51 protein-coding genes, 2 tRNA genes and 2 pseudogenes (2 of these 55 running past the window's edge) are annotated in these 57,671 nt (G+C 42.9%); 41 read left to right on the forward strand and 14 right to left on the reverse strand.

The features are described from left to right. Window positions 1-2,029, forward strand: the 3' portion of a protein-coding gene (gene pulA, locus AC5JQI_RS06220) for a pullulanase-type alpha-1,6-glucosidase (protein ID WP_493914075.1). Its footprint begins 779 nt before the window's first position; only the last 2,029 of its 2,808 coding nucleotides appear in the window; its start codon lies beyond the left edge, outside the window; the stop codon is at window positions 2,027-2,029. A 160-nt stretch (window positions 2,030-2,189) separates the two neighbouring features. Here the strand turns inward: pulA and kdpD are convergent, their stop codons facing one another. From kdpD to kdpF, 5 genes are read right to left on the reverse strand one after another with little or no spacing between them, the layout of a single operon-like run. Continuing rightward, window positions 2,190-4,892, reverse strand: a complete 2,703-nt coding sequence (kdpD, locus tag AC5JQI_RS06225) for a two-component system sensor histidine kinase KdpD (protein ID WP_493914076.1) — start codon at window positions 4,890-4,892, stop codon at window positions 2,190-2,192. Between the two features lie 3 nt (window positions 4,893-4,895). Then, complete coding sequence (kdpC, locus tag AC5JQI_RS06230; protein ID WP_493914077.1) at window positions 4,896-5,477, reverse strand: potassium-transporting ATPase subunit KdpC; 582 nt, start codon at window positions 5,475-5,477, stop codon at window positions 4,896-4,898. Window positions 5,478-5,518: 41 nt separating this feature from the next. Further along, window positions 5,519-7,585: a potassium-transporting ATPase subunit KdpB gene (kdpB, locus tag AC5JQI_RS06235; RefSeq protein ID WP_493914078.1), complete on the reverse strand. Its 2,067-nt coding sequence runs from the start codon at window positions 7,583-7,585 to the stop codon at window positions 5,519-5,521. A gap of 16 nt (window positions 7,586-7,601) precedes the next feature. Further along, window positions 7,602-9,299 (reverse strand): potassium-transporting ATPase subunit KdpA, encoded by a 1,698-nt coding sequence (kdpA, locus tag AC5JQI_RS06240; protein ID WP_493914079.1) that lies wholly within the window; start codon window positions 9,297-9,299, stop codon window positions 7,602-7,604. Further along, window positions 9,300-9,389 (reverse strand): K(+)-transporting ATPase subunit F, encoded by a 90-nt coding sequence (gene kdpF, locus AC5JQI_RS06245; protein ID WP_237387476.1) that lies wholly within the window; start codon window positions 9,387-9,389, stop codon window positions 9,300-9,302. A 115-nt stretch (window positions 9,390-9,504) separates the two neighbouring features. Here kdpF and AC5JQI_RS06250 point away from each other — a divergent pair, with 115 nt between their 5' ends. The 3 genes from AC5JQI_RS06250 to AC5JQI_RS06260 all read left to right on the forward strand — a co-directional run bounded on the left by AC5JQI_RS06250 (window position 9,505) and on the right by AC5JQI_RS06260 (window position 11,157). Beyond that, window positions 9,505-9,633 (forward strand): hypothetical protein, encoded by a 129-nt coding sequence (locus tag AC5JQI_RS06250; RefSeq protein WP_272903029.1) that lies wholly within the window; start codon window positions 9,505-9,507, stop codon window positions 9,631-9,633. Between the two features lie 277 nt (window positions 9,634-9,910). Next, window positions 9,911-10,120, forward strand: a complete 210-nt coding sequence (locus tag AC5JQI_RS06255; protein ID WP_275375218.1) for a YbfA family protein — start codon at window positions 9,911-9,913, stop codon at window positions 10,118-10,120. 293 nt (window positions 10,121-10,413) lie between these two features. Continuing rightward, window positions 10,414-11,157: a type 2 GTP cyclohydrolase I gene (locus AC5JQI_RS06260; protein ID WP_493914080.1), complete on the forward strand. Its 744-nt coding sequence runs from the start codon at window positions 10,414-10,416 to the stop codon at window positions 11,155-11,157. Window positions 11,158-11,222: 65 nt separating this feature from the next. Here AC5JQI_RS06260 and AC5JQI_RS06265 read toward each other — a convergent pair whose 3' ends face one another. Beyond that, window positions 11,223-12,344, reverse strand: a complete 1,122-nt coding sequence (locus AC5JQI_RS06265; protein ID WP_493914081.1) for an MFS transporter — start codon at window positions 12,342-12,344, stop codon at window positions 11,223-11,225. A 120-nt stretch (window positions 12,345-12,464) separates the two neighbouring features. On the opposite strand from AC5JQI_RS06265, the gene AC5JQI_RS06270 reads away from it, so the two are divergent. Then, window positions 12,465-13,235 (forward strand): AraC family transcriptional regulator, encoded by a 771-nt coding sequence (locus AC5JQI_RS06270; protein WP_493914082.1) that lies wholly within the window; start codon window positions 12,465-12,467, stop codon window positions 13,233-13,235. A gap of 296 nt (window positions 13,236-13,531) precedes the next feature. On the opposite strand, the gene AC5JQI_RS06275 is transcribed toward AC5JQI_RS06270, so the two are convergent. Then, window positions 13,532-14,815, reverse strand: coding sequence for a citrate synthase (locus AC5JQI_RS06275; RefSeq protein WP_493914083.1), 1,284 nt, complete (start codon window positions 14,813-14,815; stop codon window positions 13,532-13,534). 621 nt (window positions 14,816-15,436) lie between these two features. On the opposite strand from AC5JQI_RS06275, the gene sdhC reads away from it, so the two are divergent. From sdhC to AC5JQI_RS06400, 25 genes and pseudogenes are all read left to right on the forward strand, one after another. After that, window positions 15,437-15,826, forward strand: coding sequence for a succinate dehydrogenase cytochrome b556 subunit (gene sdhC, locus AC5JQI_RS06280; RefSeq protein WP_237387484.1), 390 nt, complete (start codon window positions 15,437-15,439; stop codon window positions 15,824-15,826). Then, window positions 15,820-16,167: a succinate dehydrogenase membrane anchor subunit gene (gene sdhD, locus AC5JQI_RS06285; protein ID WP_237387485.1), complete on the forward strand. Its 348-nt coding sequence runs from the start codon at window positions 15,820-15,822 to the stop codon at window positions 16,165-16,167. Before sdhC ends, sdhD begins: the two co-directional genes overlap by 7 nt. After that, entirely contained in the window at window positions 16,168-17,934 is a 1,767-nt protein-coding gene (sdhA, locus tag AC5JQI_RS06290; RefSeq protein ID WP_323855842.1) for a succinate dehydrogenase flavoprotein subunit, read from the forward strand. A 37-nt stretch (window positions 17,935-17,971) separates the two neighbouring features. Then, window positions 17,972-18,688 carry a succinate dehydrogenase iron-sulfur subunit gene (locus AC5JQI_RS06295; protein ID WP_092552512.1) on the forward strand — a complete coding sequence of 239 codons (717 nt, stop codon included), beginning with the start codon at window positions 17,972-17,974 and terminating at the stop codon, window positions 18,686-18,688. A gap of 332 nt (window positions 18,689-19,020) precedes the next feature. Beyond that, window positions 19,021-21,828 carry a 2-oxoglutarate dehydrogenase E1 component gene (sucA, locus tag AC5JQI_RS06300; protein WP_493914084.1) on the forward strand — a complete coding sequence of 936 codons (2,808 nt, stop codon included), beginning with the start codon at window positions 19,021-19,023 and terminating at the stop codon, window positions 21,826-21,828. Between the two features lie 13 nt (window positions 21,829-21,841). Next, on the forward strand, window positions 21,842-23,059 hold the full coding sequence (gene odhB, locus AC5JQI_RS06305) for a 2-oxoglutarate dehydrogenase complex dihydrolipoyllysine-residue succinyltransferase (protein WP_493914085.1): 1,218 nt from the start codon (window positions 21,842-21,844) through the stop codon (window positions 23,057-23,059). A gap of 218 nt (window positions 23,060-23,277) precedes the next feature. After that, window positions 23,278-24,444, forward strand: a complete 1,167-nt coding sequence (gene sucC, locus AC5JQI_RS06310) for an ADP-forming succinate--CoA ligase subunit beta (RefSeq protein WP_237387489.1) — start codon at window positions 23,278-23,280, stop codon at window positions 24,442-24,444. Continuing rightward, a complete protein-coding gene (gene sucD, locus AC5JQI_RS06315) occupies window positions 24,444-25,313 on the forward strand; it encodes a succinate--CoA ligase subunit alpha (protein WP_493914086.1) in 870 nt (289 codons plus the stop codon). The genes sucC and sucD overlap by 1 nt, the downstream gene beginning before the upstream one ends. Before the next feature lie 645 nt (window positions 25,314-25,958). Next, window positions 25,959-27,530: a cytochrome ubiquinol oxidase subunit I gene (cydA, locus tag AC5JQI_RS06320; RefSeq protein ID WP_493914087.1), complete on the forward strand. Its 1,572-nt coding sequence runs from the start codon at window positions 25,959-25,961 to the stop codon at window positions 27,528-27,530. A 14-nt stretch (window positions 27,531-27,544) separates the two neighbouring features. Then, window positions 27,545-28,684, forward strand: a complete 1,140-nt coding sequence (gene cydB, locus AC5JQI_RS06325) for a cytochrome d ubiquinol oxidase subunit II (RefSeq protein ID WP_493914088.1) — start codon at window positions 27,545-27,547, stop codon at window positions 28,682-28,684. 11 nt (window positions 28,685-28,695) lie between these two features. Then, window positions 28,696-28,812, forward strand: coding sequence for a cytochrome bd-I oxidase subunit CydX (gene cydX / locus AC5JQI_RS06330; protein ID WP_010848294.1), 117 nt, complete (start codon window positions 28,696-28,698; stop codon window positions 28,810-28,812). Further along, a pseudogene (gene ybgE, locus AC5JQI_RS06335) lies at window positions 28,812-29,099 on the forward strand (cyd operon protein YbgE). The gene cydX and the pseudogene ybgE overlap by 1 nt, the downstream one beginning before the upstream one ends. Window positions 29,100-30,046: 947 nt before the next feature. After that, complete coding sequence (ybgC, locus tag AC5JQI_RS06340; protein ID WP_237387517.1) at window positions 30,047-30,448, forward strand: tol-pal system-associated acyl-CoA thioesterase; 402 nt, start codon at window positions 30,047-30,049, stop codon at window positions 30,446-30,448. Next, on the forward strand, window positions 30,448-31,137 hold the full coding sequence (gene tolQ, locus AC5JQI_RS06345) for a Tol-Pal system protein TolQ (protein ID WP_237387518.1): 690 nt from the start codon (window positions 30,448-30,450) through the stop codon (window positions 31,135-31,137). The genes ybgC and tolQ overlap by 1 nt, the downstream gene beginning before the upstream one ends. A gap of 24 nt (window positions 31,138-31,161) precedes the next feature. After that, window positions 31,162-31,593 carry a colicin uptake protein TolR gene (gene tolR, locus AC5JQI_RS06350; protein ID WP_323855835.1) on the forward strand — a complete coding sequence of 144 codons (432 nt, stop codon included), beginning with the start codon at window positions 31,162-31,164 and terminating at the stop codon, window positions 31,591-31,593. 35 nt (window positions 31,594-31,628) lie between these two features. Continuing rightward, window positions 31,629-32,708: a cell envelope integrity protein TolA gene (gene tolA / locus AC5JQI_RS06355; RefSeq protein ID WP_493914089.1), complete on the forward strand. Its 1,080-nt coding sequence runs from the start codon at window positions 31,629-31,631 to the stop codon at window positions 32,706-32,708. Window positions 32,709-32,897: 189 nt separating this feature from the next. Continuing rightward, window positions 32,898-34,184, forward strand: coding sequence for a Tol-Pal system beta propeller repeat protein TolB (gene tolB / locus AC5JQI_RS06360; protein ID WP_493914630.1), 1,287 nt, complete (start codon window positions 32,898-32,900; stop codon window positions 34,182-34,184). Window positions 34,185-34,226: 42 nt separating this feature from the next. Beyond that, window positions 34,227-34,730 carry a peptidoglycan-associated lipoprotein Pal gene (pal, locus tag AC5JQI_RS06365; protein ID WP_323855833.1) on the forward strand — a complete coding sequence of 168 codons (504 nt, stop codon included), beginning with the start codon at window positions 34,227-34,229 and terminating at the stop codon, window positions 34,728-34,730. A gap of 9 nt (window positions 34,731-34,739) precedes the next feature. After that, window positions 34,740-35,510 (forward strand): cell division protein CpoB, encoded by a 771-nt coding sequence (cpoB, locus tag AC5JQI_RS06370; protein ID WP_493914090.1) that lies wholly within the window; start codon window positions 34,740-34,742, stop codon window positions 35,508-35,510. Between the two features lie 156 nt (window positions 35,511-35,666). Further along, window positions 35,667-35,742 (forward strand) — tRNA-Lys (locus AC5JQI_RS06375). A gap of 32 nt (window positions 35,743-35,774) precedes the next feature. Continuing rightward, window positions 35,775-35,850, forward strand: a tRNA-Lys gene (locus tag AC5JQI_RS06380). Between the two features lie 497 nt (window positions 35,851-36,347). Then, the gene (gene pnuC / locus AC5JQI_RS06385) at window positions 36,348-37,073 is read left to right on the forward strand and encodes a nicotinamide riboside transporter PnuC (RefSeq protein WP_493914091.1); all 726 of its coding nucleotides are present in this window, start codon (window positions 36,348-36,350) and stop codon (window positions 37,071-37,073) included. 213 nt (window positions 37,074-37,286) lie between these two features. Next, window positions 37,287-38,339 carry a 3-deoxy-7-phosphoheptulonate synthase AroG gene (aroG, locus tag AC5JQI_RS06390; protein WP_493914092.1) on the forward strand — a complete coding sequence of 351 codons (1,053 nt, stop codon included), beginning with the start codon at window positions 37,287-37,289 and terminating at the stop codon, window positions 38,337-38,339. A gap of 86 nt (window positions 38,340-38,425) precedes the next feature. Continuing rightward, on the forward strand, window positions 38,426-38,710 hold the full coding sequence (locus AC5JQI_RS06395) for a transposase (protein ID WP_493914093.1): 285 nt from the start codon (window positions 38,426-38,428) through the stop codon (window positions 38,708-38,710). A gap of 4 nt (window positions 38,711-38,714) precedes the next feature. Further along, a pseudogene (locus AC5JQI_RS06400) lies at window positions 38,715-39,014 on the forward strand (IS3 family transposase); the annotation flags it as partial. 76 nt (window positions 39,015-39,090) lie between these two features. Here AC5JQI_RS06400 and gpmA read toward each other — a convergent pair. The 4 genes from gpmA to modE all read right to left on the reverse strand — a co-directional run bounded on the left by gpmA (window position 39,091) and on the right by modE (window position 43,587). Further along, window positions 39,091-39,843 carry a 2,3-diphosphoglycerate-dependent phosphoglycerate mutase gene (gene gpmA, locus AC5JQI_RS06405; RefSeq protein WP_493914094.1) on the reverse strand — a complete coding sequence of 251 codons (753 nt, stop codon included), beginning with the start codon at window positions 39,841-39,843 and terminating at the stop codon, window positions 39,091-39,093. A gap of 241 nt (window positions 39,844-40,084) precedes the next feature. Further along, window positions 40,085-40,912, reverse strand: coding sequence for a CPBP family intramembrane glutamic endopeptidase (locus AC5JQI_RS06410; RefSeq protein WP_493914095.1), 828 nt, complete (start codon window positions 40,910-40,912; stop codon window positions 40,085-40,087). Window positions 40,913-41,138: 226 nt separating this feature from the next. Continuing rightward, complete coding sequence (gene modF, locus AC5JQI_RS06415) at window positions 41,139-42,623, reverse strand: molybdate ABC transporter ATP-binding protein ModF (RefSeq protein WP_493914096.1); 1,485 nt, start codon at window positions 42,621-42,623, stop codon at window positions 41,139-41,141. Window positions 42,624-42,795: 172 nt separating this feature from the next. Beyond that, window positions 42,796-43,587 (reverse strand): molybdenum-dependent transcriptional regulator, encoded by a 792-nt coding sequence (modE, locus tag AC5JQI_RS06420; RefSeq protein ID WP_493914097.1) that lies wholly within the window; start codon window positions 43,585-43,587, stop codon window positions 42,796-42,798. Between the two features lie 170 nt (window positions 43,588-43,757). Between modE and AC5JQI_RS06425 the strand changes: the two genes are divergently transcribed. From AC5JQI_RS06425 to modC, 4 genes are all read left to right on the forward strand, one after another. Beyond that, window positions 43,758-43,901, forward strand: coding sequence for an AcrZ family multidrug efflux pump-associated protein (locus AC5JQI_RS06425; protein WP_237387529.1), 144 nt, complete (start codon window positions 43,758-43,760; stop codon window positions 43,899-43,901). A gap of 312 nt (window positions 43,902-44,213) precedes the next feature. After that, window positions 44,214-44,984: a molybdate ABC transporter substrate-binding protein gene (modA, locus tag AC5JQI_RS06430; RefSeq protein WP_493914098.1), complete on the forward strand. Its 771-nt coding sequence runs from the start codon at window positions 44,214-44,216 to the stop codon at window positions 44,982-44,984. A gap of 17 nt (window positions 44,985-45,001) precedes the next feature. Continuing rightward, a complete protein-coding gene (gene modB, locus AC5JQI_RS06435) occupies window positions 45,002-45,694 on the forward strand; it encodes a molybdate ABC transporter permease subunit (protein WP_323855616.1) in 693 nt (230 codons plus the stop codon). Beyond that, entirely contained in the window at window positions 45,688-46,752 is a 1,065-nt protein-coding gene (modC, locus tag AC5JQI_RS06440; RefSeq protein ID WP_493914099.1) for a molybdenum ABC transporter ATP-binding protein ModC, read from the forward strand. The genes modB and modC overlap by 7 nt, the downstream gene beginning before the upstream one ends. Window positions 46,753-46,848: 96 nt before the next feature. On the opposite strand, the gene AC5JQI_RS06445 is transcribed toward modC, so the two are convergent. Beyond that, complete coding sequence (locus AC5JQI_RS06445) at window positions 46,849-47,664, reverse strand: pyridoxal phosphatase (RefSeq protein WP_323855607.1); 816 nt, start codon at window positions 47,662-47,664, stop codon at window positions 46,849-46,851. A 163-nt stretch (window positions 47,665-47,827) separates the two neighbouring features. Between AC5JQI_RS06445 and pgl the strand changes: the two genes are divergently transcribed. Both pgl and AC5JQI_RS06455 read left to right on the forward strand, forming a co-directional pair. Then, on the forward strand, window positions 47,828-48,814 hold the full coding sequence (pgl, locus tag AC5JQI_RS06450) for a 6-phosphogluconolactonase (RefSeq protein WP_493914100.1): 987 nt from the start codon (window positions 47,828-47,830) through the stop codon (window positions 48,812-48,814). Between the two features lie 49 nt (window positions 48,815-48,863). Next, window positions 48,864-49,229 (forward strand): VOC family protein, encoded by a 366-nt coding sequence (locus AC5JQI_RS06455; protein ID WP_493914101.1) that lies wholly within the window; start codon window positions 48,864-48,866, stop codon window positions 49,227-49,229. Window positions 49,230-49,583: 354 nt separating this feature from the next. Here AC5JQI_RS06455 and AC5JQI_RS06460 read toward each other — a convergent pair whose 3' ends face one another. Together AC5JQI_RS06460 and bioA are read right to left on the reverse strand one after the other, a co-directional pair. Further along, window positions 49,584-50,159 carry a hypothetical protein gene (locus AC5JQI_RS06460; protein ID WP_493914102.1) on the reverse strand — a complete coding sequence of 192 codons (576 nt, stop codon included), beginning with the start codon at window positions 50,157-50,159 and terminating at the stop codon, window positions 49,584-49,586. A 391-nt stretch (window positions 50,160-50,550) separates the two neighbouring features. Continuing rightward, window positions 50,551-51,819: an adenosylmethionine--8-amino-7-oxononanoate transaminase gene (bioA, locus tag AC5JQI_RS06465; protein WP_493914631.1), complete on the reverse strand. Its 1,269-nt coding sequence runs from the start codon at window positions 51,817-51,819 to the stop codon at window positions 50,551-50,553. 95 nt (window positions 51,820-51,914) lie between these two features. Between bioA and bioB the strand changes: the two genes are divergently transcribed. From bioB to uvrB, 5 genes are all read left to right on the forward strand, one after another. Continuing rightward, entirely contained in the window at window positions 51,915-52,955 is a 1,041-nt protein-coding gene (bioB, locus tag AC5JQI_RS06470) for a biotin synthase BioB (RefSeq protein ID WP_493914103.1), read from the forward strand. Further along, window positions 52,955-54,106: an 8-amino-7-oxononanoate synthase gene (gene bioF, locus AC5JQI_RS06475; RefSeq protein ID WP_493914104.1), complete on the forward strand. Its 1,152-nt coding sequence runs from the start codon at window positions 52,955-52,957 to the stop codon at window positions 54,104-54,106. Before bioB ends, bioF begins: the two co-directional genes overlap by 1 nt. Beyond that, a complete protein-coding gene (bioC, locus tag AC5JQI_RS06480) occupies window positions 54,090-54,863 on the forward strand; it encodes a malonyl-ACP O-methyltransferase BioC (protein WP_493914105.1) in 774 nt (257 codons plus the stop codon). The genes bioF and bioC overlap by 17 nt, the downstream gene beginning before the upstream one ends. Continuing rightward, on the forward strand, window positions 54,853-55,536 hold the full coding sequence (gene bioD / locus AC5JQI_RS06485) for a dethiobiotin synthase (RefSeq protein ID WP_237387540.1): 684 nt from the start codon (window positions 54,853-54,855) through the stop codon (window positions 55,534-55,536). The genes bioC and bioD overlap by 11 nt, the downstream gene beginning before the upstream one ends. A 663-nt stretch (window positions 55,537-56,199) precedes the next feature. Further along, on the forward strand, window positions 56,200-57,671 hold the 5' portion of the coding sequence (gene uvrB, locus AC5JQI_RS06490) for an excinuclease ABC subunit UvrB (RefSeq protein WP_493914106.1). It continues 556 nt past the right edge of the window; 1,472 of the gene's 2,028 nt are visible here — the first part of the coding sequence; the start codon lies at window positions 56,200-56,202; the stop codon falls past the right edge of the window.

Here is a 57,671-nt window from a genome sequence, read left to right on the forward strand (position 1 = left end):
TTTGCTTACTCCACACTCGCAAAACACACCCGCAGATATTGCGCGTATGACCATTTCTGAAGCGCACATCCGTGATCTTTCTGTTGCAGATAACACGATCCCGGGAACTTGGCGTGGTAAATATCTGGCTCTGACTGCCAATAACAGTAATATGTTCAAGCATCTAAAAACGCTCGGGCAGTCAGGGATAACCCATCTGGAATTGTTACCTGTATTTGATATCGCTTCCATTAATGAATTTAAAGACAAAGTGGCTGATATTGATCATCCATTTAGTCGTTTGTGCCAGATTAACCCGATAGTGAAAAATAGCCGTTTTGCTGATTATTGCCAGAGTTCATTGACGGTAAGAGAAGTTTTGCAACTATTGCAACCCATAGATGATATCAATAACCCGCAAGTGCAAGAATTGAATGCGATGGTGGCAAATACAGACTCCTATAATTGGGGTTACGATCCATTTCACTATTCAGTGCCGGAAGGCTCTTATGCCACTGATCCAGAAGGTTCAGGGCGCATAAAAGAGTTTCGAGCAATGGTGCAGGCTATCAAACAGCAATTAGGTATGAATGTGATTATGGATGTTGTTTACAACCATACTGATGGTGTTGGTCCGACATCCCGAACATCGGTACTGGATAAAATAGTACCTTGGTATTACCACCGTTTGGATGAAATAACGGGTCAGGTTGAAAAAAATACCTGCTGTTACGATACCGCGCCGGAGCATCGAATGTTCGCCAAACTTATTGAAGACTCACTGGTGACTTGGGCTAAAGACTATAAGATTGATGCGTTCCGGTTCGATTTAATGGGGTATCACCCTAAAACACAAATTCTATCAGCACTGGAAAAAGTCCGGGCCGTTAATCCATCAGTCTATTTTTTCGGTGAAGGCTGGAATTCAGGACAGGATGCTCGGTTCGAAACCGCCTCACAAATTAATCTTAGGGGGACTGGCATAGGTACTTTCTCTGACAGATTGCGGGATGCGGTACGGGGGGGTGGGCCGTTTGATTTTGCCGATAATATCCGCACCAATCAGGGTATTGGTAATGGTGCAGGAACATTGCCTAATGAAATTTCGCGGTTAGATGCAAATGAAGTACGCCATTTATTGGATCTTGTGCGTCTTGGTATGATCGGCAATCTGGCTGATTTTGTCATGATTGATAAAGACGGGGCAGTGAAAAAAGGGCATGAAATTGATTATAAAGGCGTTATTGCAGGATATGCGTCAAATCCCACTGAAGTACTTAACTATGTATCCAAGCATGATAATCAGACATTGTGGGATATCATTAGCTACAAGGCAGCATATCAGGCAGATCTGGCAACACGGGTACGTATGCAGGCAATCTCTCTTGCCACCGTATTCCTTGGGCAAGGGTTGGCTTTTGACCAACAAGGCTCAGAGCTATTACGCTCAAAATCGTTTACCCGTGATTCTTACAATGCGGGTGATTGGTTTAATCGTGTTAGCTATGACTATAAGGATAATAATTATGATGTGGGAATGCCGGAGTGCAGCAATGATGGTAAAAATTATCCGTTGATTAATCGTGTGAAAAATTGGGTTCAAAAACCAGCTCGAAGTGAATTATTGCAAATGATGGCCTTTTATCAGGAATTATTGCGTTTACGTCAATTTTCACCATTGCTGGCTCTTGGTGATGGGGCTGCTGTTAAGCAACGTATTGATTTTTTGAACGTAGGCCCGCATCAGCAAATCGGGTTGCTGGTGATGACTATTGACGACGGTAATACGACCTTTCACGATCGTGATTGGCGGTTTGATGGCTTGGTCGTAGTTATTAATGCTGCCCCGTGGCCTGTTGCTGTCAAAGAACTTAATATCAATGGATTGAAGTTAAATGATATTCAGCATAAATTGGGTAGTAACTCTCTGGCTGCGGGAGTGCAAATAAAGGGAAATGGTGAGGTTATCATGCCTGCATGGTCAGTAGCAGTATTGGTTTTACCACAGGAAGGAATTCGAGGAAAAGGGATACCTGTCCGTAAGAAATAATGCCTATACCTGCGCTTTTCACATTGTAGCGGCCAAATTTGTAGCGGTGAAATAACTCAAGGGATAAGGTTAATCAGATTGGTTACCTGAAAAGTGAGTGATGGAGTTGAATTGATTTGCTCTAGAGTGATGATGAATATTGTATTGTTTTTGTCTGTACTTACATGTCCTTTAGAGTATATTCAATTTTTGGTGGCTCTTCCAACGGTAAAACAAAGTGAAAACTTGCCCCACCTCTTTTATTGTTAGTCACCCATATCTTGCCGCCATGAATCTCAATAATGGCTCGGCAGATGGCTAATCCCAACCCAACTCCGGGTATGGCAGATGCTTTACTGGTGCGCGAAAATTTATTGAAAATAAGTTGTTCTTGCCCTGATGGAACTCCAATTCCAGCATCCCAGACTTCAATATGTATTTGTTTTTGTTCAATGGTGGCTTGTATGCCCAAGAGTGTTTGTTCATGAGTATATTTAATGGCATTTTCCAGTAAATTGATAAAAACACGTTCCAGTAAGGTTGCATCGCAATGCAAGAATAAATTGGCAGGTAGGGAAAGTTCTACATTGTAGCGTTGGAGGCTATATTCCAATGAACGTAAAGCACTGCTGACAATTTCTTTCAGCGGATACCATTCAAGATTAAGCTGAATCCCCCTCGATTGGATGCGTGCCATATCCAGTAGATTATTAACCAGCCGAAACGTACTGAGAATTTGCTGGCGAATTTGGTTAATTTGTTTAGTGTGTGGTGAGTTTTCAGCAGATAAATTTAACATTAATATTTCTGTTTGCCCAAACATAACGGTCAATGGAGTACGTAGATCATCGGATAATGCTGCCAGCAGAGAATTGCACAGTTGCTCTCGTTCAGTTTCCAGTTTGGCAGATTCTGCGCTGCGTGCCAGATGTAATCGCTCCAGTGCGTTGGCAATAATACCTGTGAATGTTTGTAATAATCGCTGTTGTTCCGGCACCAGTAATTGGCGCAGGTTAGAAGATTCTATCGCAAGAACAGCGAATACCTGAGAAGGTGTGGTGATGGGAAGTAATTGGTAAGGCACTCCCGGTAAAGTATCAGTACCAGCCCCAGCAGGTTGTTTTTTGTCAAAACACCATTTTGCGATAGCTTCATCGATTTGCATTTGACCACCGTTATTGGATTTTACCTGATATAAACGATGGTTGCTGTCTGGTAGCAACAGTCCGGTTTTTGCCTGAAAGCTATTGGATAGAAAGTGATAGCTGATACGGGCTACATCTTCTTCATTCAGCGCTCGGCTAAGTTCCCGGGTAATTTCATACAGGTACCGTGTTCGTTGTTCTCGATGGCGGGCAACTCTGGCCTGATAGCGTATTCCTGCGGTCAGGTTTCCTACGACAACGCCCACAATCAGCATGACAGTAAATGTGAGCAGGTATTGCATTTCCTTGACTGACAATGACCAATGCGGTTGGACAAAAAAGAGGTCAAAGCTAACAACATTGATAAAAGCAGCAAAGACTGAAGGCCAACGGCCGTAAAATAAGGCGATGATGACAACGCCAAGCAGGTAGAGAGTGACCAGATTGGCTTTATCAAGGGTAAGCAAAAATGTTCTCGAAAAGAAAGTGGTCAAAGTGCAGAGCACGATGGCCATAATGAAGCCCTGGATCGGCACTCGCCATTTTTCATGGAATGGGCGGGTATCTCTGGATTCTTTATCCCAAGGTTTCCGGTCTTTCAATGCAACAATAATTAAGTCCAGATCAGGGCCGAGTTTACCCAGTCTTTCAGCAAAGTCAGGTCGCCATTTATAACCAAATAATTTTGAGTATGAACCGTAATAACGGCCAATAAGGATTTTGCCCAGATTATGTTCTCTGGCATAGCGCAGGATGGCTTTTTCTTCATAGGAATCGGAGAGCGTTGCAGTTTCTGCGCCCAGATCTTGCGCCAGTTTCAATGCATTTAAAATGGTACGCCGTTTGCTCTCTGGCAGGCGGTGTAATTTGGGAGTTTCAACGTAAACGGCATGCCAGACACAATCTAACTTTGCTGCCAAGCGAGCTGCTGTCCGGATCAATTTTTCATTGCCTGCATTGTAGCCAATGCACAAGAGTAAATTATCCCGCGTATGCCATACGGGTTTTTGTCCACGGGTATCACGAAAAGCACGCATTTGATCATCTACGCGGTCTGCCGTGCGGCGTAGTGCTAATTCGCGCAACGCAATCAGGTTTCCTTTCCGGAAAAAATGTTCAATGGCACGCTCAGCCTGACCAGAAATATAGACTTTGCCGTCTTTAAGCCGCTGGCGCAGGTCATCAGGAGGGAGATCGACCAGAACCACATCATCGGCCTGATCAAATATATGATCGGGAATAGTTTCGCGGACGCGAATACTGGTAATTGCCCCGACAACATCATTCAGGCTTTCCAGATGTTGCACGTTGATTGTGGTCAGCACATCAATGCCTGCTTCCAGTAGCTCATCCACATCCTGCCAGCGTTTGGGGTGCCGGCACCCCTGAGGATTACTGAATGCCAGTTCATCCATCAGAATAATGGCAGGATGACGGGCAAGGGCATCATCAATATCAAAGGCTGTTACCCTGCGGTCATGATGGTGAAGATATTTTGGCGGTAATTGAGGCAGGCCTTTTAGTAATGCAGCGGTTTCTTGTCTTTCATGAGTTTCAACAACTCCAACAATAATATCTAATCCCTGCGCCAGCAGTCGTTGGGCTTCTTGCAGCATGGCATAGGTTTTACCAATACCCGCACAAGCACCAAAGAATATTTTGAGCTTGCCGCGTAGTTTTTTATTTGCCAGTGTCAGTAAATCATCTGGATCGGGGCGTTGCAATTCATTTTGATCCATATTTTATCTGCCTTTTGGGTGTAGATTATCAAGAGCCAGATTAAGTGCTAGTACATTCACCACGGGGTTGCCTAAATAATTCAGTAAGGGATATTCAGTGTGCTTCTGAATTAATTCATTAACCGTCTTGAGTGGCAAGTGGCGGGATTTAGCAACACGTTGCGCCTGAAATTCAGCAGCTTCAGGGGAAATATGGGGATCTAGTCCACTACCGGATGCCGTTACTAATTCAACAGGGATCGGAAGGCTTTCGGGATAATTAAATAAACGTACTCGGATAATGTTTTGGTGCAATTTGTTGGTCAATACTGGATTAGTGATTGAAAGATTGCTGCCTCCAGATGCCAGAGTGTTATACGGCTTTTCGGCTGTCATAGAAGGGCGCCCATGAAAATAGATGGCCTTGGTAAAATTTTGACCAATTAACTTAGAACCAACCCATCTGCCATTTTGTTCTATTAATGACCCTTGAGCTTGGTGGGGAAATAAGGCTTCAGATATTCCTGTCACCAGTAATGGATAGGCAATACCCGTGATTATCGTAAGAAATGTCAGCAAAACAATCGAAGAACGTAACCAAATCATTTTTATCACCTTATGTACAGGCTTAGTTATTTAACAATAGGTTATTTTAGAACTAATACAGTTAGCAGCATATCAATGAGCTTGATGCCGACAAAGGGAACAAGCAAGCCACTGAAACCATATATCCATAAGTTTCGGCGCAGAAGTGATAATGCATTCATTGGCTGGTAACTGACACCTTTTAAAGCTAAAGGAAGCAGGAAAATGATGATGATTGCATTGAAAATAGTTGCGGACAGTATTGCCGAACCCGGTGAATGAAGATGCATTAAGTTCAGGGTATTAAGCTGGGGATACGTCACTGCAAAGGCTGCGGGAATGATGGCGAAGTACTTGGCAATATCATTGGCGATACTGAACGTGGTCAAAGAACCACGGGTCATCAACATCTGTTTACCAATATGCACAACTTCAATCAGCTTGGTGGGATTAGAATCCAAATCCACCATATTGCCCGCTTCTTTTGCAGCCTGTGTACCTGAATTCATCGCAACAGCAACATCTGCCTGCGCCAGTGCTGGCGCATCATTTGTACCGTCTCCCGTCATGGCAACCAGACGCCCTTCGGACTGATATTGGCGGATAAGAGCCAGTTTCGCTTCCGGGGTCGCTTCTGCCAGAAAATCATCAACACCCGCTTCGGCTGCAATCGCAGCAGCGGTCAGGTGGTTGTCCCCTGTAATCATTACGGTCTTTATGCCCATTTTGCGCATTTCACTGAAACGTTCTTTGATTCCGCCTTTGACTATATCTTTCAGGGCAACAACTCCCAGAACTTGCTGATTTTCAGCAACAACCAACGGGGTTCCCCCTTTGTGTGCAACTTGTTGTACTAAAAGATCAATGGCATCAGGGAATTGACTGTGGTTAGCTTCAATATAACGACGAACGGCATCAACTGCGCCTTTGCGAATCATGCGATTGCCAATGTTGACCCCGCTCATGCGTGTCATGGCTGAAAAAGGAATAAATTTGGCATTCAGTGCCAGAAGATCGCGTTCACGCATATTAAAACGCTGTTTTGCCAAAATCACGATACTGCGTCCTTCCGGTGTTTCGTCAGAGAGAGAAGATAGCTGGGCTGCATCGGCCAACTGTTGTTCTGTTACGCCGGGGGCGGGTAAAAATTGAGATGCCTGGCGATTCCCCAGCGTGATTGTTCCGGTTTTATCCAGTAGCAGAACGTCCACATCGCCAGCGGCTTCAATGGCGCGCCCACTTGTGGCGATTACATTGGCACCCAGCATGCGGCTCATGCCTGCAATGCCAATTGCGGAAAGTAACCCACCAATGGTGGTAGGAATAAGGCAAACCAGCAGGGCAACAAGCACAGTGAGTGTGAGAGGAGCACCGGATTGGTTGGCATGAACACTGAAGAGGGAAAAGGGAAGCAGGCTTATACAGACGAGCAGGAAAATAAGGGTCAATGCAATAAGTAAAATGGTGAGAGATATTTCATTGGGTGTTTTGCGCCGTTTGGCACCCTCGACCATTGAAATCATCCTATCCAGAAAAGTATCTCCCGGATTGACTGTACATTCGATAATCAGCCAATCTGATAAAACCCGGGTGCCACCAGTAACTGAGGAAAAATCTCCCCCAGATTCGCGGATAACCGGAGCAGACTCTCCTGTAATGGCACTTTCGTCGACGGAGGCACCCCCTTCGAGGACTTCACCATCACAGGGAATAATTTCGCCGGCTTCTACCAACACAATATCGCCTTTGCGTAAAATATCAGAAACCACCTTTTCTTTTGCGGCTTCACGATTGGGCGATGTCAGTTTGGTTGTCCAACTGGTTTTTTTTACGTCTTTTAGGCTGGATGCTTGCGCCTTGCTGCGTCCTTCCGCCAAGGCTTCTGCAAAATTGGCAAATAGCACAGTAAACCATAGCCAAAGGGCAATTGAGCCAGTAAATAAAGCGTTGCCGGTGAGCTGCCCCACTAATATTCCAATCCATAAGGCGGTAGTCAGGCAGCTTCCCAGATAGACAACAAACATAACGGGATTACGCCATTGGAGAGTGGGATGACATTTTTTTAGCGAATTGATAAGTGCATGGTGAATCAAAGTCGGTTCAAATAATGCTTGTTGTTTGTTTTTCATAAGTTACCTCACACTCTTATTGCCAAAGTTGTAAATGTTCTGCAATGGGGCCAAGGGCCAGAGCGGGAATAAAAGTGAGTGCGCCAATTAATAAAACAACCAGGATTAATAATCCAGTGAAGAGAAAACCGTATGTCGGTAGGGTACCGCTGCTGATAGGCTGGCGTTTTTTTCTGATCATAGAGCCAGCGATCGCAAGGATCAGCACAATGCTGCCAAAGCGTCCGAGAAACATCACAGCCCCTAACAATAAATTATAAAAAACATTATTGGCACTCAGTCCAGCAAACATACTCCCGTTATTGTTGGCGGCAGAGGAGAAAGCATAGAGTACCTCGGTAAAGCCATGAGCACTGGGGTTGGTAATTGCATTGCGACCGACATCGGTTGAAATCGCCAAAGAGGTGCCCAGTAAGACAAGTGAAGGGGTAATCAAAATTGCCAATGCGACCATTTTCATATCATAGACATCGATTTTTTTACCTAAGTATTCTGGTGCGCGGCCAATCATCAAACCTGCAATAAATACAGCCAGAAGGGCGAGCAACAACATGCTATAAAGGCCAGCACCGACACCGCCGAATATCACTTCACCGATTTGCATTAACCAGAGTGGCACCATACCTCCCAGTGCTGTGAAGGAATCATGCATGGCATTGACAGCACCACACGAGGCGGCTGTAGTGACTACGCTATAGAGAGAGGATGCGAGAATACCAAAACGGGTTTCCTTCCCTTCCATATTGAAATGACTGCTGACGTTGGGGGATACAAGATGAGGATTACCATTTATTTCGGCATACATCACAACGATTGTAGCGAAAATAAAAATAAGACTCATCGCCCAGAGCAAGGTGTAACCCTGGCGGTTATCCCCAACAACTAGACCGAATGTGAAACACAATGCACTGGGAATCAGGAAAATAGCCAGAACTTGAATAAAGTTACTGAATGCGGTTGGATTTTCAAATGGATGAGCGGAGTTTGCCCCAAAAAATCCTCCACCATTTGTTCCCAATATTTTGATTGCCTCTTGCGAGGCGATGGGTCCCATAGGGAGTAATTGTTGTTGATTTTCAATGGGATGAATCAGTGCATAAGGAGAGAAATTTTGGATAACCCCTTGGCTGACAAAAAGTAAGGCAATAATGACAGCAAGTGGTAACAAAAGATACAGGGTGATGCGCGTAATATCGATCCATGCATTTCCCAGAGTGTTAACTCCCTGACGGGAAAATGACCGTATAAAGGCAAATGCTACTGCAATTCCTGTTGCCGCAGACAGAAAGTTCTGGACAGTCAATCCCGCCATTTGGCTTAGATAACTAAGTGTATTTTCTCCGCTGTAAGCCTGCCAATTGGTGTTGGTAACAAAGCTGATAGCAGTATTTAAAGCCAGATCCCATTTCATTCCAGAAAAATGCTGTGGATTCAATGGCAGATGCCCTTGGCTGATCAACAGGATAAATAGCAGCAGTAATCCCGTAATGTTGAATATGAGGATGGTGAGAAAATAGTGCCACCAGTTCATCTCTTTAATGCTGGTGCCGGGTTTTTGTAGTCCACAACAGCGCCACAGATTGGTTTCTGTTTTGGTCAGCCAGTGTGGTAGTTCTCCTTCGACTAAACGGGCAATCAGACTGCCAAGAGGTTTACTTAATAGAAACAGAAGTAACAGAAAACTGGCAATCAGTAGGAAAGCCGATGCTGCCATTTAAAAGTCCTCCGCATTTAATAACGCATAAATCAGATAAATCAGTAATAGCATCACAAGAAAAATACCAATGATGATCAATACGTTCATGGTGTATCTCTCCTTGCTTATTTCTTTAAGAACTAGCCAGTTATTGCATAATCTGTTGTCTTTTAAGTTGCGGCTTTGTTGGCTGCGCTCACTCACCCCGGTCACATAGTTATCTATGCTCCAGGGGATTAATGAAAGGCTCCTGCCTTTCACCGGAGGCCAGCCTTTGGCTGGGCAAATTCGTTCCCGACGAATTTGTCATTCCCTTGCCGTCGCGCTGCATCTTGAAATCCAATGGGTATAAAAGAGATGCCGGAAGTGTCAACAATGTATAAAAGGAAAACAGAATTAGTTAATAAGGGTTATTAAGACAAGTGTAGCAAACAATAGAGGGTTAATTTTTTGTTTTTAAATTGTTTGTTTTGTTTCTGTTTAGGTGTTTATTTTGTAATTAAATTACGTACACAGGAAAAAAGAGTGATTTACACCACGAAAAAAGTGGTCGGATGAGTGGTAAGTTTTCATTTTATCAGGTAAAATTTTATTCGTCTTACAGAATTAGCCCCATGAGGAGGGTACCAATGTCTACATATCGTGAATACTCTTGGCATCAGGTTCTCTTGCGGCGTATTGGCGCTATTGCATTCGGTGTCATTGCGCTTCCTGTTATGCTGTTTCGTCGTGACCGAGCTCGTTTTTACAGCTACTTGCATAAAGTATGGCTGAAAACCAGCGATAAGCCTGTGTGGCTGAAAAGTTCAGAAACGGCCGCAGGTATTCGAAATCGTTAAAATTCCATTATGACAGTGCATGACTGCATTTTCCGTCTATCAGGTTTGCTTTTTTCATCTCAGCGCTTTCTGCCTGAACAAGTACTTTGATTTTAATATAGCATTTTGACACCTTGCTGGTTTACTCTGGCGAGGTGTTTTGTTTTATATGTAGCATAAGATGCAATCTATATCCAATGTGGTTCGAATTGCCACAGGAATGTAAAAAAACAGGTAATTTGGCGAGTTAATTGACTTAGTTTATGGCAGGTATGTATTTTATGTTGAAAAAGCTAAGTGATAGGGGGAATGTGATGAACAATGTTGAATTGGAACATGTGCTCAATACGGAATTGAATGTCCTTGAGTTTCAAGACTATGCCCCCAATGGACTGCAAGTGGAAGGCCGTCCCCATGTTCAGAGGGTAGTTACAGGTGTGACAGCCTGTCAGGAATTGTTGGATGAAGCGGTTCGCCTCGAAGCGGATGCCATCATCGTGCATCATGGGTACTTCTGGAAGAATGAATCATCGGTTATCCGTGGTATGAAACGCCGCCGTTTACAAACTCTGCTTTGTAATGATATCAACTTGTATGCCTACCATCTTCCGCTGGATGCTCATCCTACATTGGGTAACAATGTCCAGCTGGCTCGAAAAATGGGCGCGAAGATTATCGGCAATATTGATTCTTTGCTTCCTCATGGTGCTTTTGATCAGCCCATTACCCCCGCAGAATTGACTGACCGCCTTGAAAAAGAGTTGGAACGCAAGGTCTTGCACTGTGGCGACAATGCATCGGAAGAAATTCGCACACTGGCATGGTGTACAGGTGGCGGCCAGAGTTTTATCGAGCAGGCGGCTGAATTTGGTGTTGATGCTTTTATAACAGGGGAAGTATCAGAAAAGACTATCCATGTTGCCCGTGAGATGGGGCTGCATTTCTTTGCCGCCGGACATCACGCCACAGAGCGTTATGGCATCAAAGTACTCGGTGAATGGCTGGCAAATAATCATGGTCTGGATGTAGTTTTTATTGATATTCCTAACCCGGCTTAATGTTTGATATCGCCCCCGGTTGATTCCCGGAGAGGGGAGCTGGGGGTTATTGAGCTACGGCCTATTTATGTTAAGGAGCGTGTTAAAGAAAACATCGCTATCCCACAACAAATCAGCACGCAGCCCAATGCCTGACTCCAGCCAGCCAATGCCAAACCAAGGCCGAGCAGCAAATAGTAGAATAGCCCCAGTAAAGCCCCCGCTGTACCCAACCGATCCCCATAGTTGTTCAGTGCAGAAGCTAAAACATTCGGAATAGCAAGCCCGTAAGCGGTTACCACTCCCAGCATTGGAAAAATAAATAACCAGCTATTTTCGAGCAGATAGACACCAATTCCGCTCAATAAACTAATCAATGAGGCGAGGGCAACTAATCTGGCTGATATCCACTGTTTCTTTAATAAGTATTTATTCAGTAACGATCCGAAGCCAACGCCCAAAGTCAATAACAGGCCGGTATAGCCAAATGTTTCCTGTGACAAGCCGAATTGCGCAAAACGGAATGGTGCTAATTGGTAATAGCTGAATAGGCTAACATTGAAAAATGCGATCAGAAACGCATGTCGCCAAATTGAAATATCTTTGAGCATTATGATTGAAGTCTCGCATAGAGACACTTTTGTCATATTAACCGGACGAGTTTCTGGCAGTCGAACAATAGACCAGCAGATTAGGATAACTGCCAGAATGGCTAATCCAGCAAATACCGCTTGATATCCAGATAAATAGTTCAATGCTGAGCCACTGGCCATTCCTATAGCCGGGCTGATTGCCAGGGCTATACCCATCATGGAGAAAACCCTCGCTAATTCATCTCCTCTAAAACTATCTCGCATAATGGTTTGGGTACCGACAGATCCGACAGCGGCACCGAAAGCGGATAGCATTCGGGCAACGAGCAATAACCAGAATTGTTGGGTTATCAGTGCCAGAAGAGAAGCTAAACCATAAAGTGACAGACCGGCAATCATGGCTGGACGTCTGCCAATCACATCACACATACGACCCCATATAACAACACCTAAAGCAAAGGCAAAGAAATAGAGTGAAAGTGTTTGAGCTGCCTGCTCTGAACCAACCGAAAATCCTTTGGCAATATTGGCTAATGCAGGGCTATAGATAGTTTCCACAATCTGCGGAAACATGAGTAAGGCGATGGTAAGCCAAAGCGAGGGTTTAGTTTGCATGATTTTTCTTTTGATAACGGATGATTAATGGAAGTGAAGTTAGCATTTTGTTGAATGTCTGATTATGATAATAAAGACTATTTATTATCATAATCAGACATAAAGTTTGGTAGGGAAAATATGGTGTGGTTGCAGCAAAGCGATCATTTTGATCCGGACAGCTTCAATATGCCTGTGATTGGCATTGCGGCAGAAATGGGGCAGCACGATTCCGGTTTCCATCAGCATAATATGGGGCAGCTATTGTTTACCCAGCGAGGCTGCATCAAGATTACATTGGAAAACCAGATTTCCATTTTGCCGCCAACCAGAGTGGCATGGATTCCTCCCAAGATAAGACATCGGGCTGAAATGCGTAGTTCGGTAGGGTATCGTTCTATTTATCTGAATGTTTCTGAGACTGAATTGATTTCAGCACAAAGTGAAGTATTGGAAGCCACGCCATTGTTACAGGCTCTTTTAGAACGTATTGCGATATCTTCTTTTGATTCTGATTGGCATCAGGGAAGGAGAGCGCATTGGCTGGCAGTATTTTTTGATGAGATCCGTGAAGCGCGTAGGGAACCCACTTTATTGCCTCTGCCTTTTGATCGGCGTTTGAAATACTTATCGCTGGAACAATTGCCGCCACCATTGTGCATACTTGCTACTTATATTGGTGCCAGTGAAAAAACGATTACTCGGATATTTCAACGTGATACAGGCATGAATTATCAGCAATGGCGACAACAATGGCGATTAGTAAAAGCAATAGAGTTATTGGCGCAAAATAAAACGTTATCCTATATAGCGCAAGAACTCGGCTTTGCCAATGATAGTGCATTTGTGACGTTTTTTCGTAGAGCTATGGGCAGGCCGCCAAGGGAATATATGGAGGACTCAGGGAGATGAAATTTAGGTCAGTTTGAACACCAGGACTCTGGCAGAAAAACAGAGGAAGTGCATCAGCCCTTGCTGGTGATGAGAAAGAGAAAAAGCCAATTGTTTCGTCGATAGAAAGTTTTTATGGAAGAATCATCGTGATTTTATACCTTTTCGTTGTTAAAACAATAATTGATATCCAACCATAAAAAAATGTACCCCTTATATTAGTGTCACAACGTATATTAAGAGGTACATTATATATACTATTTTTTAGGAAATTATTTATTATATGAATTTGTTGTATTTTAAATAGTATTATTTGGTTACTTTTTTAATTGGTTTTTAAAATCACGTTTGCTATGACCAGTATAAAGCTGGCGTGGGCGAGCGATCTTCAGGCCTTCATCATGCATTTCATTCCAGTGTGCAATCCAGCCGATGGTACGGGCAATGGCGAAAATCACAGTGAACATGGACGATGGGATACCCATGGCTTTCAATATGATGCCAGAATAGAAATCAACGTTCGGGTACAGTTTCTTCTCAATGAAGTACGGGTCGTTCAGGGCGATACGCTCCAGTTCCATTGCTACTTCCAGCAGGCTGTCATTCAGGCCGAGTTCATTCAGCACTTCATGGCAGGTTTCGCGCATTACTGTCGCGCGTGGATCGTAGTTTTTATAAACACGGTGACCAAAGCCCATCAGGCGGAAAGAGTCGTTTTTATCTTTAGCGCGGGCAATGAATTCAGGAATGTGCTCGACAGTTTGGATCTCTTCCAGCATACGCAGACAAGCTTCGTTTGCGCCGCCATGCGCTGGTCCCCACAGGGATGCGATTCCTGCGGCGATACAGGCAAACGGGTTGGCACCAGAAGAACCCGCAGTACGCACTGTTGAAGTTGAAGCATTCTGTTCATGGTCTGCATGCAGAATGAAAATGCGATCCATAGCGCGTTCCAACACAGGATTAACTTTATATTCCTCACAAGGTGTTGAAAACATCATGTGCAAGAAGTTAGCCGCGTAGGACAGCTCATTGCGTGGGTAAACGAAAGGTTGTCCAAGAGAATATTTGTAACACATTGCCGCTACAGTTGGCATTTTGGAGAGGAGGCGATAAGCGGTGATTTCACGGTGGCGAGGATTATGGACATCCAGTGCATCATGGTAGAAGGCAGCCAGAGCGCCAGTAACACCACAAAGTACAGCCATTGGGTGGGAATCACGGCGGAAACCGTGGAACAGACGGGTGATCTGTTCATGGATCATCGTATGGCGGGTTATCGTCGTTTTAAACTTTTCATATTCTTCGGGAGTTGGCGGCTCGCCGTACAGCAGAATGTAACAGACTTCCAGATAGGTTGATTCCGTTGCAAGCTGATCGATGGGAAAACCACGGTGTAGCAAAATGCCTTCATCGCCATCAATATAGGTGATCTTCGACTCACAGGAGGCAGTGGAAGTAAAGCCAGGATCGTAGGTATAGAAGCCCTTTGAGCCGAGGGTACGAACGTCAATCACTTCAAAACCTAGGGTCGGCGTTAGTACGTCTAGTTCGATAGCAGCTGAACCATTTATGTTCAACGCAGCCTTTTTATCAGCCATTTACATCTCCTTAGCGCTTATATTTATAACCCCTAACAACCAGATAGGCGCAATTTATACTGTGCCGAAGGCATTGTGCTACCGGAGAGAATTTAAAATCAGGCTGGTATCACATTTAACGCTGAAATCTCATTACGGATGACAATGGTTTTCAGGTTGTTAAAAAGTTTCTGGGAATTATGTTTAAAGTATTTTTGACATAAAATGTTACCATTTTGTGCTTAAACAATACTTTTCCATAACTTCTGTTTTTCGTTAAGTTTATTTTTTCATCGTGGAACGACGGAAAACAATATATAACGACATATATGTAAGATAAATGTTTAATCTTTGTCAAACAAGATAATGTTTTTTATAGTGAATGTTTGAAGCGTGATCTTTCTCACTGTTCAAGCTAAATGTTAATAATCATATTGTGTGGGAATTGTAATAACAATGTGAAGTACTTATACTTCCGTCAGGTCTCCGGATTACCCTGATGTAGGAGCACCCAGCGTAACCAAATCACAACTTTATGATGAACAGTAAGGATTGTTAGTTTTATTATGTTGTGTCTTTGTATCCTCTTAGCGCTGTCTGATTCCCGCCCAGGACCGGAGGATGGAAAATAAAAAAAGCTTTGTGGGCAAAATTGTGAAAAAACAAAGACCTGTCAACCTTGATCTGCGGACGATTAACCAACCCGTCTCCGCAATAGCATCGATCTTGCACCGTATCTCAGGCGTCATCACCTTTATCGCAGTCGGTATTTTGCTGTGGTTGTTGGGTATGTCACTGTCTTCGCAGGAGGGATTCCTACAAGCATCTGAAATCATGACTGGCTTCTTCGCCAAATTTATCCTGTGGGGGATATTGACGGCGTTGGCTTACCACGTTTGTGGTGGTATTCGCCATGTATTGATGGATTTCGGCTTCTTGGAAGAAAATCTCGCTACCGGTCGTGTTTCTGCCAAAGTAGCAATAGTGATCGCGGTTATTCTGTCTATTCTGGCTGGAGTATTATTATGGTAAGCAACGCATCCGCATTGGGTCGTACGGGTATTCAGGATTGGCTGCTGTTACGTGCATCTGCAATTATTATTGTTTTGTACGTCCTTTACCTCGTTGGTTTTGTCGCAACAATGTCGGATATGACTTATGAAGTCTGGCGTGGTTTCTTCTCTGCATCTCTCACTAAGGTGTTCACAGTATTGACGTTGATTTCCATTCTGGTTCACGCATGGATCGGTATGTGGCAGGTGCTGACTGATTATGTCAAGCCTCTCGCACTGCGTCTGGTGCTGCAACTGGTAATTATTGTGGCACTGTTATCTTATTTGATTTACGGAACAATTGTTGTGTGGGGTGCATAAATGAAACTGCCAGTAAGAGAGTTTGATGCTGTTGTTATTGGTGCTGGCGGCGCAGGTATGCGTGCCGCACTACAAATTTCACAAATGGGTTTATCCTGTGCCTTGATTTCCAAGGTATTCCCAACCCGTTCACATACTGTTTCAGCACAGGGCGGAATTACTGTAGCTCTGGGCAACACCCATGATGATAACTGGGAATGGCACATGTATGATACGGTGAAAGGTTCCGATTATATCGGTGACCAAGATGCTATCGAATATATGTGTAAAACAGGGCCAGAAGCCATTTTGGAACTGGAACACATGGGGCTGCCATTCTCCCGTCTGGATGACGGTCGTATTTATCAGCGTCCATTCGGCGGGCAATCCAGGAATTTTGGTGGTGAACAGGCTGCTCGTACTGCCGCCGCCGCTGACCGTACTGGCCATGCTCTGCTGCACACTCTGTATCAGCAAAATTTAAAAAATCACACAACTATTTTCTCTGAGTGGTATTCACTGGATCTGGTTAAAAATCAGGATGGTGCGATTGTTGGTTGTACCGCCATTTGTATTGAAACGGGTGAAGTCGTCTATTTCAAATCTAAAGCAACCATTCTGGCAACCGGTGGTGCAGGCCGTATATATCAATCCACAACCAATGCGCATATTAATACAGGTGATGGTGTTGGTATGGCTCTGCGTGCTGGCGTCCCTGTTCAGGACATGGAGATGTGGCAATTCCATCCAACGGGTATCGCTGGTGCGGGGGTATTGGTTACAGAAGGCTGCCGTGGTGAAGGTGGTTACCTCCTGAATAAAGATGGTGAGCGCTTCATGGAGCGTTATGCACCAAATGCTAAAGATCTTGCCGGTCGTGATGTGGTTGCTCGTTCCATCATGATTGAAATCCGTGAAGGCCGTGGTTGTGATGGTCCATGGGGACCTCACGCGAAATTGAAACTGGATCATCTGGGCAAGGAAGTATTGGAATCCCGTCTGCCGGGTATCCTCGAATTATCCCGTACTTTCGCTCACGTAGATCCGGTGAAAGAGCCGATTCCGGTTATTCCGACCTGCCACTATATGATGGGTGGTATTCCGACTAAGATCACTGGTCAGGCATTGACCGTCAACGAAAAAGGCGAAGACGTTGTGATTCCGGGCTTATTTGCCGTGGGTGAAATTGCCTGTGTATCCGTTCACGGAGCAAACCGTCTGGGTGGTAACTCACTGCTCGATTTGGTGGTATTCGGTCGTTCCGCAGGTTTGCATTTGAAAGAGTGTCTGATGGAGCAGGGAACCAGCCGCGATGCCAGTGAATCTGATATTGATCTTGGATTGCAACGTCTGAACCGTTGGAATAATACCCGTTCAGGTGAAGATCCAGTTGAAATTCGTAAGGCTCTGCAATCCTGCATGCAGAATAACTTCTCAGTATTCCGCGAAGGCGATGCAATGGCGAAAGGGCTGGATGAACTGAAAGAGATCCGTGATCGCTTGAAAAATGCTCGGCTGGATGATACTTCGTCAGAATTCAATACCCAGCGCATCGAATGTCTGGAATTAGATAACCTGATGGAAACTGCTTATTCTACCGCAGTCGCTGCGAACTTCCGTACCGAAAGCCGTGGTGCTCACAGCCGTTTTGATTATCCAGAACGTGATGATGCTAACTGGCTCTGCCATAGCCTGTATTTGCCGCAAACTGAGAGCATGACTCGTCGTGAAGTGAATATGCAGCCAAAACTGCGTGAAGCTTTCCCGCCGAAAGTGCGTTCTTACTAATTGCGTTGCTGATGTTCCAGTTGCAGAGAAATAGATTATGAAACTTGAATTCTCAATTTATCGTTATAATCCAGATGTAGACGATGTGCCCCATATGCAGGACTACACTCTGGAAGCTGAGGAAGGGCGCGATATGATGTTGCTGGATGCACTTATCCAGCTAAAAGAACAAGATCCGACCTTAGCATTCCGTCGTTCTTGCCGTGAGGGAGTTTGTGGCTCTGATGGTGTGAATATGAATGGTAAAAATGGTTTGGCTTGTGTTACGCCGATTTCAGCACTGCGTCGTGGCAATAAGAAAATTGTTATTCGTCCGTTGCCGGGCTTGCCTGTGGTTCGTGATCTGGTTGTTGATATGGGGCAGTTTTATGCGCAATATGAAAAAATCCGCCCTTATCTGATTAATGATGATAAAAATCCTCCATCGCGTGAACACCTGCAATTACCAGAACAGCGTGAAAAATTGGATGGCTTGTATGAATGTATTCTGTGTGCTTGCTGCTCGACATCCTGCCCGTCATTCTGGTGGAATCCTGATAAATTTATTGGTCCAGCGGGTCTTCTGGCAGCGTATCGTTTCTTGATTGATAGCCGTGATACTGAAACAGCCTCACGTTTGGATAATCTGAATGATGCTTTCAGTGTTTTCCGCTGCCATGGGATCATGAACTGTGTCAACGTATGCCCTAAAGGACTGAATCCGACAAAAGCGATTGGTCATATTAAATCTATGCTGCTGAAACACAGCGCATAAATAAAACTTTGTGCATAAATAACACATAATTTGCATGTAAATAATGCATATAATGTTGCCCTCCACAAATTTGAAATAAATATCAAACCAGTGGAGGGCATAAAGAATGAAAAATGATAAATTGCCTACTGTAAAAGATTATGCATATTTCTAAATAAAGGAACCTTTAAAAACTGAATACAGTTTTTAAAGGTTCCTTGAAGGGTAGGAAAACCCAAATTAAAGAACATGCATTAAGCACGTCCAAATGAACCTTTTATCAACACCGCTAATTAAGCGGGTATTTGTTAACCACGGCGAAAACTAAAGCTTTTAAAGCTTAAGGGATCACAATGCAGAACGGCGCAATGAAGGACTGGCTGGACTCGAGCTTTCTGGCTGGTGCAAACCAGTCTTACATAGAGCAAATCTATGAAGACTATATAACCGATCCTAACTCTGTTGATGCAAGTTGGAGAGAAATTTTCCAACAATTACCGGATGTAGGACTTGGCGGGGAACAACTTCACTCACAGACACGCGATTATTTCCGTCGTCTGGCAAAAGATGCCACGCGTTACCACTCTTCAGTCAGCGATCCAGCAATGGATGCAAAACAAGTCAAAGTTTTGCAGCTCATCAACGCATTCCGCTTCCGCGGACACCAACATGCGAACCTTGATCCATTGGGATTATGGAAACAGGAACCTGTACCAGATCTTGATCCTGCTTTCCATAATTTAACAAAAGCGGATTTTGAAGAAACGTTTAATGTGGGTTCTTTTGCCATTGGTAAAGAGACAATGAAATTGGCTGATCTGTATGACGCATTGAAGCGCATTTATTGCGGTTCAATTGGTGCGGAATACATGCATATTACCAATACAGAGGAAAAACGTTGGATTCAGCAACGTCTGGAATCTGTGGCGGTAAGCTCACAGTTCAATTCAGAAGAAAAACGTCGTTTCCTGAAAGAGTTGACGTCTGCGGAAGGGTTAGAACGTTATCTTGGCGCTAAGTTCCCGGGGGCGAAACGCTTCTCCCTTGAGGGTGGTGACGCTCTTATCCCTATGCTGAAAGAGCTGATTCGCCATGCGGGTAAACAGGATACCCGTGAAGTTGTGTTTGGAATGGCACACCGTGGTCGTCTCAACGTTCTCGTTAACCTTCTGGGTAAAAAGCCAGCCGATCTATTCGACGAGTTTGCGGGTAAACATAAAGAACACCTTGGTACTGGTGACGTAAAATACCATCAGGGTTTTTCTTCTGATTTCGAAACCGAAGGTGGCTTGGTTCATTTAGCACTGGCCTTTAACCCGTCTCACCTTGAAATTGTCAGTCCTGTCGTTATCGGTTCTGTACGTGCCCGTCGTGATCGTCTTGATGAAGGTCGCAGTAATATGGTTCTGCCTGTTACCATCCACGGCGATGCAGCAGTCACAGGGCAAGGGGTTGTTCAGGAAACACTGAACATGTCTCAGGCTCGTGGCTACGAAGTTGGTGGTACAGTTCGCATTGTGATTAACAACCAAGTGGGCTTCACGACTTCCAATCCGAAAGATGCACGTTCAACACAGTATTGTACTGATATTGTGAAGATGGTTCAGGCACCTATTTTCCACGTTAATTCAGATGATCCAGAAGCAGTTGCATTTGTTACTCGTCTGGCGCTTGATTTCCGTAATACTTTCAAACGTGACGTAATGATCGACTTGGTTTGCTATCGTCGTCACGGTCACAACGAAGCCGATGAACCAAGTGCAACTCAGCCACTGATGTACCAGAAAATCAAAAAACAGCCAACAGCCCGTAAAATCTATGCTGACAAGCTGATAGAGGAAGGTTTACTGGCTGCCAATGATGTCACTGAGATGGCTAATCTGTATCGTGATGCGCTGGATCATGGTGAGTGTGTTGTGGATGAATGGCGTCCAATGGGGCTTCACTCATTCACATGGGAGCCTTACCTGAACCACGAATGGGATGAAGAATATCCGCATAAAGTGGATATGAAACGCCTGCAAGATCTTGGGAAGCGTATCAGTTCCATTCCTGCCGAAGTTGAAATGCATTCACGTGTTGCCAAAATTTATGGTGATCGTGCAGAAATGGCTAATGGCAATAAACTGTTTGACTGGGGTGGAGCGGAAACACTGGCTTATGCAACGCTGGTTGATGAAGGCATTCCTGTGCGTCTTTCCGGTGAAGATGCGGGTCGTGGTACTTTCTTCCACCGCCATGCAGTAATTCACAATCAGACTAATGCTTCTGTCTATGTGCCGCTGGAAAATATTCACAATGGTCAGGGTGTATTCAACGTATGGGATTCGGTACTGTCAGAAGAAGCAGTGCTGGCATTTGAATACGGCTACGCAACAACAGAACCTCGTGCCCTGACGATTTGGGAAGCTCAGTTTGGTGACTTTGCCAATGTAGCTCAGACCGTAATTGACCAGTTCATCAGCTCCGGCGAACAAAAATGGGGTCGCATGTGTGGTCTGGTTATGTTGTTGCCACATGGTTATGAAGGTCAGGGACCAGAGCATTCATCAGCACGTTTAGAACGTTATCTGCAACTGTGTGCAGAGCAAAACATGCAGGTGTGTGTGCCATCGACACCAGCTCAGGTTTATCACATGCTGCGCCGTCAGTCTCTGCGTGGTATGCGTCGTCCGCTTATCGTTATGTCACCTAAATCACTTCTGCGTCACCCATTGGCTGTATCCAGTCTGAATGAAATGGCTGACGGCAAATTCGAGCCAGTGATTGGTGAAATTGACGTGTTAGATCCAAAAGATGTTAAACGTGTTGTACTTTGTTCCGGTAAAGTTTATTACGACCTTCTGGAACAGCGCCGTAAGAATGAACAGACTAATGTTGCTATCGTGCGCATTGAACAGCTGTATCCATTCCCACGTCAGCATTTGCAAGCTCAGCTTGAGCAATATGCCCATGTTCATGACTTCGTCTGGTGTCAGGAAGAGCCATTGAACCAAGGGGCTTGGTATTGCAGTCAACATAATTTCCGTGAAGCGATCCCATTCGGGGCATCTTTACGTTATGCAGGTCGTCCAGCATCTGCTTCCCCGGCTGTGGGATATCCGTCTGTTCACCAGAAGCAACAGAAAGCACTGGTTGATGACGCACTGAACGTTGAATAAATAAGGATAGAAAATGAGTAGCGTAGAAATTCTGGTTCCGGACCTTCCTGAATCTGTTGCAGATGCCACTGTTGCAACATGGCATAAAAAACCGGGTGACACCATAGAGCGTGACGATGTGCTGGTTGAAATTGAAACTGACAAAGTTGTTTTGGAAGTACCAGCAAGTGAAGCTGGTGTTCTGGAAGCTATTTTGGAAGAAGAAGGTGCCACTGTATTGTCCAAGCAACTGATTGGTCGCATCCGTTTGGGTGACAGCACAGGCATGCCTGCTGAAGTGAAAGAAAAAACAGAATCAACACCAGCACAACGCCAGTCTGCTTCTCTGGAAGAAGAAAGTAATGATGCTCTGAGTCCAACGGTTCGTCGCTTAATCGCAGAGTATGATTTAGATCCGGCTGCAATTAAAGGCAGCGGTGTAGGTGGTCGTATTGTTCGTGAAGACGTAGAAAAATATATCGCTGCGAATAAAAAAGAAGGTGATAAGCCTGCTGCATCGGCATCTGCGGCGCAGAAATCTCCACTGCCACATCGCAGTGAGAAACGTGTTCCAATGACTCGCCTGCGTAAGCGTGTTGCTGAACGTCTGCTGGAAGCGAAAAACAATACGGCAATGTTGACGACATTCAACGAAGTCAACATGAAGCCAATTCAGGAACTGCGTAAGCAGTACGGCGATGCGTTTGAAAAACGTCACGGCATGCGTTTGGGCTTTATGTCTTTCTATGTGAAAGCAGTGGTTGAAGCACTGAAACGCTATCCAGAAGTTAACGCTTCTATTGATGGCACTGATGTGGTTTATCACAACTATTTTGATATCAGCATTGCAGTATCTACACCACGCGGGCTGGTTACACCTGTATTGCGTGATGCAGATGCACTCGGCATGGCTGATATTGAGAAAAACATCAAAGAGCTGGCTATCAAAGGCCGTGACGGTAAATTGACCGTTGAAGAACTCACTGGAGGTAATTTCACCATTACTAATGGCGGTGTTTTCGGCTCGCTGATGTCTACACCTATCATTAACCCACCACAAAGCGCGATCCTTGGCATGCACGCCATTAAAGATCGCCCAATGGCAGTGAATGGTCAGGTTGAAATCCTTCCTATGATGTATCTGGCACTGTCCTATGATCATCGCCTGATTGATGGCCGTGAATCTGTGGGCTTTCTGGTGACCATCAAAGAAATGCTCGAAGATCCAACACGTTTGTTGCTGGATGTATAGCACCACTATCGGCGGAGGGTGTTAAGCTCCGCCAAGTCTGAAGTAGTACGACGTTGATGTAAAAATGTATATACAGGCCAGCCTTCGGGTTGGTCATATCCAGAGCAACAAGATATACCCTATGGATTTTAAGATGTAGCCAACAAAGCTGCAATTTGGAAGACGGCAGGTGTAGAAGGTAATTTACCTTTCTTAGATAAAATTATGGATAGAACATCATGAATTTACACGAGTATCAGGCAAAACAACTTTTCGCACGGTATGGCTTACCAGCACCAACTGGCTATGCTTGCACTACCCCGCGCGAAGCAGAAGAAGCAGCATCCAAGATTGGTTCAGGCCCTTGGGTCGTTAAATGTCAGGTCCATGCAGGTGGCCGCGGTAAGGCTGGTGGCGTGAAAGTCGTCAATAGCAAGGAAGATATCCGTGCTTTTGCTGAACAATGGCTGGGTAAACGACTGGTCACTTACCAGACAGATGCACAGGGACAACCTGTTCATCAGATCTTGGTGGAAGGAGCAACCGATATTGCCAAGGAGCTGTATCTCGGTGCTGTTGTTGATCGTGGTACGCGTCGTGTAGTTTTCATGGCCTCTACTGAAGGTGGTGTCGAAATAGAAAAAGTGGCGGAAGAAACGCCCGAGCTGATTCATAAAGCAATTATCGACCCACTGACTGGCCCTATGCCTTATCAAGGCCGTGAATTGGCGTTTAAACTCGGTTTGACTGGTAAGCAAGTTGGTCAATTCACCAAGATTTTTTTGGGATTGGCAAACCTGTTCCTGGAGCGTGATCTGGCGCTAGTTGAAATTAACCCTCTGGTTATTACTACACAAGGCGATCTTATTTGTCTGGATGGGAAACTGGGTGCTGATGGTAACGCCATGTTCCGCCAAGCTGAACTACGTGAAATGCATGACCCTTCACAGGAAGATTCACGTGAAGCTCAGGCCGCACAGTGGGAACTGAACTATGTTGCGCTGGATGGCAACATTGGTTGCATGGTGAATGGTGCTGGTCTGGCAATGGGAACGATGGACATTGTTAAACTGCACGGTGGTGCCCCGGCAAACTTCCTTGATGTGGGTGGTGGTGCGACGAAAGAGCGTGTTACCGAAGCATTCAAAATTATTTTGTCAGATGAAAATGTCAAAGCTGTTTTAGTAAATATCTTTGGTGGTATCGTCCGTTGTGACCTGATTGCTGACGGCATTATTGGCGCTGTGGAAGAAGTAGGCGTTAACGTACCAGTCGTTGTTCGTCTGGAAGGAAACAATGCTGAACTGGGTGCGAAGAAATTGGCAGACAGTGGTTTGAACATCATTGCAGCGACCAGTTTGACAGACGCAGCTAAACAGGCAGTAGCAGCAGCGGGGAATAAATAATGTCTATTTTAATCGATAAAAATACCAAAGTGATTTGTCAGGGCTTTACCGGTAGCCAAGGTACTTTCCACTCAGAGCAGGCGATTGCTTACGGTACTCAAATGGTTGGTGGTGTAACACCAGGCAAAGGTGGTACTGAGCATCTGGGATTACCTGTGTTCAATACTGTACGTGAAGCGGTTGAAGCAACGGGTGCAACTGCCTCTGTTATCTATGTTCCAGCACCATTCTGTAAAGATTCTATTTTAGAAGCGATTGAAGCAGGTATTAAACTGATCATCACTATTACAGAAGGTATTCCAACGCTTGATATGCTGACAGTGAAAGTAAAACTGGATCAAGCTGGTATACGCATGATTGGCCCTAACTGTCCGGGAGTGATAACTCCTGATGAATGTAAGATCGGTATCATGCCCGGCCACATTCATAAATCCGGCAAAGTGGGTATTGTCTCGCGTTCTGGTACACTGACTTATGAAGCGGTTAAGCAGACTACTGATGCTGGATTAGGGCAATCCACCTGTGTCGGTATTGGTGGTGACCCAATCCCGGGTTCAAACTTTATCGATATCTTGAAGCTGTTCCAGGAAGATCCACAGACTGAAGCCATTGTGATGATTGGTGAGATTGGTGGTACAGCAGAAGAAGAAGCGGCTGCTTATATCAAAGAGCATGTGACTAAACCTGTTGTTGCTTATATTGCGGGTGTAACTGCACCTAAAGGTAAGCGTATGGGACATGCGGGAGCAATTATCGCTGGCGGTAAAGGCACAGCAGATGAGAAATTTGCTGCGCTGGAAGCGGCAGGTGTTAAGACTGTTCGCAGTCTTGCTGACATTGGTGACGCCGTAAAAACACTATTGGCGTAATCAATTTCAAAATAAGCTATTTTTATAAGAAAAGGCTACCTCAGGGTAGCCTTTTTATTTTTATTTATAATATTAACAGTAAGTTAGTTGATTTATAAGAGATGGTATTTTTAAATTTAATTTAACCTATTTTAGAATATTCTATTTATTTTATGCATTTAATTCGAGATATTGAAAAATATATCTTTTAAGGAATGAAAATGAAAAGTTAATTTTATAATGTTTTTTACAGCAAAAAATAAATTACAGCTCATTGAAAACAACAATTTATTAACACTAAACAAACCAGAATGAAATAATAGATGTAATGCTTAACAAAACAAGGAAAAAATTGACTAAAATCAACTTATTACTATGAAATATATTCGCTAAACTTGATTAAATTGATCTAATATATATAGATATTAGCTTGGGAACCTACGCCATTGTTGACCTATATTCAGAATTCTAAGCTGGGTCACGCAAAAGCTATTTATTGTGTGTGAATATAAGCGTAATATTATTGTGGTATCTACTTATTTTTTGATTTAGTTAATAATTTATTATTGTGTTTGAGGCATTTATTGCTGGTAGTTACGAGACTTTCATTTTGTAAAGTCGGGTTGCCGCAAGTCGGTGTCTTCTTGCTAGGAGCTAGGAGTCAAGATGTTTGATATTGTCGAACTGTCACGATTACAGTTTGCCTTAACTGCCATGTACCACTTTCTGTTCGTGCCTTTAACGCTCGGTATGGCGTTTTTGCTTGCGATCATGGAAACGGTATATGTCCTTTCTGGCAAACAGATCTACAAAGATATGACAAAATTCTGGGGCAAGTTATTTGGCATTAACTTTGCTCTGGGGGTCGCAACGGGTTTGACCATGGAGTTCCAGTTCGGGACTAACTGGTCATATTTCTCACACTACGTTGGTGATATTTTTGGTGCGCCGCTGGCTATTGAAGGTCTGATGGCATTCTTCCTCGAATCTACATTCGTTGGCCTGTTTTTTTTCGGATGGGATCGCCTGAGCAAGAAACAACATCTAGCGGTTACTTGGCTGGTTGCATTAGGCTCTAACTTCTCTGCATTGTGGATTTTGATTGCGAATGGTTGGATGCAAAACCCGATTGCATCTGATTTCAATTTCGAAACAATGCGAATGGAAATGGTGAGTTTCAGTGAATTGGTACTGAATCCGGTAGCTCAGGTGAAATTTGTTCATACTGTTGCTGCGGGCTATGTAACAGGTGCCATTTTTGTATTGGGCATCAGCTCTTACTACTTGCTTAAAGGGCGCGATCTTGCGTTTGCCAAACGATCTTTTGCAATTGCTGCAAGTTTTGGTATGGCTGCGATATTGTCTGTGATTGTTCTGGGTGATGAATCTGGATACGAAATGGGTGATGTGCAGAAAACTAAACTGGCTGCGATTGAAGCTGAATGGGAAACTCAGCCGCCTCCGGCCTCATTCACGTTGATTGGTATTCCTGATCAAGATAAAATGGAAAACAAATATTCCATTCAAATTCCTTATGTTTTGGGTTTGATTGCTACTCGCTCCACAGATACGCCAGTTGTTGGTTTGCGTGATTTGATGAGCCAGCATGAACAACGAATTCGTAACGGTATCAAGGCATATGAGTTGCTGGAAGAGTTGCGTTCAGGCAATACTGAACTAAGTGTTCGCAACGCATTCAACGAAAGTAAAAAAGATCTTGGCTACGGTATGCTCGTGAAACGTTACACTGAAAACGTTATTGATGCGACAGAAGAACAAATTCAGGCCGCAGCAAAAGATTCTATTCCACGTGTAGCGCCACTCTACTTTGCATTCCGTATCATGGTCGCCGCAGGCTTTATTATGCTGCTGGTTATCGGTCTGTCATTCCTGAGCGTTATCCGCAACCGTATCGGTCAGCATAAATGGTTACTGCGCGCTGCACTGTTCAGCATTCCTTTACCGTGGATTGCCGTTGAAGCCGGATGGTTTGTTGCAGAATATGGTCGTCAGCCATGGGCAATTGGTGAAGTTCTGCCAACCGCAGTTGCTGCTTCAACACGCAGTGTCGGGGATCTGATTTTTTCAATGGTACTGATTTGTGGTCTGTACACCTTGTTCTTGATCGCAGAGATGTTCTTGATGTTCAAATTTGCCCGTCTTGGCCCAAGCAGCCTCAAGAGTGGTCGTTACCACTTTGAACAGAAAACAGCTTCTTCAGCGAACAATATTGAGTAAGCAGGAGTCCACTTATGCTTGATTATGATGTATTACGATTTATATGGTGGCTGCTGATTGGTGTGTTGCTGATCGGTTTCACAGTGACTGATGGTTTCGATATGGGAGTGGGTATCCTACTAAGAATCATCGGTAAAAATGATACCGAACGCCGTATCATGATTAACTCAGTTGCCCCACACTGGGATGGTAACCAAGTTTGGTTAATCACTGCTGGCGGAGCTTTGTTTGCAGCATGGCCAATGGTATACGCAGCCGCTTTCTCTGGTTTCTACGTGGCGATGATTCTGGTATTGGCTGCACTGTTTTTCCGTCCGGTTGGTTTTGATTACCGCTCAAAACTGGAAAATAGCACATGGCGCAATATGTGGGACTGGGGACTGGTTATCGGTAGCTTCGTACCTGCGTTGGTCATTGGTGTTGCATTTGGTAACTTGTTGCAAGGTGTGCCACTAGCAGTGGATTCCTACCTGCGTGTTTCCTATGAAGGTTCATTCTTCGGCTTGTTAAACCCTTATGGTTTGCTGGCTGGCGTGATCAGCCTGATGATGATCGTGACACAAGGTGCCACTTACTTGCAAATGCGTACAATGGGTGAATTGCATCTGCGTTCTCGTACTGTAACGTATATTTGTGCGGCGATCACAGCAGTTGCTTTCCTGTTGGCTGGGGTATGGCTGATTTATGGTATCGATGGCTATGTTGTAACGGGCGGTCTGGATGTGAATGCAGCATCTAACCCATTACATAAAGAAGTTGTTCAGCAGGCGGGTGCGTGGCTGACTAACTTCAACAACTATCCGACCCTGTGGACAATACCAGCTTTAGGTGTATTTCTCCCTCTGTTGACCATGCTGGCAACTCGTTTGGATAAAGGCGCTTGGGCTTTCTTCTTCTCATCATTGACAGTAACTTGCATTATCCTGACCTCAGGTATTGCTATGTTCCCATTTGTGATGCCATCAAGCATTGATCCAAATGTCAGCCTGACTATGTGGGATACGACTTCTAGTCAGTGGACGTTGCAAATTATGTTCGTTGTTGCTCTTATTTTCATTCCTATTATTCTGTCTTACACCATTTGGTGTTATTACAAAACCTTTGGGCGTTTGGATAAAAGTTACATTGAAAACAACAAACACTCACTGTATTAAGGAGCATAGGCATGTGGTATTTTGCTTGGATTCTTGGAACGCTCTTGGCTTGTAGTTTTGCGATTATTGCAGCATTGGCACTTGAGCATAGCGAATCAAAAAAAGCGACTGAGAGTGACGAAAAATAATGTTGGCTGATAAATGTCACCAACTTATGGATAAGGGCCCATTGAGGGCCTTTATCCTCATTATAGCTTTAGTGCTTGCTTCATGTGTGTTTTGGACTCCGGCACGTTTTGCGGCCAACACCAGCTCATTACAAATATGGCAGGGGATTTTATTAATTTGGGCGGTTTGTTCTGGTGTTACTTTTGGTATCGGATTTCACCCTAAGTGTATTATATAGCACCTGTTTTTTCACCCGTTACCCAAATTTTTAATTCTTCTTTTGGGTTTATATCATTTTTTTAAATAGATAATGAAATATCAATATTTATCCTGATTTCCCAATAAAAGGGTGGAATTGATACTCATGCTAATCTTTTAAAGGGCACTTATTAAAACAGTGCCTCCAATAGTTTTATTCACAGACTTTCAGCAGAACACTCAATCATATAAGATATGGAATATTTGTAGGTTGAAATACATTGAAATTAGTTTTCTCAATTACAGTTTACCTCATATGTGCGCTAGAGACTACTCGGCCCAGCAGAAGATTATTCCTTCTGGAATTTCCATATGCAGTGCTTGTGCTTTGTGAGAAAGCTCCCAGAAATATAGCTAATCGTATATAGTTTATAAATACAGTGGCTGAGGTAAATGAGTGTAGCTGACATAGTTGTAGTTTGAAAAACTATGATTTGGATGATTAATAAAAATAAATAACAGAAAAGTAAATTTCATTAGTTTTTTCATTTGTAATAAATAATGTATTTCAACTGATTATTTGTTAACTTTTCATTTTGGTTAATTTTTCTGGGAATATTTTCCTTGCCAAGTGGTTTGGAATTTATTATTTCAATTTTATCTATAAATAATAGAGTTATGCTTTAAAATTTAGTATATTAAAGTAATTATTTAAATTAATACTAGTTTTAGTGTATTATCTTTTTGTGTAAAATGTGCATTTGTATAGATAGTTACCATTTACAACATTTTGAATAAAAAGACATTATATTATTTTAATCGAACTCAGCGATGATGGAATTCTGTTTTTGACTAGAAGGAATCGTCTTCTGAGCTGACTAGTAATTTTTATGATTAGGTTGATTATTGTACAAATTGTTTGAAGGTCATCTATTTTGGTTCTAAGTTTATGGATCGTTGGCCTATAATTTTTTTAACTTCTTTTACTGACAAGTCATTCCAAAGCGCTATTGTCTTGAGTATAGTGACAGCGTCAATTCGCCGAATTAGGATTATATGAGTAAGATGTTATTCCGTTGGCCTATCCGTGTTTACTACGAAGACACAGATGCTAGTGGTGTGGTCTATCATGCACAATATTTGTTCTTCTATGAAAGAGCCCGTACAGAGATGCTGCGTGAAAAAGGCTACAACCAACAGTACATGCTGGATAAGCAAGTTGGTTTTGTTGTCAGCCGTATGACTATTGACTACCGGAAACCAGCGAAATTGGATGATCAGCTGGTTGTTGAAAGCGAAATTACGAGTATCCGTGGCGCTTCTCTGACATTTATTCAACGAATTGTTGATTGCAAGGGTCTAGTTATCAGTAATGCAGAATGTCTGGTTGTCTGTGTGAATTCATCTCAAATGAAGCCTATTGCGCTTCCAAAGTCTATTGTCGCGGAGTTTAAGTAGTGACTGACATGAATATCCTTGATTTATTTCTTAAGGCAGGTTTCTTAGTTCAGCTGATCATGCTGATTTTGATCGGTTTTTCTATCGTTTCTTGGGCAATCATTATTCAACGAACAAAGATCCTTAATGCTGCAAGCCGTGAGGCGGAAGCATTTGAAGATAAATTTTGGTCGGGTATAGAATTATCTCGTCTTTATAAAGAAAGTCAGTCTCGTCGTGAGTCTTTAAGTGGCACTGAACAGATTTTTCATTCTGGTTTTAAAGAATTTTCGCGTTTGCATCAAGCAAATAGCCATGCTCCAGAAGCAGTTATTACAGGAACTTCCCGTACTATGCGCATCTCACTGAATCGTGAGCTGGAAACATTGGAAAATCACATTCCGTTTTTAGGAACGGTTGGTTCCATTAGCCCTTATATTGGTCTGTTTGGCACGGTTTGGGGGATAATGCATGCTTTTATTGCTCTGGGGGCTGTTAAACAGGCCACTTTGCAAATGGTTGCTCCCGGTATTGCAGAAGCCCTAATTGCAACAGCGATTGGTTTATTTGCGGCGATTCCAGCGGTGATGGCTTATAACCGTCTGAATCAGCGCGTCAACAAACTGGAACAAATTTACGATAACTTTATGGAAGAATTCTTAGCCATTCTGCATCGTCAGGCTTTTGCTTCCAATACTAATAAGTCGTAATAAATCGTAAGGGGAAATCAGCGAATGGCGCGCACTCGTAGTCGCAGACGTGAGCTAAAATCCGAGATCAATATCGTCCCCTTGCTGGACGTGTTGCTAGTGTTGTTGCTGATCTTTATGGCAACCGCACCGATTATCACACAAAGCGTAGAAGTCGATTTACCTGATTCGGTGGATTCAAAAACAGTTTCCAGCACTGATAATCCACCCGTTATTGTGGAAGTTTCTGGGGTAGGAAAATATAGCATGGTTGTTAATCAGGAACGTTTGGAGTTGTTACCTGAACAACAAATCGTCGCCGAAGTTCAAACTTTAATAGAATCCAATCCGAAAACGGTTTTCTTGATTGGTGGTTCTAAAGAAGTTCCTTATGATGAAATTATCAAGGCGCTGAATATGCTTCGTCAGGCGGGTGTAAAATCGGTGGGTTTAATGACCCAGCCTATCGGAGCCTGACAGCAGCTGTCACTTAAAGTTTCTGGATGTCGAGTGTGGAAAAGACAAGCGAGCAAAACAATAAGTTGAATCGCGCCATTATCATTTCGGTAATATTGCACATTGTCCTGATCGGGTTTCTGATTTGGGGTTCGTTGGTGCAAAAAACGGAAATGGGAGGCGGTGGACAAGATGGTACAGTCATTGATGCTGTTATGGTCGATCCGAATGCGGTTGTTCAGCAATATAATCAGCAGCAACAACAGCAGGCCAATGCAAAGTTAGCTGAACAACAGCGAAAGAAGAAAGCTGAACAGCAGGCTGCTGAATTGAGGGCAAAGCAGGCTGAAGAACAAGAACGTCTGAAAGTGGCTGAAGAAGAGCGAATTAAAGCTCAACAAGTGGCTGAAACCCAGAAAAAACAGGCTGATGCTGCCGCCACTAAAGCGCGCGAAGATCAGGAACAGGCTGCTAATGCCGCTGCTAAAGCACGTGAAGAGCAAAGACAGGCGGAAGAAGCGGCTGCAAAAGCGCTGGCAGAAAAAGAAAGAATTTTAAAAGAGCAAACTGAAGCTCGACAGAAAGCGGAAGCTCAGGCGAAGAAAGAGGCCGAAGAAGCTGAAAAACGTAAAGCGGCTGCTGAGGCAAAAACTAAAGCAGAAACTGAAGCTAAGGCCAAGTCAGCCGCGGAAGCTAAGGCTAAAGCGGAAGCAGAAATGAAGGCTAAGGCCAAAGCTAAGGCAGAAGATGCGAAACAGGCTCAAGCAATTGATGATTTGTTAGGTGGGTTGACGTCCAATGCACCTAAACCGGGTGGGGCGACTGCGGCAGGCAAAGGCGGCGGTAAGAAAAGCGGTCCTTCCGACTCGGATATCAATAATTACAAAGGGCAGATTCAGTCTGCAATCCAGCAGAATTTTCGCGACCCAGACCTGTATATTGGCCGTACCTGTGAATTAAAGATAAAACTGGCATCAGATGGATTGCTGATTGATATCAAAACAGGAGTCGGTGATCCAGCATTGTGTCGTGCTGCGCTTACAGCAGCTAATTTAACCAAGAAAATGCCACGCCCACCAAGCAAAGACATTTATGAGCATTTTAAGGATTTCACACTAGACTTTAAACCTCAGTAAGGTAATTGTTTGGTACAGAAGTTTTATTTTCTAGGTAAATCTTAGAATAATTTATATGAACAAACAAAATTATTAGATTTTATTTAGGTATCTAGTTTTGTTTGTTAGCGTTTGTTAGAATCCGCGGATTATTGCGGGCATATAAGCGATCGCAATAAGGGAGAGATGATGAAGCAAACTTTTAATCAGATGTTTAAAGTCGTACTGAGCTTTTTGATGATGTGGGCAGCACTTGCTCATGCAGAAGTTCGTATTGAAATTACACAAGGTGTTGATTCTGCTCGTCCTATTGGGGTTGTCCCATTTAAATGGACTGGAGTGGGTGAGGCTCCTGAGAATATAGGTTCAATTATTGCTGCGGATTTAAGAAACAGTGGAAAATTCAATCCTATTGATTCAACCCGTATGCCACAACAACCAACTACCGCGTCAGAAGTAACGCCTGCGGCGTGGTCTGCGCTTGGAATCGATTCAGTGGTTGTTGGGCACATTCAACCGAGTGCAGATGGGAAATTTCTTGTTTCTTACCAGCTGGTTGATACTGCTGGTGCACCAGGAACGGTGTTGGCACAGGATCAATTCTCAATAGAGAAAAAATGGCTGCGTTTTGCAGCGCACACAGCGAGTGATCAGATTTTTGAGAAACAGACAGGAATTAAAGGGGCGTTTCGTACCCGTATAGCTTACATAGTTAAAAATACCAGTGGCGCGAAATTCCCATATGAGTTGCGTGTTTCTGACTATGACGGTTATAACCAGTTTACTGTGCATCGTTCACCTGAACCATTGATGTCACCAGCATGGTCACCAGATGCTTCCAAACTGGCCTACGTGACATTTGAAGGTGGTCGTTCCGCTTTGGTTATTCAGACACTGGCTACGGGGGCAAAACGTGAAGTGGCATCGTTTCCTCGTCACAATGGTGCACCTGCATTTTCCCCGGATGGAACTAAATTGGCCTTTGCTCTATCTAAAACAGGCAGTTTGAACCTTTATCTGATGGATTTAGCTTCTGGTCAAATCCGTCAATTAACTGATGGTCGCAGTAACAATACTGAACCAAGCTGGATGCCGGATAGCCAAACACTGGTCTACACCTCAGATCAGGGTGGTCGCCCCCAGCTGTATAAGATCGATATTAATGGCGGTGCTCCACAACGCCTAACTTGGGAAGGACCACAGAACCAAGATGCAGATGTTAGCCCTGACGGCAGTTTTATCGTGATGGTTAGCTCGGCAAGCGGCAGTCAGCACATCGCCAAACAGGATCTGGCAACGGGATCTGTCCAAATTTTGACAGATACGTTTCTAGATGAAACGCCGAGTATCGCACCTAATGGCACTATGGTGATTTATAGCTCCACTCAAGGGTGGGGAACTGTATTGCAGCTAGTTTCGACTGATGGGCGTTTCAAAGCGCGTCTTCCGGCTACTGATGGACAGGTAAAATTCCCTGCCTGGTCGCCGTATCTGTGATGCATAATAATATGTATGGCAAACTATAAAAGGATCAAAGAGATGCAACTGAATAAAGTGCTAAAAGGGCTGATGTTAGCTTTACCAATCATGGCCTTAGCTGCGTGTAGTGCTAATAAAACTGGTAACAATGATCAGTCTAATGTAGGCACTGTTGATAATTCATCTAAAGCAGGTTTGTCTGCTGAAGAATTAGCACGTCAGCAAATGCAAGAGCTGCAAAACAACAATATCGTATACTTCGGTTTCGACAAGTATGATATCAACAGCGAATTCGCTCAGATTCTGGATGCACACGCTGCATTCCTGCGCACTAATCCATCTGTTAAAGTGACTATTGAAGGTCATGCTGACGAACGCGGTACCCCAGAGTACAATATCGCGCTGGGTGAACGTCGTGCAAATGCAGTGAAAATGTATCTGCAAGGCAAAGGTGTTTCTGCTGACCAGCTCGCTATCGTTTCTTACGGTAAAGAAAAACCAGCTGTACTTGGCCATGACGAAGCAGCATACGCGAAAAACCGTCGCGCTGTAATCGTATACTAAGAGTAATGCATGAACAGTAACTTCAGACGTTATGTATTGGGTCTGTCGTTATTGGTTGGCGTAGCGGCTCCTTGGGCCGCTACCGCCCGAGCGCCAATCAGTAATGTCGGCTCAGGCTCCACCGATGAGCGCCTTTCCCAATTAGAGCGTATTTCTGACGCTCACAGCCAGTTATTAACCCAACTCCAGCAACAACTTTCTGACTCTCAACGTGATATCGATACGCTACGTGGTCAAATTCAGGAAAATCAATATCAGTTAAATCAGATCATTGAACGTCAGAAGGATATTTATCTGCAATTGGATAAAATTATTAATCCATCAGCTGCGGAAAGTTTAGAAAATAAAGATGCTACTCCTTCGACACCGACCGGAAATAAACAATCTGCTGCGTCGTCAAGTACGGGAAGTGAAAAGGGTGATTATGATGCAGCCGTTTCTTTGGCAATTAATACCAAAGAATATGATAAGGCGATTGCAGCATTTCAAAATTTTGTCAAAGCCTATCCTAAGTCCAAATATTTATCGAATGCTAATTATTGGTTAGGGCAGTTGAATTACAACAAAGGTAAAAAAGACGATGCAGCTTATTACTTTGCGACTGTTGTGAAAGACTATCCTAAGTCACAAAAAAGCAGTGATTCCCTGTATAAAGTTGGTTTGATTATGCAGGAAAAGGGACAAAAGGGTAAAGCGAAAGCGGTTTATCAACAAGTAGTTAAGCAATACCCTGGTACTAATGCGGCAAAAATGGCCGAGAAAAAGATTTCTGGGATGTAATAATTATCCCCAAAAGGTCATATATCGGTCTCTTTGGGGATAATTGGGTGATTAGTAGTCATGTGAATTGATTTTCTAAAATAAATATTGCGCTGTTCTGAAAAATCAGTAATATAAGCCGCCGTTGGCAGGGATAACTGCCAAACAGATTTAGATGGGTCGTTAGCTCAGTCGGTAGAGCAGTTGACTTTTAATCAATTGGTCGCAGGTTCGAATCCTGCACGACCCACCATATAAATTTCCAAACCAAGCTTATCCTCAGATGGGTCGTTAGCTCAGTCGGTAGAGCAGTTGACTTTTAATCAATTGGTCGCAGGTTCGAATCCTGCACGACCCACCATCTAAATTTCCAAACCAAGCTTATCCTCAGATAAATCGTTAGCTCAATCGATAGAACAGTTGACAATTAATCAATTAGTCGCAGGTTCGAGCCGAGCGAGAATCTTCTGTCCGTTCATAAAACTCAGTTTCCACTAGTAAATACATTAGTAAATATTTCTTGTTCGTTTCGTGAATTCAAGAGCTAACAAATGCAAGAAAATGGTTTATCTTATTCTGCATCATCATTTAATTAACTTTTTTGGGTGAAAATTTTAGATAGGGTATGGCAATAAATTATATTACATACATTATGTGTCGATATTATTAACAGTTTGATGTGAATACGTAAAAAGTATAGTCTATTTCAAGGATTGGGAGTCATTGAACTTTACTAATAGATCCGTTATCTTGTTTAGTATATGAAACATAAAAAGATTGAATAGCCAATTTGTCTCGCAATTCTACCTTTATGGTGTAAATACACTAAACATTAATTTATGGTAAGGATAAGAAAGCATGGATTTTTTCGATATCACTAACAGATTAGTACATATTTCATTAGGAGCGGGTGGTTATGACCTTTCATATATTGAAGCGACAGGTACGATAGCAGGTTTATTATGTATTTGGCTCGCTAGTCAGGAAAAAACCATCAATTATCTATTTGGATTAATTAATGTCTCATTATTCGCCATAATCTTCTTCCAAATTCAACTCTACGCAAGCCTCATCCTACAAATTTTTTTCTTCGCTGCTAACATTTATGGTTGGTATGCTTGGAGCCGAATGGATGACCAAAAACAAGTAGAACTTAAAATTCGGTGGCTTAGTCCCAAACAGATGATCATTGTTGCAATAGTATCCATACTTGCCATATTGGTAATAACTTTCAATATTGATCAAATTTTTGGTTATATGGCAAAAGTTGTGGTACTCGCTTTACAGGCCATGGGCTTTAATATTGTCATGCCTAAATTGGAGCCTGATGCTTTCCCATTCTGGGATTCGGTGATAACAGTATTATCGGTAGTGGCAATGATATTGATGACCCGTAAGCATGTAGAAAACTGGCTGATATGGGTCATTATTAATGTTATCAGCGTAGCTATCTATTATCACCAAGGTGTTCTGGCGATGTCATTGCAATATATTATTCTGATGGGTATTGCATTAAATGGTGCACGTTTATGGATCAAGGCAGCTCAACATGACGAACAACCACCGGAAGAAAGTGTAAATTAAAACTGATGACAGGCCAGAGATAATCAATCAATATGCTGGTGGCCTGTCATAATTTATATATCTGAATTAACATAACTTTTACGTTGAACAGTATTTTTTATAAAAATAACCCTTCTTTTTACTCACAAAGATTATTTACAGCACTACGCCTAACAGTTAGATTGAGATCACAAAATTATTTCAAATAACTGTAAACACATTAGGTGAAGGGCAATGAACTACCAGAATGACGATATAAGGATAAGAAAAATAACAGAATTACTACCACCAGTTGCATTACTCGAAAAATTTCCTGCGACAGAAAATAGTGCTGTTACGGTTCACAAGGCACGTGAATCTATTCATAATATTTTAATTGGTGAAGATGATCGTCTATTGGTAGTAATTGGTCCATGTTCAATTCATGATCCTCAAGCAGCATTGGAATATGCGGGACGCTTGAATAAATTACGTGAAGAATTGAAAACCGATTTGGAAATTGTTATGCGGGTTTATTTTGAAAAACCCCGTACAACCATAGGTTGGAAAGGATTGATTAATGATCCAAATATGGATTGTAGTTTTAACATCAATGATGGGTTACGTACCGCCCGTAAGTTATTGCTCGAAATTAATAATATGGGGCTGCCAACGGCGGGCGAATTCTTAGATATGATTACTCCCCAGTATTTGGCTGATCTCATGAGCTGGGGAGCGATAGGTGCACGTACAACGGAATCTCAGGTTCATCGTGAATTAGCCTCCGGGCTTTCTTGTCCGGTTGGTTTCAAAAATGGCACAGATGGTACGATTAAAGTCGCTATTGATGCCATTAACTCAGCCAGCTCACCACACTGTTTCCTGTCTGTCACAAAATGGGGTCATTCTGCCATTGTTAATACAACAGGCAACCGAGACTGCCATATTATTCTGCGTGGTGGTAAAGAGCCGAACTACAGTGCTGAACATGTCAGTGCTGTTAAAGAAGGGCTGGAGAAAACAGGGCTGGCACCTAGCGTGATGATTGATTTCAGTCATGCAAACAGCTCGAAGCAGTTCAAAAGACAAATGGATGTTGGAGCAGATGTTTGTGCTCAGATTTCTGGCGGTGAATATGCGATTATTGGGGTTATGGTTGAAAGCCATCTGGTTGAAGGAAACCAGAGTCTGGAGAGTGGGGAACCTTTGGTGTACGGCCAAAGTGTGACAGATGCTTGTATTGGTTGGGAAGATACGGAAACGTTACTTCGCCAATTGTCTCAGGCTATCAAGAATCGTAGAAGCTAATCTTTTGCAATAAATGAATAAAAATAAAAAAGCCGGGGTTTGAAGTGACCCCCAATAGTTGGACAACCAATGACTGGGGGTTTTTTATGTCTAAATATAGTCGTGAACTAAAAATCATGATTGCTAAACGATGTCTAGCAGGTAACGCATCGGATAAGCTATCAGCGGAATATTCAATCTCTTCTCGACAAATTCGATACTGGTCTCAAGTTGTTGCCATTCATGGTGATAACGCTTTTTTGCCAACGCCTCACTCTCTTTGTGCTACAACAAAACTCCATGCTTTGAAATTAATGTGGACAAATGATTGGTCTCTCACTCACACTAGCGCAGTTCTCAATTTAACGACCCCGGGTAGATGCTCACGCTAAGCCACTCATTCACAGTGATCAAGGTTGGCAATATCGACATAGGGCTTATCAAAAACAACTTGCTGATAAAGATATTAAGCAAAGTATGTCGAGGAAAGGGAACTGTTTGGATAATGCGATGGCCGAAAACTTTTTTGCCTTACTCAAAACAGAAATGTATCACCGACAGTACTTTAAAGATGCTGATGAACTGATTGAAAAGATAGAAGAATACATCGAATATTACAATACAAAACGGATTAAGGTGAAATTAAAAGGCCTAACTCCGATAGAATATCGAAATCAGGCCTTACATGCCGCTTAACTAAAATGTCCAACTTTTTGGGGTCAGTTCAATTATTTCCGGCTTTGTAGTATTACTTTGCTGTGATCCTTAAGGATTACTTGGCCTTACCTTGGTTTGCTACCGCCGCCGCTTTTGCAGCAATCTCATCGGCATTGCCCAGATAATAGTGTTTGATAGGTTTCATATTTTCATCAAACTCATAAACCAGTGGCACAGCAGTTGGGATATTCAGCTCCAGAATTTCATCTTCGCCCATGTTATCCAGATATTTCACCAGTGCGCGCAGAGAGTTACCGTGAGCGGCGATGATAACTTTTTCACCTTTCTCTACACGGGGTTTGATAATTTCTTCCCAATAAGGAACAACGCGCTCAATTGTGGTTGCAAGACTTTCTGTTGCAGGGAGTTCTTCTTGTTTCAGATTTGCATAGCGAGGATCATGCCCCGGGTAACGTTCATCATCTTTGACCAAATCAGGGGGAGTGATGGCAAAGCCACGGCGCCACAATTTAACTTGATCATCACCGTATTTAGCGGCAGTTTCTGCTTTATCCAGACCTTGCAACGCGCCGTAGTGACGTTCATTCAGTTTCCAGCTTTTTTCGACAGGCAGCCATTGCTGATCGACTTGATCCAGAATGTTCCACAGAGTGTGAATAGCACGTTTTAAAACGGAAGTATAGGCGAAATCAAAAGAGAAACCTTCCTGTTTCAGCAATTGACCCGCTTGTTGTGCTTCAGAGCGGCCTTTGTCAGACAGTTCAACATCAGTCCAGCCAGTAAAACGGTTCTCTTTGTTCCACTCGCTCTCTCCGTGTCTTACAAGAACCAGTTTGGTTACAGCCATAGCTTAAACTCCTATCAGTACTTTTAATACGAAATGAAATGGTCGCTGCGGGCATTATATGGCGCGATAGACCGAAACGGCAAACAATAGTCTCGTAACTTCTGTTTTAAATCATGTTTGGTGACAGTTGCATCAAGTACATACTTTGTGGCTGGGGAAAAATGGGAGGAAGCATTCAACAGTTTCTGATCTGAACTGTACCTCAGAGGATGGACAACAGTTCAGATCAGCTGAACTCAATTTAGTTCATAATTACTGATTTTATTGGATAGGTGAAAAACAGTAGATGCATCAGATTGAGTGAAAAATGGAAAGCAACCGCCACCCATAAACGACCACTCCACATCCATGCTATACCATAAATTAGCCCTGCTAATGTAGCGAAAATTACCATCAGGCTGCCACCTGAAAAATGAGCAATCCCGAAAAGCAAAGAAGTCATGATAAGGGCGAAGTAAGGGTTCATCCACTGGCTCAGCTTTTGCTGAATGTAACCGCGGAATAGCGCTTCTTCTGCCAAAGAGACAAAGAAAATATTAGCGAAGATGAAAGCAGGAAGCCAATTGGGGAAGTGAAGCTCAACAGCTAATCCGCCTAATTTCGTTGCAAGCCACAGTAATGCGGGAATGGCTGCGATTAATAGCGCCCAGCCGTGGGGAGGTGCATTAACTACAGGCTTCCGGGTAAACAAAGTAGGTATGCAGCATAATAAGATCAATGGCAACAATGCCTTGTCAAAGTTGAGATACATTGTAAAAGGTGCGCTGAGTGAGCCTGCCTGTATCTTATCCAGATATTTCAGATTATGGAAACCCGGAAGGTAATGTAGAAACAGTAAAATACCAGAGATGAGTAATAATAACTCTGTAATAGTTCTAAGGCCAAAATGATTTTTGTAGTAAACATGTGCAGCCCCCAAAGCCGTAATCACGCTTAACGTGATTATTGCGGGGTAGGTAAGTATGTTAGTGCTGATTCCGGCAATGATAGAAAAGAGTGCAATGAGAAAAGCAATTTTCTTGCGACTATCCAAAAATGCCAATGAAACGGCAAGTAGTGCCCAAGCCATATAATTCCCTGTTATCTTTAAAAAACAATTAAATAACCTAAAAACAGGGAGGTATTGTATAATAATAGGTAAAATATTCAAAAAAAAACGTAAAAAATATCAAGAAAGTAGCGCTTTATATTTATAGATGGCCATGAAAATAAGTAGTCATGAAAAAAGAGAAATCACACTGGACTCCCCTCTATCAAAGAGAGGAATCACAGCAGAAAATTAAATAGGAAAATAATTACAATGATTTTGAAGAAACTGTACCAGTTTCATACCGATAAATATTATTGTCAGGAATAAATCTCAGGCGATGAGTAATGCACTCTGGAGAGTCTTCCTCATGATGGGAAACAAACAAAAGTTGCGTTTCGCCATTGGAAATCATGATATCAATAAAACGCAGGACTAGCTGACGGTTGAGAGAGTCGAGTCCCTGCAATGGTTCATCCAGAATCAGTAAGGTGGGATGTTTCACTAAAGCACGGGAAATTAAAACAAGTCTCTGTTGCCCCCATGATAAGCTATGGAGTGGGCTGGTGGCAGTTTCTTCAGATAACCCTAATAACCTTAGCCATTCATCAGCCAATTGATTTTGTCGATCCGAAACGGCCTGATAAAGCCCTATTGAATCAAAGAAACCTGAAAGAATGACGTTTCGGACGCTGGTATTGACACGATATTCTAGGTGAATATTGTTACTGACATAACCAATATGGCGTTTAATGTCCCAAATAGTTTCACCACTCCCCCGTTGCTTGCCGAAAAGTATTAAATTATTGCTGTAACCTTGGGGATGATCGCCTGTAATAAGGCTGAGAAGCGTTGATTTACCGGCACCATTCTCGCCCGTGATTTGCCAGTGCTCATGAGGATTCACTTGCCAGTTCAGACCATGCAGAATTGGTTTTTCATTATACTGAACGACGATATTATGCATTGATACCAATGGCTGATCAGCAAGTAGTTGCTCATCAGCACAATACTCATCTTTTTCGGGAAGATGAATGTTATGCAATTTTTCACTATGTGCCAATTGCGCCACGAGAGATTCTGCCAGAATATTTGCTTTTTCTCCGGCCATCGTCAGGTGACAATCGGCCAGTACACCGATTTTCTTGACAAAATCAGGGATTTCATGAAATCGGTTTAAAATCAAAGCTAAAGTAATGCCTTTTACTGCCAGTGCTCCCAATAACTGAGCAAGTTGATTTTGTGCATAAGCATCCAGCCCATCAAAAGGCTCATCAAGGATAAGAAAATCGGGATTTACCATTAATGCCTGACAAAGCAAAACCTTACGATTTTCTCCAGTGGAGAGATATTTAAACCGTCGTGAGAGTAAATCCTTGATGCCAAAATACTCTGATAATTCAAGGCATAGTTCATTATCTTTATGATGGAGCTGAATGATGTCTGCGGCAGTACGCCCGGTATCTTCCTCATCTTCACTGAGTAAATCTGTATTATTGCGTTGCCACTCTTCATCGATCAGTTTTTGTAATTGTTCAAAAGAGAGACGCACTGGTGTATGAAATGAACAATGATGTTCGCCTGCCAGCTGGATTAATTCATTCGACAGAGCACGGGCCAACGAAGATTTTCCACTGCCATTTGCACCAATAAAAGCCCAACTTTCCCCGGAAATAATTGTTAGTGACGGTAGCCGCAGGGTACGGGTGTCACTTAAACGGAAACTACCTTGTGTTATTTGCAACTCAGACATTTCTCTTCCTTATTTAAGCAACATGAACTAAATAATCACCAGAAATAAGCGGAATAATGCGTAATGTCAATGCATGGTTGTCTATTATTCATTGAGGCGGAATAATTTTTGAAATTCATTGTATATCCACACTCAACATTTCATTTTTAACATTGATCTTTAATATAATGTTTTAACACAGGGTAGCAATAATGACTTTATCGGCGTTGAAAAGCGCGGTAACACAATCATTGAGCTGGAGTTTCAAGCGCACGGCTTCCTGATTGGATAATGTAACACAGAGCGATTCCCCTCCAATAAGTGCCAGAATAATTTCACTGTATTCTGTACCAGTTTCAATATGGCTAATTTGGCTGGGCAAAACATTATCAAATGAGGTTGGGGGAATATATTCTTTAGCCAAAGTTATCCACGGTGCTTTAATTAACACGAGAACTTCTTTCCCATGAACCAAATTCAGCCTATTTGCGCTTTGTTCTGTCAGCGCAGCGCAGATCGACGTTTTGCCATTGCTCAATAAGACCCGTACATGTTGCTGGATATTTTTATGGTTACGTTCAACGATTGTGCCAAAAAATTGATTTCGTGCGCTGGTTTGCAATGAAAATCGAGAAAAAGCGGCAATCAGGCTATCTAAAGGCAGTGAGTCTTCTTTTAACGCATTAAATGCTTTTTGTTGAACTTTTTCTAGAAAATCATAAAGTTGTAGCAGACGTTCTCCATGATGTGTAAGTAAAGCACCGCCGCCACCTTTTCCTCCAGTAGCACGTTTTACTAACATTTCATCTGCGAGTTGGTTCATTTCATTGATGGCATCCCACGCGCTTTTATAGCTGATACCTGCCTGTTTTGCCCCCTGACTGATAGAACCCGTGATTTTAATTTGCTTAAGTAACTCGATTCGCCGAGGATCAGCGAACAGACGTTGCTGCAATTTAAGTGTTAACAATATTTCGGCTTGCATAGTGACCAGTTTCAGACAATTATTTGAAAGTTTTTACAAGATAACAATAAGAATCGCACGTTTCGTCGGTTACTGTTACTTTTTTATTGTCTAGAATAACGGGATTACCCTCTGTGTTATACTTAGTGTGGCACAGTAAATTTATTAGTCGCTCAGGATATGAGGTTGGCATGTTTGAATTACTTAAAAGTATGGGATTTGCGCTGATCATGGTTCCCGTGGTGATGGCTGCTATTTTGGCTCTTATTTACGGACTTGGCGGATTGTTTAATATCATTTCCAGAAATGAAACGAAAGGCAGTATTGAGCAGTAGTTTTGACCTAACTTGATTTCCAGCGTTTCTACTAATTTGATCTTTCTTTCACAGGTCTGGCTATCCTGACTTCAGAACGAAGACAAACCCTATTTAATCAACAGGGTTTGTCTTTTCTTTGATAACCTTTATCTACTTAACGATTGATTGTTGCTGTTGAATTTTTTTATGTTTTGTAATATTTACATTGAATTAATTCAAAAGCTAAAACTGGCTCACAACTTGCCGATTAATCTCAGAATAGCATTTCATTTAACGTTGTATCTTGTTATATACGACGCACCACATTGATTATTTTAGGTGAACTATAAAATGAAAAAGACGATGCATCAGTTGCTGACTGGTGCTGTGGTTTCTGCTGCGCTTATCGGGAACGTTTGGGCTACTGATAAAGTGACGGTTTTCGCTGCGGCGTCATTAACTAATGCACTTGATGGTATTTCTGCACAATACAAGAAAGATAAGCAGGGTAATATTGTCACCTCATACGCTTCATCATCGACACTGGCACGCCAGATAGAGCAAGGGGCACCTGCGGATATCTTTATTTCTGCTGATCAGCAGTGGATGAATTATGCTACTGATAAGCAATTAATTGTTGAAAATACCCGTCATACCTTATTGGGCAATCAACTGGTCCTGATTGCTCCCAAAGAAAGTCACTTAGATATAGTTGAACTCAACTCAGATACAAAATGGAAATCTTTACTAGCGGAAGGACGATTAGCTGTTGGCGATCCGGATCATGTCCCAGTTGGTATTTATGCCAAAGAATCACTGCAATATCTGAATGCATGGGATACGGTTAACCCATTGATGGCACGTACTAATAACGTGCGTAGTGGTATGGCGCTAGTAGAACGGGCAGAAGCACCATTGGGCATTGTTTATGGTTCTGATGCTGTTGCCAGCAATAAAGTGAAAGTAGTGGGTGTCTTCCCATCAGAAAGCCATAAAGCGGTGGAATATCCGGTCGCAATAATCAAAGGTCACGAAACACAGGCTGTCCGTGATTTTTATGATTATCTTAAAACACCTGAAGCCGCTGCAATTTTTAAACGTTACGGTTTTAATCCACTGTAGGAACTGATCTTTTGGAGATGTTAAGTGAATACGAATGGCAGGCTATTTTGCTGAGCTTAAAAATCTCAGTTATTGCTGTGCTGTTCAGTTTGCCATTCGGGATCTTAATGGCATGGATGCTGGCACGTTGTCAGTTCTTTGGAAAATCCCTGCTCGACAGCATTATCCATCTGCCACTGGTATTACCGCCAGTGGTGGTGGGGTATTTGTTACTTATCAGCATGGGGCGTCGTGGTGTGATTGGTGAATTTCTTTACGACTGGTTTGGTGTTAGTTTCGCATTTAATTGGACAGGAGCGGCATTAGCTTCGGCCGTAGTAGCGTTTCCACTGATGGTGAGAGCCATCCGGTTATCACTGGAAAGTATAGATCAGCGTTTAGAACAGGCTGCACATACGTTGGGAGCAGGCTCTCTTAAGGTCTTTTTCACGATAACCTTGCCGTTGTCATTACCGGGTATTATTGTTGGTGCAGTACTCGCATTCGCCCGATCTTTAGGGGAATTTGGTGCCACCATTACTTTTGTTTCAAATATTCCGGGTGAGACGCGAACCATTCCCCTTGCCATGTACACATTGATAGAAATGCCCGGCGCGGAAACAGCCGCCGCACGTTTATGCATTATTGCAATTGCACTGGCGTTGGTCTCATTGATGCTTTCTGAATGGCTGACACGTTGGGGAAGAAAGCGTTTGGGGGTGGCATGTTAGAACTGAATTTTGAGCAGCGCTTGGGTGAGTTGCACATGCAGGTTGCTACCACATTACCCACAGAAAGTATCACTGCCATATTTGGGCTTTCAGGGGCAGGAAAAACCTCATTAATCAACGTAATTGTCGGATTGACTCGTCCACAAAAAGGCCGGATTGTCTTAAATGACCGTACTTTAGTGGATGTAGAACAGAAAATTTTTCTCCCACCAGAAAAACGTCGAGTTGGCTATATTTTTCAGGATGCACGTCTTTTTCCGCATTATCGCGTGAAAGGAAACTTGCAATATGGTATGGCACCGGAGATGAAATCTCAGTTTGATAACATCGTAGGGCTATTAGGTATTGAGCACTTGCTGTCACGTTTTCCTGTCACATTATCTGGCGGAGAAAAACAGCGGGTGGCGATTGGTCGTGCATTACTGACAGGGCCTGAAATTCTGCTTATGGATGAACCATTGGCATCACTGGATTTGCCACGTAAGCGAGAATTGTTGCCTTATCTCGAAAAATTGTCTGAAGATGTCAAAATCCCGATTTTATACGTTAGCCACAGTTTGGATGAAATCTTGCGATTGGCGGATAATGTGATTGTTATGGATAAGGGAAAAATCCGTGCTAAAGGGGCATTAGAAGATGTTTGGGCAAGCAGTGCGTTACGCCTGTGGCTGCAAAAAGAGAGTCTTAGCAGCATAGTAAAAGTTTCTGTCATGGAGCACCATCAGCGTTATCAAATGACCGCAGTGGCGGTGGCTGATAAAGCTCTTTGGTTGCCGCAAATTGATGCAGCTCCGGGTACTGATCTGCGTATCCGTATTGATGCCTCAGACGTTTCTTTAGTTTTGGAGCCCCAAAGAGTCAGTAGCATCCGTAATACCCTGCAAGTGAAAGTCATTGAGTTTTTCGAGAATAACGGTCAAATTGATGTCAAATTAGCGTTAGGTGAACATTGTTTGTGGGCGAGGATTACATCTTGGGCGCGTGAAGAGTTAAATTTACGTGCTGGGCAATGGCTATATGCGCAGATAAAGAGTATTTCTCTGAACCGTCATTTATAACTCATGGAAACATAAGCAGGGAGCACAGCTATACAGCTCGTTATACAGTGATGACGAGTAACACTGATTTAACTCCCCTTATGCGATTAATACAAATTAAAGCACGTATTTTCGAATCACCTCAGCAATACCGGGTTGGGTATTATCCCGCGTGATAATATCTGCCCGCTCTTTAACGGTATCAACCGCATTTCCCATGGCGACACCCAGACCCGCCGTTTCCAGCATACTGAGATCGTTATAATTATCACCAAAAGCAATGACATTTTTCATACTCAGATCTTGGGATTCTACCCACTGCTGTAAACGCATCCCTTTACTATTACCTTTCTTGGCGATATCTACCTGATCAAACCATGACCATTCACACTCGAGACCAACGTTTTCCTCAATTTGTTCGCTAATCTCACGCAGTTTCACTAAATTTGATGAGCTGGTGGCAAACTTCCAAATAAAATTGAAATCGTGAATTGCATCTTGAAAGTTACTGATTTTCTGAAGAGTGGGACGCTGATGTTCAGGCAAAGAATCTGACCATGCGAGAGTTCGGGCTACAGTATGTGGAAATTCATATAAAATAGACTCATCAACATACATTAGATGCTGAATTTCGGTGTCTTGCAGATAAGAAAGCGCCAGAGAAGCTTCTTGAATGGAAAGTGGATTAGAAGCTAATACTTTCTTTGCATTAAAGTCATATGAATAAGCCCCATTACAGCAAATTGCAGGAGTGTCGAGTTGCAGAGCTTGATAGAAAGGACGGATAGCGACATGATGGCGACCAGTGACAATCAATATCTTAATACCAGCCTGGCGGGCTTCATTCAGGGCGGACAGGGATTCCGACAAAATATTTTTTTGTGGATCAAGAAGAGTTCCATCTAGATCCAATGCGATAACGCGGTATGACATGTATCGGCCTCTATATTATCTATGATGTCATTGTTTATGATGCAAACAAACATTATACAGTAGTTAAAAATAGTTAAACTTTCTTTTGAGGAGTTTAGCAGATGAAATTTTTCAAGAATCGTTACAGCTTAACGAAATGGTGATGAAGTATTAAGGAGAGAGAATGAGACAGGTGGTTTATACAGCCAGCCCGAATAGCCGTCAGATTCACGTATGGTCGCTCAATGTAGCAGGGGAACTTTCTCTTATCCAGACAGTGAATGTGCCGGGGGAAGTGCAGCCTATGGTAATTAACCCTAATGGTAAGCACCTTTATGTGGGAGTTCGCCCTCAATTCAGCATAGTAACTTATGCTATCGGGGAAAATGGGCATCTTGAACAGCAGTCCATCGCACTATTGCCGGGAAGCCCTACCCATATATCAACAGACAAAACAGGGCGCTTTTTATTTTCTGTTTCTTATAGTTTCAATAAATTAAGCGTTCATCCTATTGATGAAGATGGCATCGTTAAAGCCCCGATACAAATAGTAGAAGATTTGCAAGCTCCTCATTCTGCCAATATTGATCGAGATAATTGTCAGTTACTGGTTCCATGTTTGAAAGAAGATCGCATTCGTATTTTCAATTTAGATGAGCAGGGTTACCTGACAGAAAACCGCACTGATGAAATCACCACGGTTGCGGGAGCAGGTCCGCGTCATATGGCATTTCATCCGGAAAAACAGGCGATTTATTGCATCAATGAATTGGACTCAACAGTTGATGTTCTGCGCAAATGGGAAAAATATCGTATTGTGCAATCGGTTGATTCGTTACCTGCGGATTTTTCCAGTGTCCGCTGGTCGGCGGATATTCATATTACATCGGATGGTCGCCATCTCTATACCAGTGAGCGTACTGAGAGTTTGATCAGCCACTTCCGTGTGTCGGGAGATGGCTACCATTTAACATTAGTGGGCCATTACCCGACAGAAACCCAACCCCGTGGTTTTACCATAGATCACAGTGGTTGCTTCCTGATCGCGTCGGGGCAGAAATCGGGGCATATTTCAGTCTCGCGTATTGATAAATATTCCGGTAGATTAACCCGACTGGCACGTTATCCAGTCGGTAAAGGCCCTATGTGGGTAACGGTACTGGCACTGTAAACCTGAACCGCGTTCTTTTGGGCGCGGTCAGTTTTTTAAGATAATGATTATGAAACCTGCAACTTTACTTATTCCTGTTCCTGATGTTAAAGCTGGAGTGGCATGGTATAAACGAGCTTTTCCTGCCGCTCGCCCTGTTTATTTGCCAGAATTTGATTTTACTGTGTTGGAAGTTGGGGATTTTTCGTTAGATATCGTACAAGCTGATGAAAAAGTCAGTTCCGGTCAGCATGGGACGGTTTTGTATTGGTCTGTACCTTGTCTTGAGACTTCCATTCAACATTTCCAGACCATAGGTGCTTTGCTTTATCGCGGACCAATGAAGATTGATAGTGGTTTAGGCATGTGCCAAGTTAAAGATCCTTTCGGCAATCTCATTGGTTTGAAAGGGCAATTTAAGGGTGATACAAATTAGTCTTTTTGGCTATAAATGCAACCCGTCCCTTGTCTCTTTCTCTATTTTTTGCAATTGATAATAAAAGTGAAAAAGATGTCACTTTCATGATGTAATTGCAATGCTGGTATAAACAGATTGTGATTACTCACTCCAGTCGCATAGAGAGTTATGTGGCTAGAGTCTATTTTATTTCTACTGCAAGAAAAACTTTAATCTATTGAGTTTCAAATGAGATCTTGATTTTTAAATAATAGATTAATAAATAGTATTCTAAAATTGCAGATCACTTCCCTACTCCTCACACAGCAAGGAGTAAGGAATACTCATAATTTGAGTGTATTACTATTATGAAAACTTATTTATTGTCTGATATTAGATTAGGGTAAAAGAACCAACACCAGATAAAACAAGAGGATGTGTAACAAAAAGATTGCTTTGATACACGGAAAATAAATCGCCTAAATAAACATTTCCTCTATAAAGACGCAATACAATGTTTTTCGGATTAATAAAAACTTGGAAGTTTAGTGATGCATTTATAATGGTCTGAGCATGTCTAACCACACCAGAAAGGTGAACGTTATTAATGCTTACCTGTGGTATTTGGTTATATCCTCCATGGACATAGCCATTAAAATGAGTGTTTTTACCAACATTTTGTTCATTTCCAATAATGACAGGATAAGATGATACTTGGATAAAAGGGTAATACCCATATTGATAAAAAGTATTGATATTAAAGTACCCGCTAACAGATTCTGTTAAGTTTAACACAGGGCTGGTTGAAGCTTCCTCATTTAAAGTTTCTGCAAATAAATGGGCGAGTTCAGGTTTTTCTTTTACCAGCATTTCATAATGAGATATTTCTTTTTTATATTGATTTTGAGACATCTCAAATACGTTTTGCATTTCTTCATTAGAAGGTAAGATTACGTTTTCTGTATTCATAATATATTCCTATTTGGTTTTTTATCGATGTGATTTTAGAATGGAATATATCATAAAAATTTTTTTAACATAGTATGGAGGACAACGAATTTATTATTAATATTTATCAATGATTGATTTTTGAGAATGCTTTAATGGACTTTTATTTTTTATTAGAAATTAACAATAATGGAATTTTAAACATTAAATAATTCCGTGAAAGTATCTACCCGTCGTCTTTCAAATTATCGCTTTATTGACTTTTCTTGCTTTCCCTGTTGCATCGTTATCTATATTAAGGGAACCGCTCTCTTGTCATCGTGCTGCAATTAGAAATCCATTGGGTATAGATATAACATTATTTCTTTTTTTCAATAACAGTCAGCATAGTATTCATGCTGACTGTTACTCTTTAATTTATTGCATCAAAAATTGCAGTTGTTAGTTTAGATAATTGTTCCGGTTGAATAATATAAGGCGGCATCAAATAAATTAATCGGCCAAATGGTCTAATCCACACGCCATTTTGGACAAAATGACGCTGTAGCGAAGCAACATCAACAGGCTGTTCCATTTCAACAACACCTATAGCCCCTAAAACCCGGACATCTTTGACTGAATTGTGTAATTTAAGAGGGAGTAATTCTGTTTTTAGCTGAGTCTCAATTAATTGAATGCGTTGTTGCCACGGGCTATCAGAGAGTAATTTCAGGCTGGCACTGGCAACGGAACAAGCCAGCGGATTTCCCATAAAAGTCGGGCCATGCATAAAACAGCCTGCTTCTCCCTGACTGATAGTCTCTGCAACATGTCGGGTGGTGATTGTTGCTGATAACGTCACATAGCCCCCCGTCAACGCCTTGCCTAAACATAAAATGTCTGGATTGATTTGTGCGTGCTCACAGGCAAATAGTTTACCGGTTCTGCCGAATCCGGTAGCTATCTCATCTGCAATGAGTAAGATCTGATACTTATCACAGAGCTGACGAACCTGACGCAGATATTCGGGATGGTAAATCCGCATTCCACCCGCACCTTGCACAATCGGTTCCAGAACCACGGCTGCGATTGCATTATGATATTGCAATAATAATTGCTTGAAAGAATCAGTATCTTCTGGTCGCCATTCATCACCAAACTGACACTGAGGGGCATCGGCAAACAAATGGTTTGGCAGATAACCGTTATACAGGCCATGCATGGAATTATCAGGATCACAAACAGACATGGCGCCAAAAGTGTCACCATGATAGCCATGACGCAGGGTCAGAAAACGTTGGCGATTTTCTCCTCTGGCCTGCCAGTATTGCAGTGCCATTTTCAAGGCAACTTCTACGGCAACAGATCCTGAATCTGCCAAAAAAACACATTCCAAAGAGTCAGGTGTCATCGCCACTAATTGTTTACACAGTTCAACCGCAGGAGGATGGATGATTCCGCCGAACATGACGTGGGACATTTTGTCGATCTGTGATTTAGCGGCATCGTTAAGTGCAGGATGATTATAACCGTGAATCGCTGCCCACCACGAAGACATACCATCAATCAGTTTATGGCCATCTGATAAAACCAACTCCACACCCGCTGCTGATACAACGGGATAGGTGGGCAGGGGATGAGTCATGGATGTATAAGGATGCCAAATATGGCGCAGATCAAATTCAATATCTGAAGGGTTCATCATAAATTTGTTGTAAACCTTTGTGATCTCATTTTGGTTGACATGATAACGGTGTTATTTAAACTGACAATATTTTTCTCATTGGAGATGTTATTGTGAGTGAGTGTCAACCATGGACTATCAGGCAATCACAAGAGTTGTTTGATAAACCTTTTTTTGAATTGTTATTTCAGGCACAACAGATACACCGCGAACATTTTGATCCGCAGCAAGTGCAAGTCAGTACTTTACTTTCGATTAAAACCGGTGCTTGTCCAGAAGATTGTAAATATTGTCCACAAAGTTCCCGCTACAAAACTGGTCTGGAAAAAGAACGGTTGATGGAAGTGGAAAAAGTCATCGAGTCAGCGCATAAAGCCAAAAATGCGGGTTCAACTCGTTTTTGTATGGGAGCCGCATGGAAAAATCCGCATGAGCGCGATATGCCATATTTAGAGAGAATGGTCAAAGAAGTTAAAGAGCTGGGAATGGAAACCTGCATGACACTGGGAATGCTGAACCAATCTCAGGCACAGCGTTTGGCAGAGGCAGGTCTGGACTATTACAACCATAACTTAGATACCTCACCAGAATTTTACGGCAATATCATTACGACCCGCAGCTATCAGGACAGGTTGGACACATTGGATAATGTCAGGGATGTCGGCATCAAAGTTTGCTCGGGTGGGATCGTGGGTCTGGGTGAACAAATCCGTGACCGGGCCGCATTGTTGGTACAACTGGCCAATTTACCCAAGCCGCCGGAAAGTGTGCCGATTAATATGTTAGTAAAAGTGAAAGGTACTCCATTAGAAGATAATGAAGAAGTGGATCCTTTCGATTTCATCCGCACCATCGCAGTGGCGAGAATTATGATGCCAAAATCTCATGTCCGCTTATCCGCAGGGCGTGAGCAAATGAACGAACAGACTCAGGCCATGTGCTTTATGGCAGGGGCCAACTCCATTTTTTACGGCTGTAAATTACTGACTACACCAAACCCAGATGAAGATAACGATTTGCAACTGTTCCGTCGTTTGGGGATAAATCCTCAACAGACAAAAACGGCATTTGGTGATAAGCAACAGCAGCAGAACTTGACGGAAGCCATTATTCATAATGCTGATGATGAACAATTTTATAACGCGGCAATATAATGAGCTGGTCAGACTCACTCTCCCGACGTTTGGCCGAACGTCGGGGAACCTCGCTATGGCGTAATAGACAAGTCCATCAGGGTTCTGATGGACGTTTATTATTCACTTCAGATGGCCAATACCTGAATTTTTCCAGTAACGACTATCTTGGGCTAAGCCAGCACCCCAAAATCATTGCTGCATGGCAACAAGGTGCTGAGCAATATGGTGTAGGCAGTGGAGGCTCAGGGCATGTAACGGGCTATACGACCGCACATCATACTTTAGAACAGCAATTGGCTGAATGGTTGGGATATTCCCACGCCCTATTATTCATTTCCGGTTACGCCGCTAATCAAGGCGTAATTGCAGCTTTGATGGAAAAAGACGACCGCATTATTGCTGATCGCCTCAGTCATGCTTCGTTGATAGAAGCTGCCATGCAATCTCCCGCACAACTTCGGCGTTTTCTGCATAACGATATGGACTCTTTGAAGCAATATCTGTCAAAAGAGTGTCCGGGGAAAACGTTGATGGTTACGGAAGGTATTTTTAGCATGGATGGCGATCGTGCTCCGCTCAAACTCATTATGCAGCAAGCAAAATCAACGGAAAGCTGGCTGATGGTAGATGATGCCCACGGCATTGGTATTCACGGTGATGAAGGCCGAGGCAGTTGCTGGATGCAAAATGTTAAACCGGAAATTCTGATTGTTACTTTCGGTAAAGCGTTCGGATTGAGTGGTGCGGCGGTTTTGTGTGATGAACAAACGGCAGAATATCTGATCCAATATGCCCGGCATCTGATTTACAGCACTTCAATGCCGCCTGCGCAGGCAGTCGCGCTTTCCGAAGCAGTGCGACAAATCAGAGCCGGGGAAGCATTACGCCAAACGTTGCAAAATAACATCCGCTATTTTCGCCATGAAGCGCAGCATTTGCCTTTTTCCCTGATAGATTCAGAAACTGCTATTCAGCCATTAATCATCGGGGATAATGAACTTTGTATCATGTTATCTCAGGTACTCAGACAGAAGAAAGTATGGGTTAAGGGGATACTACCACCAACAGTTCCTCCTGAAAGTGCCCGTTTGCGCATTACACTGACAGCAAGCCATACACGGCAGGACATTGATATATTACTGGAGGCCTTGCATGACTCTGGCTGTTAATTCTGTCAATAAACAAGCGATTGCAGGGGCTTTTGGGCGAGCGGCTTCAAAGTATGACACGGTGGCTAAACTGCAACAGCAAACCGGTGAATATTTGATGGAGTTGGCACAGACAGAAAATATCGGTACTCAGGTATTGGATGCAGGATGTGGAACCGGCTTTTTCAGCGCACGTTGGACACAACAAGGTAAGCTAGTTATTGCACTGGATCTGGCTTCCGGTATGTTAAGCCATGCGCAGGAGCAACAGGTTGCTGATTATTATCTGCAAGGAGACATTGAGCACCTGGGACTGGCGGATAACAGCATAGATATATGTTTCAGTAATCTGGTGGTGCAATGGTGTAATGACCTGCCACGCGCATTACGGGAGTTTTATCGCGTTACTTGTTCCGGTGGGCTTATCGTTTTTTCCACCCTTGTACAGGGATCACTGCATGAACTGGAAACTGCATGGAAGCAGGTGGATGATTATCGGCACATTAACCAATTTTTGCCGCTGCGGACAATCACGCAAGCATGCCAGCCATATCGGCATAAAATCATCAGTCGGCAATATTGCCAATATTATCCTCAACTCCTGCCTTTGCTGAATTCCCTGAAAGGAATTGGTGCAACACACCTTCATCATGGTTGCCAGCAGGGATTGATGACCAGAAAACGTTTAAACACCCTTGCTGAGGTATACCCACGCCATAATGGGGATTACCCGTTGAGCTATCAAATTGCTTTTGGAGTTATTTATTGTGACAAGTAAATATTTTCTTGCCGGAACCGATACTGAAGTAGGTAAGACAGTTGTTAGCTGTGCATTGTTGCAAGCGGCTAATCGAAAAGGATATCGAACTGCGGGTTATAAACCAGTGGCATCAGGGAGTGAAATCACGGGAGAAGGAATACGTAATGGTGATGCATTGGCTTTACAGCATAACAGCTCGGTGTCATTAACATATCAGGAAGTGAACCCCTTGGTATTTGTTGAACCGACTTCGCCTCATATTGTGAGTGCTGAGCTTAATCAACCGATTGATTTTTCAGTGCTCTCGCAGGGATTAGAAATATTGACGACAAAAGCGGACTGGGTTTTGATAGAGGGAGCAGGAGGTTGGTATACACCATTATCGGAAAATACGACTTTTGCTGATTGGGTGATTCAGGAGAATTTACCCGTGATTTTGACCGTAGGTATTAAGTTAGGTTGTATAAACCATGCAGTGCTGACAGCAAAAGCTATCCAATACTCTGGACTGAATCTGGTTGGTTGGGTTGCTAATGAAATTGAACCTGCCGGTAAACATCAGGCAGCCTATCTGGAAACGTTGAAGCGTATGATCCCAGCTCCTTTATTGGGTGTTATTCCTCATCTGAGTGAATCATGTGATAACAGTAAAATAGGAGAATATATAAACATTGCTTCATTAGTTAACTAATTGTTTACTTAGCGTTAGCTAAAATTAATAGATATAACAATATCCGGATCAGTTTCATGATGAGAAAAATGTTTTCTTTCAACAAGGATTGAAACATTTTTTATCAAAAAATAGTGTGAATTGAGTTCAAAACAGGATAAAAATATCCTGCTATTGGAAAAAATCACAAACAGAAATAACTCCGCAAGCTCCCATGCCTAATAGGGTTTGCTGAGTTATCCACTATTCCTGTGGATAACCTTGTGCATTAGTTTTAGAAAAGCATCCTCACGCAAGACAATACGCGGTTTGCGAGAGATTTGCTGTTATTCTCTCCTTTAATTTTTAAATCAATAAAATCAAGTAATTAAATAAAAGCAATTCCTTTCTTCATCCCTTTGCTACTCGATGCTTTATCATTTCAGTAGCTAATACAAAAATAGGAAAAAGCAAGCGCATTATCTGGGGATAAAAATAGCCGTCAATAATGTTAATTAATAGTTAATGTCACTATAAGTTATAGTAAGTTTTCTTTGTTACAGAACCTCACTTACCTTTCCTTGAAATAAAAACAATATTATTTTATTAACTCACTTGAAGCTGGTTTTTTATCCAGTATCATAAACAGGCTTTTTGAGTGTATGGATGGCGTGGGGTATTTTTATACATGATGGCGGGAAGAAGATGAGTAAAGAAACAAACAAAGTATTTAAGTTACATTCTGATTTCAAGCCGGCAGGTGATCAACCATCGGCTATCAGACAATTGCAGGAAGGACTGGAAGATGGCCTGGCACACCAGACACTTTTGGGTGTAACAGGATCGGGTAAAACTTTCACAGTAGCTAATGTTATCGCAAACTTAAATCGACCAACTATGATCCTTGCCCCCAATAAGACATTGGCGGCACAGCTTTATAGCGAAATGAAAGCGTTCTTCCCTGAAAATGCGGTGGAATATTTTGTTTCTTACTATGATTACTATCAACCCGAAGCCTATGTGCCCAGTTCAGATACGTTTATTGAAAAAGATGCTTCGGTAAATGAACATATTGAGCAGATGCGCTTATCGGCAACAAAAGCCTTGCTGGAGCGTCGGGATGTGGTTGTAGTGGCATCAGTCTCCGCTATTTATGGTCTGGGTGATCCAGATAGCTACCTGAAAATGATGCTTCACTTAACGGATGGAATGTTAATCGATCAGCGCGCTATCCTGCGCCGTTTGGCAGAATTGCAATATACCCGCAACGATCAGGCATTTCAGCGTGGAACATTTAGGGTACGTGGTGAAGTCATTGATATTTTTCCGGCAGAATCGGATGAGCACGCGTTACGTGTGGAATTGTTCGATGATGAAGTTGAACGACTTTCTTTGTTTGATCCGCTGACTGGTCAGGTTCAGTACAATGTGCCGCGTTATACTGTCTATCCCAAAACTCACTATGTCACACCGCGTGAACGTATTCTTGAGTCGATGGAAGAGATTAAGGTTGAATTGGAACAACGACGCAGGGTGCTATTGGCATCAGATAAATTGCTGGAAGAGCAGCGTATTACCCAACGTACACAATTCGACCTCGAAATGATGAATGAACTGGGTTATTGCTCAGGAATTGAAAACTACTCCCGTTACTTATCTGGTCGCGCAGAAGGTGAAGCGCCTCCGACGCTGTTTGACTATCTGCCGGCAGATGGTTTGTTGGTAGTGGATGAATCCCACGTTACCATTCCACAGATTAGCGGTATGTACCGGGGGGATCGCTCCCGTAAAGAGACATTGGTGGAGTATGGTTTTCGGCTGCCATCGGCCTTGGATAACCGCCCACTGAGATTCGAGGAGTTTGAAGCTCTGGCACCACAAACCATTTATATTTCAGCGACTCCCGGTCGCTACGAATTGGATAAATCCGTTAATGATGTTGTTGAACAGGTAGTGCGTCCAACCGGGCTAATTGATCCTGAGATTGAAGTTCGTCCGGTGTTGACGCAGGTAGATGACCTGCTGTCTGAAATTCGTATCCGTGCAGTCAAAAATGAGCGGGTGCTGGTAACGACCTTAACTAAACGAATGGCGGAAGATTTGACTGAATATCTGGAAGAGCATGGCGAACGAGTGCGCTATCTCCATTCAGATATTGATACCGTTGAGCGAGTGGA

This window comes from Xenorhabdus sp. XBWT (assembly GCF_059072735.1).

What these genes read in the sequence shown, in the direction of transcription:
- kdpD (WP_493914076.1), bottom strand. Translation starts at nt 4,892, where the DNA reads ATGGATCAAAATGAATTGCAACGCCCCGATCCAGATGATTTACTGACA.
- kdpC (WP_493914077.1), bottom strand. Translation starts at nt 5,477, where the DNA reads ATGATTTGGTTACGTTCTTCGATTGTTTTGCTGACATTTCTTACGATA.
- kdpB (WP_493914078.1), bottom strand. Translation starts at nt 7,585, where the DNA reads ATGAAAAACAAACAACAAGCATTATTTGAACCGACTTTGATTCACCAT.
- kdpA (WP_493914079.1), bottom strand. Translation starts at nt 9,299, where the DNA reads ATGGCAGCATCGGCTTTCCTACTGATTGCCAGTTTTCTGTTACTTCTG.
- kdpF (WP_237387476.1), bottom strand. Translation starts at nt 9,389, where the DNA reads ATGAACGTATTGATCATCATTGGTATTTTTCTTGTGATGCTATTACTG.
- AC5JQI_RS06250 (WP_272903029.1), top strand. Translation starts at nt 9,505, where the DNA reads ATGCTCCAGGGGATTAATGAAAGGCTCCTGCCTTTCACCGGAGGCCAG.
- AC5JQI_RS06255 (WP_275375218.1), top strand. Translation starts at nt 9,911, where the DNA reads ATGTCTACATATCGTGAATACTCTTGGCATCAGGTTCTCTTGCGGCGT.
- AC5JQI_RS06260 (WP_493914080.1), top strand. Translation starts at nt 10,414, where the DNA reads ATGAACAATGTTGAATTGGAACATGTGCTCAATACGGAATTGAATGTC.
- AC5JQI_RS06265 (WP_493914081.1), bottom strand. Translation starts at nt 12,344, where the DNA reads ATGCAAACTAAACCCTCGCTTTGGCTTACCATCGCCTTACTCATGTTT.
- AC5JQI_RS06270 (WP_493914082.1), top strand. Translation starts at nt 12,465, where the DNA reads ATGGTGTGGTTGCAGCAAAGCGATCATTTTGATCCGGACAGCTTCAAT.
- AC5JQI_RS06275 (WP_493914083.1), bottom strand. Translation starts at nt 14,815, where the DNA reads ATGGCTGATAAAAAGGCTGCGTTGAACATAAATGGTTCAGCTGCTATC.
- sdhD (WP_237387485.1), top strand. Translation starts at nt 15,820, where the DNA reads ATGGTAAGCAACGCATCCGCATTGGGTCGTACGGGTATTCAGGATTGG.
- sdhA (WP_323855842.1), top strand. Translation starts at nt 16,168, where the DNA reads ATGAAACTGCCAGTAAGAGAGTTTGATGCTGTTGTTATTGGTGCTGGC.
- AC5JQI_RS06295 (WP_092552512.1), top strand. Translation starts at nt 17,972, where the DNA reads ATGAAACTTGAATTCTCAATTTATCGTTATAATCCAGATGTAGACGAT.
- sucA (WP_493914084.1), top strand. Translation starts at nt 19,021, where the DNA reads ATGCAGAACGGCGCAATGAAGGACTGGCTGGACTCGAGCTTTCTGGCT.
- odhB (WP_493914085.1), top strand. Translation starts at nt 21,842, where the DNA reads ATGAGTAGCGTAGAAATTCTGGTTCCGGACCTTCCTGAATCTGTTGCA.
- sucC (WP_237387489.1), top strand. Translation starts at nt 23,278, where the DNA reads ATGAATTTACACGAGTATCAGGCAAAACAACTTTTCGCACGGTATGGC.
- sucD (WP_493914086.1), top strand. Translation starts at nt 24,444, where the DNA reads ATGTCTATTTTAATCGATAAAAATACCAAAGTGATTTGTCAGGGCTTT.
- cydA (WP_493914087.1), top strand. Translation starts at nt 25,959, where the DNA reads ATGTTTGATATTGTCGAACTGTCACGATTACAGTTTGCCTTAACTGCC.
- cydB (WP_493914088.1), top strand. Translation starts at nt 27,545, where the DNA reads ATGCTTGATTATGATGTATTACGATTTATATGGTGGCTGCTGATTGGT.
- cydX (WP_010848294.1), top strand. Translation starts at nt 28,696, where the DNA reads ATGTGGTATTTTGCTTGGATTCTTGGAACGCTCTTGGCTTGTAGTTTT.
- ybgC (WP_237387517.1), top strand. Translation starts at nt 30,047, where the DNA reads ATGAGTAAGATGTTATTCCGTTGGCCTATCCGTGTTTACTACGAAGAC.
- tolR (WP_323855835.1), top strand. Translation starts at nt 31,162, where the DNA reads ATGGCGCGCACTCGTAGTCGCAGACGTGAGCTAAAATCCGAGATCAAT.
- tolB (WP_493914630.1), top strand. Translation starts at nt 32,898, where the DNA reads ATGTTTAAAGTCGTACTGAGCTTTTTGATGATGTGGGCAGCACTTGCT.
- pal (WP_323855833.1), top strand. Translation starts at nt 34,227, where the DNA reads ATGCAACTGAATAAAGTGCTAAAAGGGCTGATGTTAGCTTTACCAATC.
- cpoB (WP_493914090.1), top strand. Translation starts at nt 34,740, where the DNA reads ATGAACAGTAACTTCAGACGTTATGTATTGGGTCTGTCGTTATTGGTT.
- pnuC (WP_493914091.1), top strand. Translation starts at nt 36,348, where the DNA reads ATGGATTTTTTCGATATCACTAACAGATTAGTACATATTTCATTAGGA.
- aroG (WP_493914092.1), top strand. Translation starts at nt 37,287, where the DNA reads ATGAACTACCAGAATGACGATATAAGGATAAGAAAAATAACAGAATTA.
- AC5JQI_RS06395 (WP_493914093.1), top strand. Translation starts at nt 38,426, where the DNA reads ATGTCTAAATATAGTCGTGAACTAAAAATCATGATTGCTAAACGATGT.
- gpmA (WP_493914094.1), bottom strand. Translation starts at nt 39,843, where the DNA reads ATGGCTGTAACCAAACTGGTTCTTGTAAGACACGGAGAGAGCGAGTGG.
- AC5JQI_RS06410 (WP_493914095.1), bottom strand. Translation starts at nt 40,912, where the DNA reads ATGGCTTGGGCACTACTTGCCGTTTCATTGGCATTTTTGGATAGTCGC.
- modF (WP_493914096.1), bottom strand. Translation starts at nt 42,623, where the DNA reads ATGTCTGAGTTGCAAATAACACAAGGTAGTTTCCGTTTAAGTGACACC.
- modE (WP_493914097.1), bottom strand. Translation starts at nt 43,587, where the DNA reads ATGCAAGCCGAAATATTGTTAACACTTAAATTGCAGCAACGTCTGTTC.
- AC5JQI_RS06425 (WP_237387529.1), top strand. Translation starts at nt 43,758, where the DNA reads ATGTTTGAATTACTTAAAAGTATGGGATTTGCGCTGATCATGGTTCCC.
- modA (WP_493914098.1), top strand. Translation starts at nt 44,214, where the DNA reads ATGAAAAAGACGATGCATCAGTTGCTGACTGGTGCTGTGGTTTCTGCT.
- modB (WP_323855616.1), top strand. Translation starts at nt 45,002, where the DNA reads ATGTTAAGTGAATACGAATGGCAGGCTATTTTGCTGAGCTTAAAAATC.
- modC (WP_493914099.1), top strand. Translation starts at nt 45,688, where the DNA reads ATGTTAGAACTGAATTTTGAGCAGCGCTTGGGTGAGTTGCACATGCAG.
- AC5JQI_RS06445 (WP_323855607.1), bottom strand. Translation starts at nt 47,664, where the DNA reads ATGTCATACCGCGTTATCGCATTGGATCTAGATGGAACTCTTCTTGAT.
- pgl (WP_493914100.1), top strand. Translation starts at nt 47,828, where the DNA reads ATGAGACAGGTGGTTTATACAGCCAGCCCGAATAGCCGTCAGATTCAC.
- AC5JQI_RS06455 (WP_493914101.1), top strand. Translation starts at nt 48,864, where the DNA reads ATGAAACCTGCAACTTTACTTATTCCTGTTCCTGATGTTAAAGCTGGA.
- AC5JQI_RS06460 (WP_493914102.1), bottom strand. Translation starts at nt 50,159, where the DNA reads ATGAATACAGAAAACGTAATCTTACCTTCTAATGAAGAAATGCAAAAC.
- bioA (WP_493914631.1), bottom strand. Translation starts at nt 51,819, where the DNA reads ATGAACCCTTCAGATATTGAATTTGATCTGCGCCATATTTGGCATCCT.
- bioF (WP_493914104.1), top strand. Translation starts at nt 52,955, where the DNA reads ATGAGCTGGTCAGACTCACTCTCCCGACGTTTGGCCGAACGTCGGGGA.
- bioC (WP_493914105.1), top strand. Translation starts at nt 54,090, where the DNA reads ATGACTCTGGCTGTTAATTCTGTCAATAAACAAGCGATTGCAGGGGCT.